The sequence below is a fragment of the Acinetobacter sp. S4397-1 genome (assembly GCF_024129285.1).
Lineage (GTDB): Bacteria > Pseudomonadota > Gammaproteobacteria > Pseudomonadales > Moraxellaceae > Acinetobacter > Acinetobacter lwoffii_C.
The window spans coordinates 1-54,759 of sequence record NZ_JAMXXZ010000008.1 but is presented as its reverse complement, the minus strand read 5'-3'; the positions used below and the strand labels follow the sequence as shown (position 1 = coordinate 54,759).

The window sequence follows — 54,759 nt, the reverse complement described above, 5'->3', positions numbered from 1 at the left end:
CATGTTGTCAGGTTCATAAGTTCTTTCTTGATGATTAAGCTTTTCAATCATTTCAATCATTTCAATCAGAGCACCACCTCCATGGGCCTGCTCTTTGTAAAGTGCTCTCAAAACAAGTTCGGCTGGTTTTCCGATAGCCACTCGATCACTCTCCCAGTTGCGAACTGTGGATTCATTAACACTTAATATACCTGCTAGATTCTTTTGTGAAAGATTGAGCTCTTTACGCAAAAAACGGATTTCTTCACCATTCAGTTCTGGCTTTTCATTAATCAAGTATAGGCCAATGGCTTTGTGAAGTTCATGAACTGATGAGATTGACACCAAATCGCCATACGCTTCATCAACTTCAATTTCATAACCGTCCAACAGCCAAACATTGCTTAAACCACACTCTTCATAGTGATACATAACTGTGCCTATTCTTTAAATGTAGTAACAACGATTGAGAAGTCCCCATCTTCACGACATCTAATTACAACAGTTGTCGTAATATTTTCCCCAGCGGTTCGAACTGTAACATTTAACTTAGTATCGCCCCGGGTATCTGGATAAGGCCCCTCAGTGATATCCCCATGTTCAAAGCAACAGATGATTTGCTTTAAGGAGATATGGCGCTCTTTCATTCGTTGCCTAACATGTGTTGAAAGCTTAATTTTGCTGGTATCTTTAGCCAGCTCTCTAAGCTTTCGCCTAGCCTGGATTTCGGTTAAACACATAAATGATACTTGCAATCAGGATGAATGATTAAGGCCATAACCGCTAATAATTAGCGGTTGAGTTCACTATAATGTACTGGTGCTATTGTCGTCAACAAAATGTTTAGGTCGTTAAGCAATAAACCAGGCTCACCTGATTTCTTATTCATCTTTTTATACACTTTGTCAATAAACCGTTATCAAAATCTAAGATAAGACCAAAAAAACAGGCAGAAAAAAAGGCGCTAATACGCCGTGGAGTTCTTTGTGCCTATATGCGAATTTATGTTGCCGGAATTATCATAGCGTGACCATAGAGACCTAATGCTCGATCTGATTCTTTAGTCATGATAAAGCTTGGCCAGAGATTTCATATTGGCCCAATCCTTCATAGATCAATAGGAGGAAAGCTCACCCTAGTCACCATCTTCTGCGTCTTTAAGCCTATTGAGTAACTCATCAGGCAGAATGATCTTTTTACTGTGAGCGTACTGAAGTGTCTCAAGAAACGTGACTGGTTGCATAATTAGCGCCAAAAAACTCATCAAAGTGAGTTCTATACCTGTAAATCGAGCACCAAATCATTAAGAAGCAGGCATTTCACTGTGTGAGTATTATTATGGGTAACCTTGAAAACCAAGAGTCAAATCTCAATTTTTAAAACTTAATTATTCATCTACAACATCAGCAAATTCTGCCCCTAAAATCCGTGCTAAATCTTGCGGATTTATCCCAATATCAAGCCCCCTTTTCCCACCGCTTACATACATTTTTTCAAGCTGGCTTGCACTAATACAAATTACTGTTTTTAAACGCTTTTTCTGACCAATGGGACTAATACCACCGACCATATAACCCGTTAAGCGTTCAGCATGTTTAGGATCTGCCATCTGCAGCTTTTTGCAACCTAAAGCTGCTGCTACTTTCTTCAGATTTAACTGATAATGTACAGGTAGAATTGCGACAAAATATTGTTTCTCATCGGTTACCAGTAAGGTTTTAAAAACTTCTGCAACAGCAAGCCCTAGCTTTTCGGCTGCTTCCAGACCAAAACTTTTGGCCTGTGGATCATGCTCATATTCATGGGTGCTATATGGGATTTTTTGTGATTTAAGCAGTTTACAGGCTGGTGTCATGGTATTTTTTGAAAAAATAAAACTTAATTATAGCGCTACTCAAGGCTTAGCTTGAAGTGCATGAATAATGTATTAGCATATTTTGCTTTAAATACAAGCAATAAGCTAAAGGAGAAAGTCTTTAACCACTATATAGCAATGTATAAGAAGCTGGCATCACCTGATATTTTGCACATTTCTGCCACTTGAAAAACGCCGATATTTTATACTTTCACACTATCAAGCTGATCAGTTGAGTCAATTGCCGAACCTAGTTTACTTTATTATCAGTGTTATATAACAGGACTAAATGATTGCCTTTTTAATTTTTTACAAGCTGTAAGCTCTCTACAAAGATTTCTGTTTCAAAAACCTTTTCTAGATTTTGCGTTTATAAAATTTCAGGAAATATAAGTAAAATATAACTTTCCCTCAGCATGCTCAACACCACCAAGTAAGAATTATTATCAGATAAAACAACTAGTTTTCTTTATTTTCTTAAACTTAACTGGTTGACATAAAGCGTTAAGAATAGGATGCTGTTTAAAATTTTTAACAACGACTCAGTTTATAAAATCTCAGTGGTTTAGAACTGGCCGAGATTTAAAATCAACCCTGACTTTTTAAGCCAAAAAATTTTAAGAACATGATCAATACAACGCTTGAGTTCATGAATAAGATTGTATGAAGACAAGATTACACAAACAATATTAACTGTTTTTGCCAATCAGGTTTACAATAAAAAAAATGAAGATTGACCTAGATTTGTAAGTTTTTAACATTGTCAAATCCTTGCAAAGTTTTCATTATATGCCCACTGTTCGGCACACATTTTCTACGTCAATTCAAAGAAATTATAAAAAAAATGTGGGAAATCATGCCATAATAGACAAATTTTGCAGTGATCTTGCAAACTTGTCCTGATACTTTTCAATTGGAGCACGTTAGATGAATTCGACCATTCTGGTTATTCACGGACCGAATTTAAATTTGCTAGGAAAGCGCGAACCAGAAGTTTACGGCCATCTAACATTAGACGATATTAACCAGCAACTGGTGGCTCAGGCTCAATCAGCTACTTTACAACTCGATACCTTCCAGAGCAACTGGGAAGGTGCCATTGTTGACCGAATTCACCGAGCTCAACAAGATAATGTCGAATATATCATTATTAATCCGGCTGCCTTGACGCATACGTCTGTTGCCGTGCGTGACGCCCTTCTGGGTGTGGCGATCCCTTTTATTGAGGTGCACCTGTCTAACGTCCACGCGCGTGAGGCATTTCGACACCATTCTTACCTCTCCGATAAAGCAGTCGGAGTGATCTGTGGCTTGGGTGCTAAAGGTTATACAGCTGCACTCGACTATGTCATTGAAAAAATACAATCTTCTAAGCAATCTTAATTAGGAATACTGTCTCATGGATATCCGTAAAATCAAGAAACTCATCGAGTTGATGATTGAATCTGACTTACAGGCGCTCGAAGTTAAAGAAGGTGATCAGTCGATTGCTTTAACTCGTCGCAGTCCAGTGGTTGCAGCAGCTGTTCCTGCAATGCCTGCCCCGGCGGCTGATGTTGTTCCGGTGACCAAATCTCCTCGTGGTGCAGTCGAAACCTCTCCAATGGTTGGCGTGTTCTATGCAGCTCCTAGCCCAGGCGAAGCACCTTTTGTCAAAATCGGTCAAACTGTATCTGCCGGTGAAACGCTGGGTATTATTGAAGCCATGAAAATCATGAACCCGATTGAAGCAACACAAAGCGGTGTGATTGAAGAAATTCTGGTAAAAAATGGTGAAGTGATTCAATTTGGCCAGCCACTTTTCCGTTACCGCGCTTAATCACCTCGGGGATTTATAATGTTGCAAAAAGTTTTAATTGCAAACCGTGGTGAAATTGCCTTGCGCATCACACGGGCTTGTAGAACTTTAGGAATTAAGACCGTCGGTGTCTATTCAGATGCCGACAAGGATCTGATGCATTTACGTTTCTGTAATGAAGCCGTATGTATAGGTCCAGGTGCAAGTAGCGATAGCTACCTGAATATTCCTGCGATTATTACTGCTGCGGAAATTACTGGCGCGGATGCGATCCATCCTGGTTATGGTTTCCTGGCTGAAAATGCTGAATTTGCAGAAATCGTTGAAAGTTCTGGTTTTATTTTTATCGGTCCACGTCCTGAACATATCCGCTTAATGGGCAATAAAGTATCAGCCATTACAGCAATGCGTAAAGCAGGTGTACCAACGGTTCCCGGCTCTGCTCATGCAGTGACTCCACAAAATGCGCTGGCTGAGGCCAAAGAGATCGGCTTCCCGCTGATTGTTAAGGCAGCATCTGGTGGTGGTGGTCGTGGTATGCGTATTGTAGAGCGTGTCGATACCCTGCTGGAATCTGTACAGGCTGCGCAGCGTGATGCAGAAATGTGGTTTGGTGATGATACGGTTTATATGGAGCGTTTCCTGCAAAAACCACGTCACGTCGAGATTCAGGTCTTGGGTGATGGGAATGGCCATGCAGTTCATCTGTATGATCGTGACTGTTCATTACAACGCCGTCATCAAAAGGTTCTAGAAGAAGCTCCAGCACCTAACCTGCCAGAACAGGCACGTGCTGACATTCTGGAAGCCTGTGTCAATGCCTGCAAGATGATGCAATACCGTGGTGCAGGTACATTCGAATTCTTGTTTGAAGAAGGCGAATTCTTCTTTATTGAAATGAATACCCGCGTTCAGGTTGAGCATCCTGTGACTGAAATGGTGACAGGGATTGATATAATCGAGCAGCAGCTTCGAATCGCGGCTGGTCTTGGCCTCGATATTCAACAAGAAGATGTGCAGGTAAAAGGCCATGCGATTGAATGTCGTATTAATGCCGAAGATCCTTCAACCTTTATGCCTTCTCCAGGCAAGATTGAAACCTTCTATGCCCCAGGAGGTGCCGGTATCCGTTTAGATTCGCATATCTACCCGGGTTATAGTATTCCGCCCTACTATGATTCCATGATTGCCAAGCTGATCGCACATGGTAAAGATCGTGAAACATCATTGGCACGAATGAAAAATGCACTTGAAGAAATGATTCTGACTGGGATCAAGACCAATATTCCTTTGCACAAGGATTTGATTTTACAAGATAAGAATTTCTCTGAACAGGCAATGGATATTCATTATCTGGAAAAGCATTTGCTTAAGCAACTTGAAGGTGCAGAAGAAAAAGAAGCTGCTTCTTGATCTGTAAACACCTATTAAAAAAACCGCTGAAATTCAGCGGTTTTTTATTTTCTTATGGCAAAACCCGTCTTAATACGGCGAAACACTGTTCTGCTTTTTCATTGGCACAGAAATTGATGGTATAGGGATTTTTCCATTGTACAAAATATTGTGAAACTTCCCCGGACTGATCCACCTGGTTACCGGAACAGTCCTTTTCATTATTGTCATAACGTACCTGCAAGATTAAAGCCGGAATCTGTTCTGCAGGATTCTGGGCAGGCTGATAATCGTAAAGTCCTGAAGTCCACTCCTCTCCACTTTTAATAATCACGCTATTATTTGATTTAAAATTATAATATTCGATACATTTTTTATTTTTTGGAATTTCCATTCCCCATAATCCCACAATTTCGGGACGGGTATTGACTGTAAAAGTATTCGGAATTTCAGCGGATTTGATCGTCGTATCAGAGGCACTTTTATTCTCTGTTGCCATTAGCCAGGGTGAGGTCATGAGTAAGGCAAGGCTAAGACATATTTTTTTCATATTCACCAATATCATTTGAATAAATTTGTTCTAAGTTATCATATTTTAAGAAGATCGTATCTGAGTAAATCAAATAACAGGACCTAAGATACGAAAAATAAATTATTACCATGTTAACCAAAAATATAGGTCTCTTTTCTGGTATTTTTTGTATCTATTTTGTATGGGGAATTTTAGGAAGGCACATGAGTTTTGGCTCTATATTCAGTGATAAAACAGTTATTTAATCAAGCAACTTCAATTAACAAAAGCTTATAAGGTTGGGCGGCCGTTATGATTTCACACTCAGGCTTGTAGTAGATATTTTTAAGGGAGATTTAATTAATTGAGTGTAAAGGAAGTGTCATTAGAGTATGAGGAAATCCATGTAATCGTACAGACCGACTAAATTATATAGGTACATAACTCAATAAAGCCCCATGTTCTCCATCAAATGATAGAGTTTTATAGAGGCTGCTCTCTAAGCGTTAGCCTTAGTTCAGACACATCCCAATCATAATCAAGTGGGCTTGCATCCGGAATTGAAATGTTCTACAACCTTGAGACGCAACAAAAATTGAAGGAACACTATGAAATTTGAAGAATATTTACAATATGATGGTCTAGGGCTGGCCGAACTGGTTGCAAAGAAACAGGTACATTCAAGTGAACTTTTGTCGATTGCACTGGAACGCAGTGCAGCAGTTAATCCCGACTTAAATGCCATTATCATTCCCATGCATGAACATGCATTACAACGGACTCAGCAGAAGCTGACAGGGCCTTTTGCTGGTGTGCCATTTCTGGTTAAGGACCTGTTCCAGGAATATGCAGGCTATCCAACGTCTTATGGCTGTCAGGGTATGAAACGTACTGGCTATATTGCCGATACCAATGCTGAAATTGTCAACCGCTGGGAAAAGGCCGGTATTGTCACCTTTGGCCGCACCAATACTCCCGAATTTGGCATTAAAGGGATTACCGAACCCGATGCCTGGGGAAGCTGTAAAAACCCATGGAATCTAAAACATAATAGCGGTGGCTCATCTGGAGGGTCGGCCTCTGCCGTGGCTGCCGGTATAGTCCCTATTGCTGGTGCTGGCGATGGTGGCGGCTCTATTCGTATTCCAGCTTCATATTGTGGTTTATTTGGTTTAAAACCAAGTCGTGGCCGTACTCCGTGGGGGCCGCAAATGAGTGAGGCCATGCATGGGGCAGCGATTCAGCATGTGCTCACCAAAACTGTACGCGATAGTGCGGCCATGCTGGATGCAACGCATGGCGAAGATCATAGTTCACTTTTCAAAATCCAGGCTCCGCAGCAACCTTATCTGGAAGCTATCCAGCATCCGCCCAAAAAAATGAGAATCGCTTTTAATACCCGTTCTACTATTGGTACCAGAGTTTCCCAGGATGCGATTCAGGCAATTGAACAAACAGCCCGCCTACTCGAGTCACTGGGTCATGAAGTCGTAGAAGATCAGCCGAATATTGATGGTATGCAATTGGCCAGAGATTTTATTACCACCTGGTTTAGTCAGTTCTCTTATATGCTGGATGAGATTCAAAAAAGTTATCCCTCCAAAACTGGTGATTTTGAACTGGACTCTTTAGCACTCGCAGCCTTTGGAGCCAAAACTACCGCCTTGGAATATATTCATAATTTAAATAACTGGGGGCAATATGCGACTCAAATGAATCATTTCTTTGAACGTTATGATCTTTATTTGACACCTGCTACAGCGAGTGTCGCTCCTCAAAATGGCGAAGTGAAAATTCCGGGGTGGCAAAAACCCCTATTAAAGGCGCTCTTAGGCATGAAGAAAGCGCATTTGCTGGCACAAGGCAAACTGGTAGATCAGATTGTAAAAGAAAACTTGAAATGGGTTCCTTTTACCCAGCTGGCGAATATCACCGGACTGCCGGCTATGTCTGTACCTTTGTACTGGAATAAACAGAACTTGCCGCTCGGCTCACAGTTTATTGCACCTTTTGCTCGTGAAGATTTACTTTTGCAACTTGCAGCACAATTAGAGCAGGCACAGCCCTGGTTTGATCAATATGCCAAAATTCGTCTTTAAAGTGATTTAACTGTTTGAAGATGGTAATTCAACTTTGTTAGGTAAGCCCCCTAGCAGCAGAAAACCTAGCAAAGTTGAGGCTGCAGCTGCAAAAAAGATGATATCTCCGCCTAATTGATCCCAATAATGGCCTGCTAGAATGCTTCCTGTTGCCACACCGATTCCCCACATAGTGCTATAAAGTGCCTGCCCACGGCCCTGCTGCCCGGCAGAGAAATTCTGAAAAATGACTCGCATGGCAATCATGTGAAATAGACCAAAACTTAAAGCATGAATCGTTTGTGTCAAGAATTGTGCAACAAAGGAAGATGGAAATAAACCGACCACTAACCACCTTAGTCCGGTTATTAACAGGCAAAGCATGATTAGATGCCGCCATGACCAGCGACTGAGAAAGAAGGTGGCATAAGCAAACATGATAATTTCTGCAATTACACCCACTGACCAGAGCAATCCGATCTGGCTGGTACTAAATCCGGCCTGACTCAGATAATTGCTATAAAAACTGTAAAATGGCGCATGTGAGAACAACATAATTAATTCTATAAGAAGGAAACTATAGACCACTGGCCGTTTAAATATTGGCCAGATGGTATCCAGTTTTTTCTGTGCCACCGGCGCCGCCGTCGGTTCTTTAATACTAAATGACCAAAGAAAAGTTAGAAATGAAATACATAATAAAAGGACTGGCAGCATACTGATCGGAATCACTTCAAATACGGTCCCCAAGCCAAAGACGCCGACGATGAAGCCAATAGATCCCCATTTACGGACTTTACCGTAGAGCTCTGCTCTTTTTTCACCTAGCCAGAATAAGGTCACGCCTTCAAACTGTGCCAGAATCGCATTCTGGAAAAAGCTGAAAATAAGCATGAGTAAGGCAACGGATTGAAAGTTATTGGGAATAAGAAAAATCATGAACCAGATACAGGCTTCCATCCAGGTCGCAATACGAACCAATAACATGCGCTTGCCTGACTTGTCCGCGAGCCATCCCCAAATTAAAGGGGCAAAGAAACGGGTAACAATTGCAATAGAAGACAAGATACCTATTTCTTGATAATTAAACCCCTGATCTTCCAGATAAAGGCTCCAGAATGGCATAAATGCCCCCACAACCGTATAATAGAAAAAATAGAATCCGCTTAGTTTGTGGTGGATTGGAAAGCTTAGCATTAAGCTGTATTCCTTAGTATTTACAATGGTTTATAAAATTTTCAGAGTTGTATGCTTTTGCATATAAAAGGCTGGGTTAGGAGGTGTTAAGTATACAAATCGGTATACAAATTTATTTTAATTAAATTATTTCAAAATTTGTATACTTTTACCAAAATATCACATTTATTTGTTATTTTACTTATAAAACAATAATTTATTTTTAATCACCAAAATTATCATATAGTAGTAAAAAACCGCCCCGAAGGTGGTTTTTTACTACTTGAGCAAAAGGAAATCGGCTGGTCGCTTGGACTGAAAAATAAGTATGTTGTTTTGAGTAAAGTGAGGAGCTGACCGTTCGTCGGCAGATTAAAAATAATTATAAATAGTGCTTGCAAATCTAATGTGCATTAGATATTGTATTCATATCAAGACGAAATGTGCAGATGGAAGCTTGATAAATTAAACATTACTTAGTGAGAAATAATAATGAAATCAGTTGATGTAACAAAACAAGTTGAAATTGCGAATAAAAATGCCTTGGCTATTGGCGGTCACTTTCAAAATGAATTTGTTTATGAAATCGCAAAGCTTGTACCCTCTGACATACTATCAATTACTTTTGATGAGTCATTATTTGATGCAAAAGTACGTCAAGCTGTAGAATTTTTTGCAGTTAGCAAGATGATGGATTTTGTTGAATACAATCTTAGAAACACCGTTGATGTGCATTTCCATAGTACAAATAGAGAACAACGCACATACATTAAGGAAGCAGCAAAAAACGGATGGCTCACTAAATTAGATTATGATGTTTTAAATGGTCGCTATCATGAAGTTGATGCTAATTTATCTGATGGCAAATCAACTAAAGAAGCTCGAAATGAAGCCTACATTTCTGCTGAAAAGAAACTTTTAAGTTACCTTGTTTATCTTAACCCAGAAGAAACCATCGCCCTGGCTGTCAGCAAGTTTTTAGCGTGTTCTAAATATGACGTTACTGTGTATAAGAAAGATACAAAACCGACTGTTATATTGGGTAAGCTTGGGTATTCATTTGAAGCCGAGGCAGATAATGGGGAAATAGTAAGAGGTGAAATGATGATTACCGACACATTGGCAAGATTTGTTTTTCAGGTATAGGGATTAAAAAAACAAAACCCCACTGGTTAGAGTGGGGTTCCGAAACTCTTTCGATGTGCAGTCGAAAGAGTTTTATTTTAAGCTGCCTTCATGGCAGTAAACATTACTTAGAAAGATTTTCCAAGTCATCGAATTTTAAAGTATCAGGGGGGAGTATGCAAACAGAAACTAAACGCAAGAAAGACAGTGAATACTCGAAAAAGTATGATGAGAAGCGTAAAGCAACTCGTATTCCGCTGAATTTGTATCAAGACAATGATCTTGAAAAAGAGATACTTGAGCGATTGCTTACTGAAAAAAACAAAAAGCAGGTCATTTTAGAAGCGCTGAAAAAGCACTATGGAATTAATGATTGATAATCTAATGCACATGAAATAATGTTTAAAGGTGGCGATGTGCAGAGACCCACACACTTTTAAACATTACTTAGATTAGGGCGTGTCCTCATTTCATTTAACGAAGCAAATTACTCTGTATCTTGTTTAATAAATCAGCAATTCCTTCATTAAACATTCAATTTTAAGCATCTAAATAGTCATTTTTTGAACTATTTATCAAATGAGGACAGCCCCTAGATTTTATGAAAACATTTGAAGAAGTATTTTATGAGTACCATCGCTTTTTAAGCTTGTCTGTTTCACCGCGTCGAAGATATGAGCTTGTGAATCAATATGAAAATCACATTCATCCGTTTATTGGTGATTTACTATTAAGTGAAATCGATCATCATATTGCAATACAGCCGATCCGAAAGCTTGAAATGGATGGTAAGACAAGAACATCAAATCAAGTCAGGCAGCTAGTCGAAAGAGTTTTTGATTACGCTTTTTACGTAAATTATTGCAATCACAATCCCGCTTCCATTCTTCGAAGGGCTTCAAAGCGGCATGTTCAAGTCAATTTTCCGTTTGTTAATAATTTATATCTGCCAGATTTTTTTAAAGAGATGCGGGAAAAAACAACTATTAATCAATTACACTGGGTTGCATTAGTTATGATTGTTTTAACTGCATCGCGATCAAATGAGGTTTTCGGGATGGAGTGGCGCGAGATTGATTTTAAAACAAAAGAATGGAATATACCTGCGCTCAGAATGAAAACAAGAATTGCTCATACAGTTATGCTTTCAGACCAGGCTGTTGATTTATTGAAGAAATGGAGGGAATGCTGCTCTAGTGATTTTTATGTGTTTCCCTCCCGCTACAAGAATAAGCAACATATCAGCGGATCAAGAATAAGGAACTCTATACTTTTAACAAATTACGCAAAAAAGCAGACGCTTCACGGCTTTCGACATGTATTCTCGACAACTTGCTATGAGTCGAACTTGTGGCGTGAAGATGCGATAGAGTTGTGTATTGCTCATAATTCAATGACTCGTGACTATCATCACTCAAAACGTTTTTATAATCATGCTCGCTACAAGAAGGAAAAAAGACAAATAATGCAGTGGTATGCGGATATTGCCGAGGGTTGGCTGTTTCCCGCAGACAATGAAATTGTAAGTATTTTGGATTGATAAAAAGTAAAAAAGCCCTCACTTGAGGGCTTTTACAATTGCACCATGCCGCGCCTTACAGTCATTATATTTAGCAACCGTATCCACGGACCAGACTAAAGCAACCTTACCCCGCCCGGACTCCAACTGCTGTAAATCAGCGCATGGCTCAAGGAGGTTCGCTGGTACCACTAGCGATAAGTGAGTTGAGTTGCTGCAGGCCGTCATCATCAAAGCAGTGACTGAAATAAACAGGACGATCAATGATCTTTTGCACTTCACGTGTAACTGTTTCGACTTGTACACGCTGTTCTGACTTTGTTGCTTCATAATCTGCACTCATCTGGTTAATTTGATTTTGTTTTTCAGTCAAAGCCTTGAGGTGCTTTTGCTCAATGTCCTGAATTTTGGCTGTGCATTGCTCGCTAGCTTTACGCAACTTTCCACTCAAATGATTGGTGTAAGCAATTTGCCCCACCCATAAAATAAAAAAGATCGCTATTGCGATCCAGTGTTTGTATTTCCATAATAGATTTAGAGTCATTTTAAGAATAAAGCCTTTTCAGTAGCTCGACGATTCACTAGGCCTTGCATGCGCTTACCACCAGCGTTAACCCACGCATCAAATTGATTAGCTGCGGCTTTATAATTCCCTTCATTTAGTCGTTTGATCAATGTGGAATTTTTAAATGCATTGGTGCCAATGTTATAAGCCAGTGAAACCAGAGCATCGAACTGATTCTGATTAACTTCAACTTTGACTGCATTATTAACAGTCTGCTCAAACTCTTTCAAATCATGCTGCATGTAGCTTCTGGCTTGTGCAACCGTACAAGTATCCCCTTTTTTCACACGAATACCATTTGGGTACTTTGTTGTTCCAAAACCAATGGTCCATACACCTACACCATCATCATAAGCACTCAGTCGTAAGCCTTCAAAATTGCAGATCAGATCAATACCACTTGGACTAACATGCATTTCATCCGTAGCAATACCCAGCATGCTGGTGACATCATCGTAAGCAGTTGCAATCAGCTTGTCAGCAGCATCAACTTGTTTTTGGGTGAGTTTACCCCCGCTAATCTTTCGCAAGAAATCAAAAATATGTTTCATGGGTTGTCACCATCTTTATCCGTAGTGAAAAATTTAGGACGTGCACCACCCTTACCCCAAATATAGAGTTGTCGGGTAAAGAGTGCGAATAAAATGCTTACAGTGGTGTAAAAAAGTGTTCCAGCTGGACTGGGCAAATACTCATCTTTAACAAAAAGTGCCGCCCCAAAAAGGATCGACAATACCAATAGAAAATCGATATGTTTTGGAAGTTGAATTTTTGGATGAAATGCCATGATGGCAAACGAAAATATAAATAACACCAAGGCCGTTTTACTTATGATTAGCAGCATCCTCATTCTCCTTTTTGACTAAACCAAGAACTCTTGATCGAGCCAAACTCAGCAATGCTTCAGCTGTACTTTTACCAGCAGCACCCAGAATGAAACCAAATAGTTCTGGGTAGTTACCGCTAGCAAGAAATAAACTTGCCGGTTTAGCAAAGACCACACATAAAATAAAGCCAGCAAAGAATCCTATCCAGCGATCCCGAGTTGGCTCCTTGCTTAATAAAAAACCAAAAGTTGCACCCAGCACACCTGTAAAAAGGATGTGTGAATGGTTCTTTATGCTTTCCAATACTTGACTAAGAAAGTCCATATACATCCCCTTTAGTCATACATACCCCTTATTTTTGGTAATAAAAAAGCACCCGGAGGTGCTAGAGATTGATTTCTTCCACTTGCTCTTTAGTTTCAGCATCAAAGATTAACTGTCTTGCAATACGCCCTCTTTCGTGAACGCTTGCAATGTGGGCTTGCAATGCTACATATAGTTGCTGTAGTTGTGATGCTGTCAGATTAACAGTTGTATTGTCTGCCAGTGTCCATACTTGATCTACACCTGCAACCGCTACACCCATAATCCGACCTTGAGAAACCTGATCTGAATCATAAGTATTGCCCTCAAACTCAAAACCACCAAACTCAAGTCGATCGCGCTCAGATTTAACCTCAGTCCATTTCTGGGCTTTGATTTCATCTAAGGTGCGCGGATCAATCCAATCCTTTAGATCGTAATTAAATATGTGGTACGAGGTTGGTTGAGCGGGCATCACTACCCAGCCATCCTGATAATACATATTTGGCTCAGGAGGGTCTTCAACTGCCTGACACCCTTTAGGAGTGTTTAATTCAACTGTCTCATCGTTGCTTGAAATGGTTTTTAGTAACTCTCCTTTATTGGAAATAATCGCTGTCATTTCTTCAACTCCAGTACTGATACAACCCTGTTCGATATTCTGACTGAATGACCAAACACGCTCCGAAGGAGTGCACGCAATGAGCTATCAATCCCCGCAAAGCCAATTTTTACACTAACAACCGTCTGCCCGGTACCAGCAGCCACAATCGTAGGCGGTAGTGTAATAGCATAATCAAATGCTGCATCATAAGCACCCGACGCACTACCCGCCTGGACACTTGTATTCCTGACGTATTTATATTGCGCCACAGCAGATCCATTCACGTAGATAGTTACAAACATTCGAGCCTTGGATAGGTCGGGCGCACTATCTCCCGTGGGCGGAAGAAATTGCATATTGGCAGCAACAGCCAAGCCACAATCAATCCTTAGCTTCCCTCCTGATCGATTGACTGTAATTGATGCGACATCACCAATATATGATTCCCATTCAGAAATCAGCGCGTTGGTGGCGTAGGTTGCTGTTTGTCTATCGGCTGTTTTAATAATTTCCTGAGGGTACTCTGCGCTAGATGGAACCGTTACTGCCTCGTCTTGAATCTTTAGTGTTGTTACAGCCAAGTCATCAATATTCCCTGACTTAACTGCGAGTTTTGCAATCTTCGCAGTATTAACCGCTAAATCTTCAATATGCGAAGTTTTGACAGACTGATAGTCCATCATTGCTGATTTCAGGTAAGCGGACACAGGAAAAACAGTGCCAGTAATTGGATCAGTAAAAGGCGTATTGCGGAAAACGAATGGGTAATATCCAGTGCTGCCGCCACTTCCGATCGCTAGTGCATCAACATTGAAAATGAATTTACCCTCAACACCATCATTTGCACCGCCCCAGCCGATTACTTTTCCATTCACATCGATTTTTGTGAACTTCTGAGCATATAAGCCATCTACACTTTCATTTATCTCCTGAATTGATGCAGTGTTTTTACCAACAGTTGTTTGTAGCGTACTGACTTGAGTAGCTATAGCCCCCTGCTGTGTAGTCAGAGCACTAACTTGAGTCTGCACAGTCGCAATATTTTCTGTAGCTGTATCAGCCTTCCCAAGCGCTTCATCAGCAGTTTTTTGAGCTGCATTGGCGACTGCCTTGGCTGCTGCCTCTGCTGCATCTGCTTTATTTTTAGCGTCTAAAGCTGCTGCTGCCTTAGCTGCCGACTCTGCTGCATTGGCCTTAGCTGTTGCGTCGCTTGAGGCTGCTGCTTTAGCCGCATCCGCTTCAGCTTTCGCCTTTGCCTCTGCATAGGTTTTAGCCGCCGCCTCTGCTGCTGCAGATTTAGATTGAGCATCTAAAATTGCTTGATCTGCGGAGCTTTGCGCTGCACTTGTGGCGGATTGAACTGTATCAACCCGGGTAGACAGGGCTTTGTCAGCATCCACCAGGACCTCTAGTTCGGCCTGAATTGTCGCAATGCTTTGCTGCAAATCATCACCAACTTGGGCTTGCAGGGTGTCGAGTCTACGGCCTAGGGCGCTATCTGCATCCGCGCGGGTTTGCTGCTCAGTCCAAATTAGTGCCTTCGTATCATCAACTTGGCTTTGCACGGTATTAATCTGCGTAGCCAAGGCTGAGTCGGCCTCCGCACGTGCTGTGGACTCAGACTGAATAAGTGCAGTGTTATCACCAACCTTCGCCACAGTTGTATCAATACGCTGACTCAGCGCCATGTCATTTTCAATCATTGCTGATTGCAAAGTCCATGTTCCCGCAAAGCCTTCTGTTGAGCCGATTAGATCTTCAGTTGAGCCAATTAACTTAGGGTTGACCTGTGCATACACACCGTCAAGTTTGGTTGTATTGGCACTGATTTTTCCTTCATGTTCCGCCACTTTTGCATCGGTTTTAGCTAAAGCGCCTGTGGTAGCCTTATCACCAAGTTCGACTGTAATTGCATCAATTTTGCTGGCATTCGCACTAGACTGTGTTGCCGCAACATCCGCTTTAGATAATGCAGTTGCAGCGGTTTGATTTGCTGTGCCTGCTGTATCAGCAGCCTGATTTGCAATGGCACTGGCTTGCTGCGCAAGTGATGCTGCCGACCCTGCTAAATCTGTTGCTGTTTCAGCTTTGGTTAGTGCTGTGGCTGCGTTGGTTTTTGCTGTACTTGCATCCCCCTCTGCTGTAGTCACACGACTATCTAAGGCTTGCACGGCTTGCGTATTTGAAGATATATCATCAACTGCTGTATTGATTTTCTGCTGAACATTAGCAAGCGCAGTATCATTACTACTCTTGTAGTTATTCAATGCAGTCAAGTTTGCAGAATCACCGTTTTCGCGATCTAAAATTTCTTGCGTCAAACCATCATTAAGATCACTTACAGCCAGAATACGCGCCTCTGTTTCCTTATTTAGCTCCTGATTAAGCTGATCAACCTCGGTTTGTACTGCAGTAATATTGTCAATCAAATTCCCAATATCACCATCAATACCCGCAATCGTATCAATCTTATCGATCTTTGTTTGCAGATCCTTGTGCAGTTGTGATTCGCCAATCTTGCCCGACAAAATATCAAGCACGGCAGACGCATCGGCTGAAGTAGTGGCACTGACACGCGCAGACCATGGCCCAACATTCCCAATCCGATCAATCAAGCGCCCCCGGAAATATCGGGTGAGATTTGGTTGCATACCCTGAATAACATGCGTTGTCGTCGGGTATGCAAACAAACCCAGTTGTGTGGCATTGGCACCATTAGTTGTTGTTGAAATCTCAATTTCCGTATAGGCAGTATCTAGTGCGCCAGTTGACGGGAAGTTCCAGCTCAATTGATAACCAAACAAGATACCGGTGGCAGCAATATTTGCTAGCGCTGGCGGCAATCCTTGTTTACCAGACAGAGTTGTCAAAACAGAATAGGTCGGCAGGGATGCAACATCAAATGCGGAAATCGCAGTCACGCGCGCTTCATAATTGCCCGCATAAATACCCTGCACTTCTACCGAGTTGCTACCCGTAATTGGCAATTTAATCCATGTGCCATCATCTTTACGCCATTCCACCTGGTACTTGGTTGCGCCTTCAGCTTGTGGCCATGAAATAACCATAGTTTCAATTGAGAGGCCTTGCTGCACCATCGCTTCAGATGTAATCAGTACAGATTCAACCGGGGCTTGCAGCTTCGGATTAATAATTGAAATTGGGCGATCATCAATAAATGCACCAAAATCAATCGCATCATATTTTACTGATTCATACTGAAGACCAGTAATCGAAAACTGATGCTTTTCATCTTGAGTGATGCTCATGACGCGAAACTTCATAGTCTTCAAATCTTGCGCATCAACAGCCCAGACGTTCTCCGCGGCAACTGAATCAAATGCAGTAGTCACTGTAATATTGCGGCCACTGACAGACGATACAATTCGAGCTTGAGATTTCCCATCTTCACCATTCACCACCAGTCGATCACCGGCGCGACATACCACATCATCACGATCAATTGTGATCGTACGTAAATTAGGGGACACTTTTGAGATGCGACCACCATTGGCACGGCCGGCAAACAGCTCATCCGCAATTTCAATTACACGGCCCGGCTGTGGAATATAGCCATCCAAACCAACCTTGAAAGATACGGTCCGGGTTTCCAGTTGCTCAGACTTTAAGGCCCAAAGACCTGCGCGTTGTGCCTGACCTTCCGATGTACACCCCCACGCATCAATCTCAGCAATACGCACACCAAGCTTAGCAATGGCTGCCTCATCACGTACATAAACATATTCAGTTTTGTAATGATTTGCAGGGTTATCCCACGCCACTTTTGCAACAGTATGACGATCACGCGCACGGGTGCCTGAGTACTCAAACAGGCCATCAATCACGTTGGCGCGTGTATAAGTAAAATAAGTATCTTGTGGGATGTCAGCATCACAGACAATCGAATTACCATCCCAGTAGCTGATAGCACGAAATACACCAGCCAGCTTGGTTAAAATTGCAAATGCATCTTCTGTGCTTTGCAGATACACATTGCAAGTAAAACGCGGCTCTTCACCGCCTTTGCCGTCCGATACTTTTTGATCGCAGTATTGCGCCAAGCGATACAGTGACCACTTATCTAGCATTAATGATGTAAGTCGATCACCCAGCGCATAGCGTTTCGCTATGCAAATGTCGTAATAGATCCACGCTGGGTTGTTGGTGTAAGCGCGTTTAAATGTGCCATCCCACATCCCGGTATAGGTGCGTGCAACCGGATCATAGTTTGACGGAACTTGCAGCTTAATACCCTTTAGATCCACTGCGATTTTTGCAACATTTGAAAAAGTTTCTGCATCGTATTGCAAGCCAAGCAGCGCTGTATTTGGATAGCTAAGCTTTAGGTCAATGACTTCAGTTAGCGCATCAATATACATCTTGTCACTGATATATTCTGATGTTGAGTTGGGTGTGATGCGACGAACACGGATGGTCCAGCCAGTATCGGCTTTCGGCAAATCAATACGATGTGATCGCTCATAGTCTGCGGATGTTTTATCGGCAATCTGAGTGTTTAAAACCTCAGTCCATGTTCCGCCATCAGCTTGTAGATCAATCGCATACTGAATGACGATGCCCTTTACATCGCCATTATCAGCATTCTGTTGACGCAATGGCCCCCACTTAAAGCGAATACGCACAGCATCAAGGTCAGTATTAGAAATGGAACGAACCCATGGCGTACCAGAAACCAGCTCAACATTAATCGCGGTTTCTGATGAAATATCTGGGAAGCCTTCAATGTGCTCCTGATCATTCGTGCCGAAACGGAAATCTGCTTGCACATCCTGAAAATTCGATCCGCCATTTGGGTTGTGTAGCGGAGTTTCTTCCAAATAAACTGATTGCAGACCATTGGCTAAGCCTTCCACTTCACCTTCAGACAAGCCATATAGAACTTTGATATAGGTTTTGGATTGTGCTGAATCGGGTGCGATGACTGGCTTTCTCGCCTTCTTCTCACCTGCTTTTGCGCCTTTAATTACTGCGTCCATACTTATCCTCAGACAATAAAAAAGGCGCTGTATGCGCCTGTATATTCCTGTTATTTACATCAAGTCTTCGGGATACTGTCCGGCACTTGCAATAAATCCACCGACTTCACGCTGACCGTAAAGCACCGGTACTGGATTGCCTTGCGCTACCGTGGTGACTGCACCACCAAAGCCTTTATTAGCCTTGTTGCCGTCTTGGTTTTGATCTTGATTTTCAATTTTAGGCATCAGCATTTGTGCGATACCACCCACCATCATGCCCACACCTGCACCGATTAGGCCTGCACCCAGCGCAGCACCACCACCAAGCGTCCCCACTGTCACAAGTACACCCACCACCACAAGCACTGCACCCACAATGGTCTGAATAAGTCCGCCATCACCGCCAGCACCTTTCACTTTTGGCACCACCTTGATTACCTTGGCATCGGTATTCATATCGAGTTCGGCTTCAGAAATATTTTGCTTATCCTGAAAAACAGCAAACTCTAAACCCTGCTCATGGGCATGCAGCATAAAGTGCTCAAAGCCAGGTACTTGCACGCATAAAGCACGCATTGCTTCGCGAGTATTATCAACAGCCAGATGGAATTCCTTGCCGAACTTCTTGGCTAGAATGCCGTAAAGTCTAATTTTTTTAAGCATATCGAACCACCTTCACGACTCGTTCCTGCCATTGTGGACCAAAGATTTCACGAACAGATTTGCGCCCATAGGGATGATGCAGAATAAGAGCTGACCCAATACAGGATTCGGTCTTTTCAGACCTAAGCGCCCCATTATCACCAAGCCAAATTACTGCATGATTCACATGCTCAGTGCGTCCGACTCGGCATAACAGCACATCACCGTATTGCGGCTGATCCACTTCGATAAAACCTGCTTCACCAAAGCCATCCAGATACAGGGATTTATTCTCTTTGGATTCCCACCACAAGTCTTGACGCTCAAAATCGATTAGCTTGATGCCTAGCTCGCGTTCATAAAAATCACGGACGATGGAATAACAATCTTGTATGCCATGAATATAGTTTCGCCCAACTAGCGGTGCGCGATAACCACATGGCTCATACACTTGAAATTCAACATCGGGATAAGCACAGATTACCCAAGGCTTTTCATGTAGTTCAATTTGAATTAAATCAATTTCAGATGCGCGTGCTGAGGCATTTGGGTGTGAATGCACATAAGCCTGAATTTCACCTAAGTCTTCAGCCTTAGCTAAATCTTTATGATGGATTTCAAACTGATCTTTATTGTCTGAAATGTTGCGACACGGAATGTATTCTTTATTCACAATCACACCGCAGCATTCGTTTGGATAAACTTCAGCAGCATGCGCCTGGATTGCTTTTTTAAGTTTTGCGGTTAGTTTCATTTAAGACTCACAATAAAAAACCACCCGAAGGTGGTTTAGGAGGTTTTAATTTTGGGTGGAGCTATAAGCTCTTTGCCAGTCTTGCCATACTTAATTCTTTGCTTAACTGTAACTACCTTTAGGTTGTATTTTTTAGCTATCTGACCAACTGTTAAATACTCGCCCTCAACTTCGTATTTTGGATATTCACGAAGTGGTTTTAAAAGATCGCTCCCAGTTACACCGTTTCTAATGCGAACATTAATCGTGTCTTTGGTGGTGCCTAACACTTTAGCAATTTGGCTTGCTGTCATTAAAACACCATTACCAACATCATGCTTTTTCGCTTTCATGATAGGTTTTTCTATAGCTTGGCTTAAGGTCATGCCTGTCTTATAGATCCTATCATGCAGGGTTGCAAAGCACATGTTATTTTCTCTAGCTACTTGCGAAAGAGTGACTTTGCTACCCTTAACAATGGCGTAATTATTATTCCTTTTGTTGCTTGCTTGGGTTTGATTGTCTGCCCATCTGCAATTTTCCAGAAAATAACCTTTATCATTATCAATCCTATCAATAGATGTTCCCTTGGGTTTTGGTGACATATCAGCAGAAAAGTTTCTAAAGTCCTTCCATCTATTACATACCTCAATCCCTCTACCGCCATAGCCCGCATAGTTTTTATCATCTGGGTTATGGCACCTTTGCATCATGCCATTCCATGTCTGATATAAAGGGTGTTTAGCGCCACCGTGTTTGGTTAGCCTTTCCTTGCTAAAACACCCGCACGAAACCACCGAACCACTCTTGAGATTACTATAGGTTACTTTGGTAGTATTGCCACAAGCACACTCGCAAACCCAATAGTAATTGCGCCCACTCGCAACCTCTCCGCGAGAGAGAATAGTTAATCTACCAAAACTTTCACCAGTCCGATCTTTAAAATTTTTCATTTTAATTCCTATTTTTCTAGGATTAAATTATACCAAATTATCGGACTGATTAATACAGATACATCTAAAATAATGAGCTGGCAGGGAAAGCACCGATACGTAGGACGTTACCCTTGCCAAATCGACACTCACAACCGTTCGTTCTTTTTGAGCACTTGTCGAGCGCAGGATTGTCAGTAGGTTCATCTCTGTCCGTAAACATTGCTGCGCCTGTATAGCCACATTGTTCGCTGCGATATTCCCATGCGCAGTAATTGGAAATCTGCCGCACCGGTATTTTTAAACCTTCAAAATCAATCGGGTTTGAAAGCTCAAAAGTGACCGCCTGAGCATTTTCAGAAGTCTTTTGCTCGATGTACCAAAGCTGCTCTTTGGCTTCATTGGATGCAGTTGGGTTGCCGCCACCAAAGTTTTCAGCATCCAGATATTTAGCCAGTGTGGTAATAACTTTAAGCTTTGCGCCTGCAAAGTCGCCAAACTGTAAACAGTAAGCTGATACAGCGCCCTGAATGCCGCCAATATTGTTCGACATGCTGAATGTTGGTGCTGATGCCTTGCCGTCGCTACGCATTTCAAGCCCGGAAACCTCAAGCGCCATAGGCTCGAAAGTCTCACCTTGCCATATGATGTTTCTGAACCAGGTTTTCTGATCGCCATTTTGAAACTCCTCACCAATCAGCTTGCTGGTATCCCCTAGCAACTCATTGGATCCGATTGCGCTATAGATTCGCTCCCAGTCTTCATAAGAAATATGGCCATGAAAACGTAAAATGCCCGCACCTAAAGCACGAGCATCCAATTCAAATAGTGTGATCAGGCCATCTACATAGAGTTTCTGAAAATCACTGTTCAGAGTCATGGTGGGACTCCATCACCGTAGCAACCGCTTCAGCCAAACCTGTAGGTTGAAATTCTGGTGGTGCAATTGATTCAGGCTCTTCAATTTCAGGTTGCGGAAGCTCTTGCAAACGCAAGTCAATCCAGCGGTTTTCAGTAATGTCGACTGGGTTATCAAGATCAGCAACAATGGATACGGTTTCAAAATCAAACTTTTTCTTGTATGTTTTTACTGAAATGTCGCCATTTTCTAATGTTGCATAGATCACAGAAAATAGAACATTACCATTGGCATCCTTTGGTGTTTCGATATACCACCCCTCTTGAGCAAAGCCGCTTGAACCTTTAATTAAATAATTACCGGTTCCGACTTTCTCAAATGTAATCTTTTGCTCCTGGGCCTCATCATTCAATTCAATACGATCAGCATAAAGTTCAATAATAGGGGATGCAGCTTTTACAAATCCATTACTGTCAACTGCTGTGTTTTGATCATCTAGGATTTTAAAGAAGCGTTTTGTAGTGCTGCTACCAATATTAGAGATAAGTGATCCGTGGTAAATGTTCTGATGCACATTTTGCGCTGCAATTAACAAGTGTGCGTGAGCAGGAGAAACAGCTAGATTTAAAGCTGCATACGTTCCAGCTAACGGTAGACCAATTTTCTCACCTACCCCTGCGCCATGACCTGTTGAATCCCCACCAGTAAGGCGAAGAAATGAATTTGGTATAGTATCTTCCGGTTTTAATGGCACAGGAGTAACTGACATACTGCTTGTTCCTACACCAAAATCACCAACCTTCATAACTCGCCCAGCAGTCTGATCTGTTGGTGATATGGTAAGCGTAGCAGTTGCTGCTGTACCTAATCCCAAATTAGTTCGCGCTACCCCTGCCGATGTTGCACCCGTACCACCTTTATTCACCGGAAGTGCAGCAGGTAATACCCCTTGAGCAGTCGCACCAAGTTGACTGTAAATTTCATCATCATTCGCCTGTAGTTTTGCCGAACCCGAGCGGAATGTATCACCACCTGCGCCTGTAGGTGCAGTACCTGGATTAATTGTTTGCTTAGCCATAATTTACGCCCACAAAAAAAGCCCTCGATTGAGGGCATAAAATTGATTGAAGTTAAGGTTTAAAGTCTTGAGTGAATGTGGTGGAGATGGACCAGATGCCACCACCCAAACTGATTGGCATATAATCCCCGGCCACCACGCGAACCTCACCATCCAAAGGTGAATCCCATAAGAATGAATCGGCACCCTTATGCGCATCAAAAAAGGCCTTGATCTCTTGTATCAAAGCCTTCTTGCCAGTCTTTTTATATGCCCATGTGCCCGACCGATTGTTAATCCCAACACTTGTTCGCTGTGTATATCCATCTCCAAAACTGGATTGAAGGACTTTAAAGCTTGAGGTTTGGGAGTTTCCATCCAGGTCATTACACCAAGTGAATTTTTGATTGCTCATCGTGCCAACAATCCCCCCTGTCGCTGCTCTCTGCGAATTACAGCCAATACGGCATTATTGATAAGTGCACCGAGTTGCTTGCTATCACTTTCGCTAGCAGCACTACCATCAGACGCAATTGTAATTGTGTTTTGGATATTCACATCACTACTACTAGATTTCTTATTACCCCCGCCTGAATTAATCGCACTCACAGCACCCATACCAACGCGATGAGTATCTGCAACTAATCCACCAGTCGCATAACCTCGACGAATCGACTTTCGCAACTCCTCAAAGCCTTGAGGGCCGCCTAGCGCTTTAATTTCCTCTTGGGTTAAGACACCTTCACCCTTATGGACAATACCAGCAGGATCATACTTGCCACCATGACCAGTGTAGCCGCCATCGGCAAAGCCTTTAGGGGTGGCCGCTTGAATCATTGTAACGAAGGTTCCTGATTCCATCGTTGCTATTGCGGCCGCGGCGGCCTTTTGGTACCAAGTTCCTGGTTCATTCGCATAAGCATCAGATGCAGACTTCCAGACGTTCATTCCTGCCTGAGCAAGAGCAAAAGATTGCTGTGCTCCATATAATGCTCGGTATGCGGATGATGACTCACCAAGCATTGCACCAAACATTCCTGAAAGCGCCCCTGTTACCTGTTGACCATAGCCAAGCTGAAGACTATATGAAGAAGTTTGATAATCAGATTCAATAGCAGTCATCCGATCATGATGCGCTTGCCAGATTGCTTCGCGCTCAGCAGCGGTCTCAGCAAGTGCTAATTGCGAATCAAACAACTCCTGAGAAGCATCCATTCGACCAAATCTCTCCTGCTCTAAACGGTACTGATCGCCAGTGCCATTCATTTCAGCTTGGATGCCACCCCATTGCTGAACTGCGTTATTTAAACGTCTGCGATTTTCTTCCTCTTGCAAGGCTTTGCTTAAAGCAATTTCACGCAGTTTTTGCTCTTGGCTTAACTTGGAGTTTAGGAGAATTTGCTCACGCTCCAAGCGATAGCGTTCTTGTATGGCTGCGGTTTCAGACATGAGAGCTTCACGCATTTGAAAGAGGCGGGTTTCTTGAGCCAACATCAACAACGCCTGCTCTTGCTTCAATTGCTCATCAAGCAAGGCAACAGCTTTATCGCGCTGCTCTTTGGTTAGCTCTAAATCACGAGAAGCATAGAATTTCTGCTCATTAAAACTATCCTCTAATAATTGAGATTCAGTTTTTTTGAAGGCAGCATAATCATCAAGCTTGGTTTTAAGGGCCTGTTGTGCGATTGCAATATCATTGTCAGCTCGGGCTTGGTATTCGGCTTTGAGTTCTTTGGCTTTTTCAGGGGAGAAGTTAGCAGCATCAATTTCATCTAGTTTTTCCTGAAGATTGGCGCGAATCTTCTCAACCTCACTAGATACCTCAACTTCAAGTTGGGTTCGTGCTTTGGCTTGCTCAATTGCAACTCGCGTACTCTCTTCGAGAATGCGGTCAAACTCTTTGGATGAAATATCTCCTTGCTTAAAACCAGTGCTACCCGCCATGTAGCCCTTAACATTGCTCAAGTAATTTTTAGTTTCTTTGAAACTGTATGCTCTGCCATTTTGAACATTCCCTGGGCCGGCATTGTACGCCATGATTGCTTTATCAACATCCCCGCCAAATTGCTTAATTAGCGCAGACATCATTTTAATCATGCCGTTGATGCTGGATTCTTCGCTGCGAACATCTACTCCGTACTGTTTTGCGGTTCCTGGCATGAATTGCCCTACACCCTGAGCGCCTGCTGGCGAGGTCAAAAGCTTGCCGTTTCGGTAGGTGTCCCCTCTACTTTCCTGCATAATCATTGCAGAAATTAAACCCTTAGGTATGTTGTTTGCAGCCTCTTTAGCGGAAATACTGTACTTGGTAGCAAGTGCTTGAACTTTAGCATTTACCTGTAGCACCTTCTGCTGCTTTTCAAGCTCCTTGGTTCTTTCCTTTTCAGCTTCATTGCGTGAATCAACAGCACCCTTAGCCCTCATGATTGCGTCATATTCAGCCTTAAGCATTTTTTGCAGGTCAGCCCTAAGAGCCTGTTTACCTTCCTCATTCTTGACAATAGCACCTTCGACAGCCAAGTATTTTTTAGCCAGCTCAATCATAGTGTCGTTATATCCACGACTTGCTAACGCCTCAGTGATTCGGGAGTCAGTGATATTGTCGCTAGAGGATTTTAGAAGCCTCTTAATCTCCTCGCTAAGATTTGCAACCTCTACAGCTTGCTTCTTAGCCCCATCAGTCGTCTTTTTCATCGACTTTTCTAAGGCACCTTGTGCTTGCTCCGCTGCCTTTAACTCTTTCTTTTGCTCAACATAACCACCAATCAGATTGCTAACTTTTGCCAGCTGATCATCAGTAAGAATATTTACACCCTTAATCGCTTCATAGTATTCGTTACTTGAAATTTTCCCTTGAGAAAGTTGACTGTTAAGCTTTTTAAAAGTGTTGATCTTCTCGTCAGCTATTGGCAAGCCTTCCATGAAAGCAAACAAATCAGATGCGGCTACTCGGTACTTAAGACTTAGGTCTTCAACCTGCTGAGCAAGCGCTCTGGTTTCATTGTCACGCTGAAGTGTATTTAACTCCTGATACTTCTCAATCAAATCATCAACTGACTGGCCTTGAGTGTCGATGGATGCGGTGGCTTTCTCTGCCTTATCCCGCATTAATAAATAACCAGCGGCAACGGTCGCTAGGGTTACACCCAGCCCCACCGGGCCGCCCATTGCTAAATATAAAGATCTGGCTGAGGCGGTCGCTACATTCATAGCGCCAGCTTGAGCCATTGTTGATGCAGTCATACGAATTGATGCGGCATTTGCAGCCACATAAGCTGAAACAAGACGGCCGGTAAAAACTGCTGCGGTTACACCGGCGACTTTAACAACTGTATCAAGGTTCTCTGCCAGCACGCCAAGTCCACCCGCAAGCACCCCTGTGGCACCAGTGGATTCATTCAACTTACCTAGATAGACAGTTGCAGCATTAGTTAGCTGTGTAAAACCATCTGCAACACTGTTTTCCATGTTGTTAGCAAGTTTTTCGTTTTCATCGCGAGTAGCAATCAGTGTTTTGATTAAGTCGCTTAAAGATGCTTTACCTTCAGCACCTAGCTTGCGAATTTCGGCTTCGGACTTGCCTGTAGTTTTTGCCATGTCAGCAATAACATTATCCGCGCCAGTAACAATTGAAATCCACGCATCAGCATCAATCTTGCCTTTTGCCATAGATTTGGACAGCGAATCCATTGCTGATTGTGCTTGATCTGTTCGCGTAGCGTTATGAGTAAAGCTAAAGGAAAGAGAATCAACTAAATCGAGTGTCTGGGTGGTTTGATAGCCAAGCGACTTCATACCGCCTGCCATACTCAAATAAACCTCCTGTGCTTCACCTAATTGACGGTAGGTAGTATTTGCTGTGGCAAGCACACGATCCTGCACCATTGCATACTCTTCTGCGCTTGCTGTTGCATTGCGGATACGTGCAGCCATTTGCGTATAGCCGTCGGCCATGGTAATAGCCTTGTTGATGGTTAGGATCCCACCCATATAACCCACAAGGCTTTTGATTGAAGCACCCATTGCTGTCATCTGGGTTTCGGCCTGATCACCTTTTTTGGTAAGGTTTTCTAGCTCGCTCGCGACTGCACGCGCATTACGTTCGGCATTTTTTGAGTCAATCACGATGACCAGACGAGATTCTTGAGTCATTTCACTTTCCTGCGGGCAATAAAAAAGCCCGCGAGGTGCGAGCTATAAACTATATAAAAAAAAGGAATACCTTATAAGGCACTCCCCTTGTTTAGTTGCTTGGCATCCGCTTTTTCAAGCAAAGCCTTTAGTGTGGTGATCGGCTCAGAGGCCACTCCTTTTTCAGAATAAAAAGAACCCTCTCTGTACCCATCCGTTATTGTTGATACTCGGTATTTGACATTTTTAGATTTCACCAACTGGCGCACATAATCCACTGGGACCACCACAAGCGCTGTGGTATTCGCTAAGCTACCTTGCCTGCTCACCTTATTTGACAAAATATCAACCTTAAATTCAGATATATCACCATCAATGTTGAATGATACGGACTTTATATTTGTGGAGGCGTCACCGTAAAAAATCGCCAACCCTATGCTATCTGGAGATGCGCTTGTCCATGTTCCACCAAATGAAACAAAACTCGATGCAGTTCTTTTATTATCAACCCATACACCATAAGGCTTTATAAAGCAGGTAGTTTGATTATCAAACCCACTCACCTTGCAATCTGGTTCATATTTGTTTTTAGCTTGGGCATTTGAAATTGCCATAAATAAACATAAGGAAAATAAAGCAATTTTTTTCATGTGAAAACCCTCTTATAAGTAATCACAAGATACTAATTCCAGAATGAAAAAGAAACCAACTCACGCTGATTTCTTACTCATCTTCTTATACGCCTCATCAATAAACCGATTATCCAGATCAAAGATGACCGCATTAAAAATATAACGCTCTACTGGTAGCTCATACTGCTCACAATAGGCATTTAGGTCGGCAATGCTTAAGGCTAATGGAGTGCCTTGCTCATATCGACGTGACCGGGCAATGGTGTTGTAAGCTTCGATCAAGGCATTGGCTGTGTAGCTATACTCGGGCTTTTTAACTTCTTCTGGTAGTTGTCTGCCTGTCGCTTCAGCTATTGCGCGTTGTTTTTGGTTGTACTCGCTCGCTTCTTCTTCACTGGTGAATTGGAGGTATCGGTAGAGTTCTCGGACTTTCCCAAGGTTTCATCTCGGTAGCTATTTGCTTCGGCCTGGATCTGGTCAGCCTGTGCTTTTACAAAGGCCCAGATTGCCACACCAATATCACCCATATTGAAAAGCTTGGTTGCGTTTTCAGGCGAACATTCCGGCTCAATTTCCCTGCCATCTTCCACAAATACCACGCCTTTCCAGTCTGCAACCAGATGGCATGCAGCAGCTTCAAGTAATAGTTCATGATGGAGCTTGTCATTACTACAAGCGGTGGCCACATCAAAGCCTTTTGATGACAACTGATTATATGCACGTTCAACTGCTACCCGATATGCCTTGTAGTCAGAACCACGAATCTTGAACTCAGCCAATACATTCCCTTCACCATCTTTATATTCTTTCCAAAGAGCGACTTCTTTGCTTTGCTGGATTGCTACTTTTAAAGCCATATTTGATATTCCAAAAGAAAACCGCCCGAAGGCGGCTATTGATTAAACTTTAGGTGTGCGTGTTAGTGTTGGCGCTTGATCTACAACTGTGTATTCAAATGCTGTATTCAAAATGTCATCCTTACCGCCAGTTGCAAGAGGTGCTGAAATTTCAACTTTAGGAATATTTAAAACATATTTATTTCCGGCAGTATCTGTGACTGGAATAGAAAGCGAGATATTCCCATTGGTGAATTGCTTCTCATAAAACTCAGCTGCTTTCGCTGACCAAGCCATAGTAAAGCTACCTGTACCTTTGGCTGACATTTCAAGAATTGCACCAACTTCAAGACCAGCGCCCAAGCATTTTTGCACTTGCATTGAGTTATCCCAACTAAATGAGAATGCTGTAATACAGGCTGTACCTTTAATCGATGCTCCATCAACAAGCACATCACCTACCGAGATATTCGACATACGCGGATTTGATGATGCTGGTGTAATCGTTCCAGTGGGTGCTGCTACTGCTGGAGTTCGTTTTGTCCCCATAAAGCCAAAGGTTAGACCGATCAGTCCTGATTCAGGAATATCGATACTAAATGTATTTACATGCAAGCCTGAAAAGGTGTGATAGTTGGCAATGTCGGTATAGCCCAGCAATATGCTAAATGTCTGACGAGTAGTGCCGCCAAAGGTTAGGACATTGGTCGCCCAAGTGTTAAAAGCTGCTGCTGCCATTAGGTCATCATAAGCACCAAATTGAGCTTCTGCGCTCAACTCACCTGAATATTCTGCGGAAGTGATCATGGATGACTGTTGTAGTCGGGAATCTGTTATTGATGCTGACTCTGTTTTCTCGACACTTTGATTTAAGGAAATATCTGTAAATGCCAGGGTTTGACGCGCAAATGGCGAAGGCACTGTTCCAATAACGGTTTCCTTGGCAATTTGCACTAACTGTTTTGCGCCCGAACTCATGGTTTTCTCCTATTCTAGGCATAAAAAAACCACCTTTCGGTGGCGATAAAATTTAGACATTAAAAAAAGCACCCGAAGGTGCATGTTTTTATGGCTTGAAATCTATATCGACTGAAGCACCTGAAACCACATAACGCTTCGGATCTCCCAGCGAATGAGCGGATACCACATCAATATAGATAGCTTGGACCGGTAAATTGTTTTCTTGCTGCCATTGCGCTAATTCAGCTTGAACTGCTGCCGCAATGCGTTGCTCTAATTCTTGTTTCTTGGCTTCGATTTCATGAAGCATCTTTTGGTATTCGTTCATCTCAATTTATCCTAAATTCTGCTCTCACTATCTTAGCGTAGAAGTTTTTTTCGTCCATGCTTTGTGGTGCATGCACTTTATAGATTTCGAGATGAGATGCTCCAAAGGATTGCAGATGCTTTCGCCACGTGTCGCACAGCTCAGAAAGCACCATAAGGCCACTACCCAGTGGCGCAAAGCATTGAATTGAAATAATGCCTTGATCCCGAATGCATGGCTTATCGCCAATACCTACAATCTGGCTATCAGCGTACTGGATAAACACCTTGCTCCAAGCCTTATTTTTTGGTGGCTCAAATGGCATGCCATGACTTTGTGGCTTATTTACCATTTCAACAGTTAGGTTTTCGAGTTTGGCAATCCTGATAATTTCCTGATGAATGGCTGTTTCAGCTTGAGTGAGTGTCATCATTTGTATTTGCTCGATACATTCATAAAGGCGACTGAATAGATGCCCAGTGGTCGCTGCTGACTATGCCCATTTTCGAGAGCAACTGCATAAGGCAGGTTATTTTGCACGTAAACTAAATCACCCAACTTAGCCTGAAGAATCTTTTGATTGCCTACTTCCTGAGTGGAGTTACTATTTTTATCTTTACGATTTATATCGTAAGAATTATCAGCGCCATTTAAACTTATTAAATGATTACCTCTAAAAGCACCTTGATCCACAGGACTACCAACAATCACCTGTTGCAACATCTCAGCACTCACTTTTCGTAAATGCTCATCACCAATTTTTTCTATCTCAAGCGCAAAATCACTCGGTTTGTTTTTCCATCCCATCGCTACACCTTTCTAAGTTGGCAGGTCCAGATACTTGATGTTGGATCTTGGCTAATATTTTTCACTTCAAATCCACCACCCCTAAACTGCCAGACATCCCCTATTTGTGGAATACCTGTAAGCTCATTTTGAAGGACAATGGCCTTTGCATCAGTAGTTTGGTAGTCGATAGGCTTAACCGTATCCCGAAGGTAATTCCCTCGCACACCACGCCCTGAATATGACTCATCACCCACAACCGGATAAGTCTGCGTTTCAAAATCAAAGTCGCCAGAGTAAATCAGTTTTTCACAGGTGAACGAATCGACTGCATCACCAAGCTTCTTATCAAAAGCTTTGGCTACCTTGGATTGGATTTTGTTTTTGATCATGGCCTTGGCTCTCTTCAAACATAGCAAATAGGTCTTGAGCAATTGATTGAATGGAATAGGCTTCAAATTCCGTGCTCGGATTACTTTCACCCATCCGCTGTTTGATTCGTTGCCACACGTGTACGGCTTCATGCAGCAGTAATCCATGAATCTCTACAGATGTTCGCTCTGAAGTATCGCCGATCTGCACAATCGCATAAGCATCGTCCTGGTAGAAATCAACCTGAGCAGCGCAACCCATTGATAAGAACTCGTCAGAATCATTCATGTCATCAAAGAGCAAATCCATATGAAGCTGATTACGCGCTAAGGTGTATTTGACATGCTGAAATGGCGAGATATACCACTCCGGCACATAGTTGTTGTTGATCATGCTCGAGACACCTCAAATCCAAAGCCCTTTGGTTTTAAATCTAGAGAGCCAATAAAGGCTCGCGCAATCTGCTCGAACTCCGATACTTCAACACTACCCTCAGCAAAACTTTCAGTGATTTGCACTGTGTCAGCCCTTACGCTCTCGCTGGTAGTGTGGCGAGCAATACCGGCATAAATCACACCTGCTTGGATACCTTTAATAATTTCACATGCAGCATCTTTTAAAACAGGATCAATTGGATCGGGAATAAAGCCGACTTCATTCCGCATCCATGTATTTGCTAATTTAATAAGTCGAGCTTTATCACCACCATTGGCAAAGTCTGCCCCAAGGATAGATTCAGCTTCAGATTCAGTGATAAAACTCATGGTTTAGTCCTTTAGCTGTTCCGCTTTAGTAGCTTCTTCGGCAGCCTTGATGGCTTTTAATTCTGCAGCAGTTGGTTTTTTAGCTGCTGCTTTTAGCGCTTTGATTTCTTCGTCAGCTGCCACCAAGGCTTTTTCAGCAATAAGAAGCTTGTCTTTCAGCTCTGAGTTTTCACTCATTAACTTAGTAGCAGCTTGACGCTCTTTATCTAGCTGATCTTTCAGTTCAGCATTTTCAGCAACTACTTTTTCACATTCGGATTTTGCTTCGTCAATGACGGCTTGAAGTTCAGGTGTGATACCCACCCGCACATTCGCTGTAACGATATTGGCTTTATTGCGCGCAATCAGGTCAAGATAGGCTTGAGGCACATCACCAGCCACCTCTGCACATGCTTCCAGTGTGTCGGATTCATGATAAGCACTTGCTTTGCGCAAGATATAACCTTGAGCTTGTAGCTCTGTCACATTTGCAGGCGAAAAGTCATCAGTGAAATACAGTCGCTTATTTGATTCTTGTTTCATGTTTTTAGCTTCCAATCAGGCAAAGAAAAGCCCCTTTCGGGGCAGTTCAATTAGGCAGATTTGATTAATACACCAGCGGTATCTTTTACGCTTGCAGCGATTAGATCCCAGTTGGTTGGTGTACCAATTGCCGCATCAGTAGGTGACTTGCCGCCTGCTGCTGTATCCCATGCATAACCTTTAATACCGGCACCGAAGGTCCATTCAGCTTGGTAGGTGTATTTAATGTTTTCACCACCAGTACCCGGTACGAGCTCAGCATTAAAGTCATTGTTATCATTTACGACAACTGCACCTTCAACCAGACCAAGCGTATTGTAGAAAGCTGTACCAGTATTATCACCAACTAGTGCAGGCGCATCAGTTACCACAAATACACGACCAAACGGATCTCGCACAACGTTTACACCGTCATAGCGGAAAAGGTTTTCAGAGTTGGCTAACGCATTATCAAAAAGGTTATGCATTGTGGTGGAGTGGACGATCCATGCACGAATTGCGCTTGAACGGTCACCAAGTTTCGCAGCACCCTTGTTAAGCAAGCGGAATGATGCAGTATCAGTACCATCGCCGTGCACCGCGTTTACATTGCCTGAAATCGCGGAAGATGCTCCCAAAATACCCGCATTCAGCATATCCGCTAGACGAGCTTTCGCCAGCTGCTCACCAATGGTCAAAGCTGCAAGCTCTGGATTTTGAAGAATCCAGGAATACTGCTGCTTTTCATACTCGATTGGAGGTGTACCAGCTGCAACCTTAACTGCTACATCAAGCATTTGTTCCAAGCGTTTTGCCGCCACAGTTCCGGTGCCGTATGCATTGCGACGACGAACAATACCTGCAATCGCTTTGAATGATGCTTCGATATTGAAGTCACCACCGAAAGGCTCATTAATCAATTGAATGGCACCTTGAGATGCTTCATTGAATTTTTCAATATCCTGTGCCACAGTTTCAGTCATTGCGGCATAGGTTTGCTTATTAAAAACCTGTAAATCAAAAGGCATGAGCCTCTCCTTAAATTAAATTATGCTTGTTCGCCCACTTGCTTCATGTAAGCAATCTTCTCTTCTTTGGTTTTACATTCAGCCAAAGATTTGGGGCCTGATTTATTTCCACCACTACCCTGGAATCCGCCACCTTGCGATTGACTACCTTTTAAAATCGAATCTTTGTATTGGTATCCGCCAACCAAAGTTTCCAAAGCTTCATCAAAGTCAGCGACTTCGCCTGGGCGTGTACGTGAATAGATTTTTTGACCATCCGCACCGTACGCCACAACCTTGCCTTCTTCGATCTGGAAGTTCTTTCCAAATGTGGCCTGAATCATGTCTACCGGTACGGCAATATTGTCTTGAATGAACTTAGAACGAGCAAAACCACCGCCAATAAGCTCGTTATGCAGTTGGGTTTGGAAAGCATCACGCTCCTGGACAATAGGTGCGTATTTTTCTTCAACCGCCTTAATCGCTTCTAATTTGATTTTTTCGACCTCACCAGCATCCACCAGTTTTTTATCGTCGAAGTTTTTCAAGGTTTCTAAAGCTTTTTTGGCTGCAGCTGGATCTTCGATACCCTCAAAACCTTTAAGTTTTGCTTCCAGTTGCTCTTTGGCTTCACGATGGGTTTTTGCTTCACCGTTTAGACGTGAAATCGTTGCAACCGTGTGTGCTGCATCGTGCGGTGCCTCTTTGCCATCGTCGTGAATGTAGATTGGCTTATCACCATCTACTTCTGCATAAGTCTTGCCTTCAATAGTTACTGTTTTAAGTTTCATAAGTCATCCGACCCTATTTCTAAAATGAGCATCCGCTCGTTACGCTGTCCACATCCGCTTTCAGCAGGCATAAAAAAAGACCCGTTTGGGTCTAGGTTTGGATTTGGTTTATTTGCTCTGATTGCTCAACTCAATATCTTTTTGGTGAATCGGGCTTCGCATAGTAGGTATCTTTTTCTTAGGTGGTAACTGGAAGGTCGCGGTCACAATCGTCACTCCATCCACACTACATTCAGTACTAACATTTGACTGTATGCCTATCTCTTGCTTGGTTTCGGCATCTACAAGCACAAATTGATTAGCGCCTTCAATAAGTTTTAATTCAACGTCTTTCATAACCCCAACTCCTTAAACGTTTTAGTATCCAGCGCCCTCAACTCACTTAACGTATACATGCGACCTTGCGGATCCACAAACTTATCAATCGCGTACTCACCTTGTTTGTAGAGCTTATAACGTGATGGACCCAGCCATTCTTGTTGAAAAAAATCATCCGCCTGATCAAAGAACTCTTTAAATGATGTATTAGCATCTAGCTGGCCAATGAGATGCTTGCGCTCACCCTTCGGGATATCCTTTACCTTACGCTCATCCATCACAAATGGGCGTACCCCACTTAAATTCCCGTCAGCATCCACACCGACCAATACAGATCGGCAGTTCGGATGCAAAGGTGGTCGCCTAATGCTTGAATCACCAACCTTCCATACAGTCTGATCTAAGCTTCCGCACGTTTTCGATGTCCTGCCATCCAGGGTGGCTATAAATTTTAAATGAGTAAAACCCAAAGCCTTGTAAGTTTCTTCATAAGCCACATTCGCAACATGACTACGCACTGTTCTGACTTGCCGCTCAATCGAAGAGCGAGATGACTCTAGTAATCCATCCTTATAATCAAGTGACTTCCTACCCTTGATTCGTTGAACAATCTGCTGATTCGTCTGACCTTGCGATATACCATCACGAATGACATATTCCACTTTCTTGCGCAGTGATGCAGCAATGTCAGCAAACAGGTAGTCAACTAACTGACCACCAGCAAAAGGCGTTTTTCTTGCTGTCTTATAAATCTCAGCACCAGCGACCACCACGGCGGTATCACCAGCAAGTTTTGCTGTGTATGTAGCCTCATATATTGCTAGATCCAAAGTGGACTTGTGAAACTTTTCAGACAAATCCATATCAATCGAATTGAACCACTCATCAAGAATGGTTTTAATTTCCTCAATACGTTTTAATGCCTTCGATCTACTGCCAAAATTAAGCGATTTCAGCGCATTTCGTTCTGAATCAGTTAATTCTTCAAGCAACTCAGATAATCGTTGTAACTGAGCATTCGATAGCGAATTAAAACGCCTGACTAACTCATTGACTGATTGTGATGACGCTCGGAATAAATAAGCCTGATGTTGAGTCAACGCATCAATTAAGGCTTTTTGCGCTGACTTATCCATCACTCATCCTCTGTGCCATCTTCACGCTTCTCAATTTTCTTTACGATGTCCTCCCATTTATCTTCTGGGAAGGTACCGGTCTGCTCGTAGTGATACCAAACATACATTGGCAATTCACCTGCAAGACAGGCTTCGTAAATCAGTTTAGAGCGTGTTGGGTCATATTTCGGTTTATTAAAATCCTGAGCAATCGCAAAGCTCAACTCATCCATCTTAAAATCATGCTCGGGCATAGCGAACTTTGCACACCAGCGTAGGGCATTAGTGAAAGCCTCAGATACATTGGCCACCACGAGCGACAAAACGGAATGCTGTACTGAACTCTCATTATCGGCCTGTGTTGCTGTCTTATTCGCAGAGCCTACTTCAATGAGTCGGGCACCAAGTTCTTTCATTTGGTTCCACTTGTCATTCATGCGCTCATAAGCAAGGCCATTCTTTTCAGCTTGAACCATCTTGGCATCTGTCGGGATGCCTGATCGACTACCGACACTGGCACCCGACTCTTTCACCATTGCGTACTGTTCTGGTGTGATGCTTGGGAAGCACAAAGTCGGCTGGCCTACAATAAATGCTGATTCTTCCACATCTGCTGTACTGCAGTAATATGAAAGCTCCATAGAGGCCAGCTCATACAGCGGTGCAGTACCCACTTCATCCGAGTTATCCATTGCTCCACAAAATGAGAAAGGAATGTAATCCCATGGGTTGCCGTGATAGTCAGTCGGAATATACTTCCCGCCTTCCACCCATTCGCCTTTTTCATTTTTAGTGAAAATTTGAACTGTATAGATGTAACCACTACCAGTGTCACTAAGCTCTAAAATTCTGTACTGATCTTTGCTCTCAACTGAAAAGCCATTACGAACTTTCACGGTCTCAAGCAGCTTCACAAAGCTCAACTTTTTTTGATTACCAACAATAATGTAATCCCAATCCTTAATTGCACCTGCCCTGATGATATGAATCATCGGAAAAGCACCTTTGGTCCTTTCCTCTGCCTTGCTTCGACTTGGCGCTACGTTTGGAAAATCCACATAGATACCACAGCGGTAATTACGATTGATTAAACGTGTAGCACGTTGAGCGCACTGATAAATAGAACGGCCTGCGCCATCAGCATTGCGCTCTAGATACTCCAATTCATCTGGTCGATTAAAGACAGGCGACTTACCAAAAGCCAGACCAATATGACTCGCTAAAGTTCGACCAGTCACACCCGGGAAGATAGCTCGCTGCAAATACTCTTCATAACGAGCTTTGCCATCAGGATCATTCTTTGAAGTAAATAGCGAAGGCTTAGGTAAGTAAGTTTCACGCTTTTCTTTAATGACTTCCTGACCACCACAAACATCATCCAGCTTATTCCAAGTTGTAATGTGCTTATCATAGTCAGCATGTGTTGCTGTAATGCTCATATTAGAATCCAAACATTGGTATATCGATGTGAGTGATTTGTGGTGCCTCATTTAGCTCATTAAATCCATCACTACAGCCATCCACTTGATCATCATGTTTGCCATTTGGAAAGTTCCGTAGTTCATCAATGAGGGCTTTATTCCAATCACCACGCAACATCTTCACGTTGCCGATATTGACTTGAGCAGCGAATGGCTGTGCTCGAGTAATTTTGTCACCTGAAACTGTTTCAGCTTTTACTCGAAATCCAGAAAGCATTGTCACAAAGTTTTTAGCCTGTGATTTACCAGCCTGCCCCGGATCTTGCGGCAGCCGAATCATCACTGACTTCCCATCCATCTGAGCCGTCTGCTTAATTGTATTTTCAACACCGTCAGGCCCCCAGCGGCCACGAACCATATCCACGATATAAATCTGGTTATTGGGTGTCCTCAGCATCCTTGGACCTGCCGTCCAGTCACCTTCGTTTTCCGAGGCCGCCAAATCCCAAGCGCGCACTTCTTTAGTGAATTCTGCAGGCAGCGCATCCACAATTTCAATTCTGTCAGGCTTAAAAAAACCGCCAGCTGGCGGTGATGGTAACTGTCTATACTGACCTGAGAACACATAAGGCGCCGCATATTCCATAACCTTTAGGCGCTCTATGGAGTGTTTTTCAGGCCATAGTGCTGAACCATCCTCCTGAATTGCGGAAAGGCATAAATGCTCCCACTCTTCACCATTGCCCCCACCCAACAACCAGCCCGACAAGTCCTCTTCATGCAAACGCTGCATAATGACAATAATTGGCGTATCGGGTGAGTTGGTGCGTGATTCAAGCGTGTTCTGAAACCATTCAATTACGTTTTTCCGGATCGTATCTGAACTAGCTTCACTGGCTTTATGCGGGTCATCAATAATGATTGCACCGCCAAATGAATCTCGGAATTTACCTGCACCAAAACCCGTGATGGTACCACCTGTACCTTGTGAGTAGCAGACTCCGCCCTTTGCGGTACGCCAATCATCCTTTGCCTTGCTGTCATCCCGCAGTTCAAAATCAGGGAATACACGCTTGTATGCTTCTTCTTGCACCAAGTTACGTGTCTGAAATGCATTGTTTGCTGCAAGTGTGGCTGAGTAGCTGACATGAATAAACTCACTGTCAGGCGCTTTGCCAAAACACCATGCCATGAAGTTAATCACTGCAAGCTCAGTTTTTGAATACCGAGGTGGAATATTAATGATAAGTCGTTTGGTTTCACCCCGATATACTTTCATCAGTGCATCACAGATCACTCTATGGTGCCAATTATGAAGCCATTTATATTTACGCCGTTCTTTAAACATATAGCGTGAGAAGAAATATAGATCCTCTTGAGCTTCAATTTGAATAGCTAATTCACGCGCTGGATCAGTATTCATCTAAGACCCGCTCCCTTGCTTTTAGGTAGCTATCCGTAGGCACATTCTGATTGATGGTTTCTATTGGTTTGCCGTCCTTACCAGTGATTTCCTGCTTGGTCACGCGACCATCGGTTTCCTGAAAGGCTTGCTTTAGTAGATTCTGCTTTGCACGTTTATTTCGGCCAGAATCCTCATACATTTTTTGAAGTTCACGTAAACGAAAAGCTTTGTTTGCAATAGCAATATCTTCAATATTTTCTCTAAAGTCTTTGCGAGTGCGCTCAAACAAGTCTTTTAACTTTTTACTCAGATTCCGCCCAGCTACTTTGGTTGGGTCATAAAGTGCAACCTGCTGCCTGGTAATTTCAATCTCATATTCTTGCTTTACAGCTTCTACTACTTGTTGAGGGGTTTCGAAGCAAGCAAGAGACTGAACTATAAAGATTTTTACAGGCTCTTTAAGTGCTGCCATAAACACCTCTTTTGTATAGCTACGTATAGCAAAATAGCCAAAAAAAAGAGCCCTTCAGCTCTAACCAATCACACAGTTCCCACAACATGCTGCAATATTCGTTTCAGATACAAACGGCGCATTTCTGGAAATTTCCAAAAGCCGTTTTACAGACTCATCTGCACCCCATCGTTTTGTCTCACCAAAGAATACTTCGACATCGTGGCCAGCCAGGTAATGTTTAGGTAGTCCAGTCATATCGCTATAAATGATTTCGCCATCTTCATCACGTTCAACTCCGATGTGATATAGCTCATGTTCAATTAGTCGACAAAACTCACGATCTGAGGCTTGTTCACAAAACGTGGCATCAACTGTAATGAGATATACAGGCACAAATCCAAACCAATCCCGCATCTGTTGTTCTTGGCGTGCTTTCTTCCATCCACCCTGGTTAAACATGACCTTTTCACACTGACCCAATACCATACGCTTCTTGGCTACGGCGGCCGATGAAGCCCAGGCGAATGCAAGAAACTCTTCATTGTCGTGAAGTAACTCGGCAATATGGTCGTGATCCGGGTTGTGGAGTTCACCCCCGAGAGTAAGCCAATTCTTAACGACCCATTCTTTAAGCTCTGGTGCCGGTGCCAAGCGAATCGCTTCCTCTTCCTCAGCCTGATCAATCAGATCCGTCGGCGGGAATGATCTGAACTGTTCCATCCTCTAATCTCTCTAACTGACTTCGAATCCAGTTAATTGCATAACCCGATTCAATTTGATGAGGTTCAAGGCGCACAAATGTATAACCTTGATCGTCAGCAAGATCATACTTATTAAATGAATTCGCTATCTTTTTCCCACCACGACCCTGACCCCAATTACTCTTGGGTGGCCTTGGTGCCTTCGGTGTCATCGCTTGCAGTTTGCTTTGCAATCTGGGTAGTTTCATGAATGAACTCAACTCTTACATTGCCACGCAGTAAACGTGTGCATATCTGACCCTTGCGTATATCTCTTTTAGTCATTCGACGTTTCGGCATAAAGCAAACCAAACCTTGCTCTTCATTAGCCCACGCCACGCGGTCAATGCGATTACCATTCACGTATACGCGCCGAAAGCCTTTACCATCTTTTGCACTATGAAACATATCCATCAATCCAAATAAGGCGACTTAGGCTCATCATCCTCATCACCTTCCAACTGAATCAATAGCTCATTGATCTGAGCATTTTGTTCATTGTTGATCTGGATGACTTGGGCCACTTGGTTTATTAACTGGTTGTTCTGCTCGATCAGCTTTAGAAGTAAGTCGTTCGATACACAGCCGCATTCTTTCTTTTGATCGCTCATATTGTTCTTTCATCCATTTACGTCGTGCTTCACAGCCTTGGCATGTCATTAACCTACTCCTGATAACACCACTTCAAATCATCCGGCACAGTTAAATGCACACCCAACTGAGTCACAGCAAAGTCATGCACATAATTCAAATACTCGGTCATTTGCTTAACGCTTAATTTGGTTGTACTGCAAAGTCTAATGACCTGCTTACCAATGGTTTCATACTCATCTGGTTCAGACTGCTTCACCTTGGCTATGGCATGACACATCTCAGCAAAATCCTGATCATCACGACGGTAGATATAGATCAGGAATTTCTTCTTGAACTCGTAATGCAACTGATCCTTGTCTGTACCGGTCTTTTTCTCTATCTGACCCAACCACATCCACATGAGTCTATTCTGTGCAGTGGACCTGTCATCCTGCTTCTGATCAATCACCACCCTTAAGGGCTTACCCTCATTAATCGCCTTGGTGTAATTGGTGTGCATGTAGTTAATAGCTTTGGTGATGTCGGCATGCGACTGGATAGGAAACACGGCTTTTTGCATTTCCTATCTCCAAACTGACCCAATTATGCACTTGCAAACAATCGGTAGCCTTCAAGCTCCCAGAGTTTATTTTCAGCATTCTTTGCCGCATTGCCTTTAGCCAAACGCTCACCAATATCAGCATTAAAGTTCTCTTTGCTGACACATGCACTAAAACCTGTAGCCAAGAAAAACTTGCCATCAAGGAAAGCATGCACAAAAGTTGAAGTTGTATCGCCCGGCTGTTGCACAGTCACATAGGTCACACGATCCATAAGGGCATCGATTTGATCTTTGGTCACACGCGGTGCAACGGCTTTTTCTTGAAGTTCTTGTTCGGTTACTGCTTTTGACATCTTCTTCTCACATAAAAAAAGAGCCATCTGGCTCAGTTAAAAAATCTCTCTATCTTCCACTACCAACATCCGATCCACTCTCACCAACCACTTCTCAAACATGGCTTCACTCTCTACCCGATTACCTAATTCAAAACGATCGAATGCAGCATGGCATTTAAAACAGAGGCTAATTGTGAACTCATCACTGGCTTTAATCCCCCTGCCCTTACCATGCTTGGCACTATTTGAATGAGCAGCCTGGCTATGTGGATTACCGCAACGGATGCATGGCAGCTTTCTGATTGCTGCGAGTCTTTTGGGGTTGCGCATTTAATTGCTCTTCTATGCCGTGGATCTGCTTATTCACCTTTCGAAGTTCAGCACCACACATCTCTTTAAACGCATAGCTTGAAAACAGATGATTGTAATTCATTAATCGGCTGCGGTTCTTTTCCAGAACTTCTAAATTCCGTTTTGCTTCTACGATGTCCATGACCACCACCAATAAGAAAAGAAAAACCCCACTCAAATCTCCAGAATTGAATGGGGTCTTATGTGCCGTAATACGTTCAGCAAAATGCCACCGAAGTGGCGAGGGTTTACTCATCCAGCCATTTGCCACACTTACGACACTCAACCTGAACGAAAATATCAGACTCATAATCGTAGTGATGGAAGCAGAATAGGCGTTTTAGGAATTGGAGCATGCGGATCTCCTGAATCTGGGTGGTGGCATTAATTTAAAAACCACTAGAAATTAATAGGAACCGCCATTGGTGCCCTGATCTTGCTTACACCAACATTTCTCAGGGCATTAAAAAAGCCCACCTTTAGATGAGCTCCTTAATTCAATGTTTTGGATGTCGTATATATGCTTCAACTTGATCCGTAGCATCCCACAACTTCAAATCACCAGAAATCCAAAATCGATATGTAACATTGTCGATAATATAAGGCTGTCTGCGATACTCCGAAGTCTTACTATCTTCAACTTCACTAGCATTAAAAAACTGCTTGTCAAACCCAACTACTTCTTGACCCGCTAGATCACCGCCAATACAAATATTCATGCTACTGCCTACTTTCACTGGGCCCGACTATAACACAAATAAAAAAGCCCACCATTTGGCGAGCTTTTAAATCAATCTAGTGCTTTAACGTACACTTCGATCACTATAACAGAAATATACCAATATACACCCTGACTTTCAAGCCCCAATTATGCGACTTCTAAGCTGATACTTGGTCGCCAGTCGAACCATACCCAACATCTTGTCTCTCGCTACTGAAAACTCAGATATACCAAGCTGTTTAGCAATGGTCGCCTCCGACTTAAATTCCACATAGAACATAATGACAATCTTGAGCCATTTCTGAACTTTTGAATTTTCATTCTTCATTAGAGTAGTCAGCATGTCGCCTACAGCATCAGCATGTGTATCATTAATCTTACATCGTGGTGCTACACGTTCCCGCCTATCAACGCACACCCCATTAACCGTATCGATTAAATGCCCTAAAATACTTGATGCACCCAAACACACATAATTTTCATCAATCAATAACCATGATCCATATTGTTCTAAATGCCATTCAATAGGCTGTTCTGCCCAATTAATAGCTACCGAAAAATGTTTTCTATCAACCATCGCATTCATCCTAAATCCCCTACCATCTTCTCTATCTGCTGGATCGCGTGACCTGACTTCACTTGATCCGTACTAAACCGTATTACCTGAAAACCCATCATCGTTGCTGCGTTATACTTTTCCATGTCGCCGATATACCCCTTACCCCTTGTATGCCTGCCACCACTCCAGATCCCACCTTCCACTTCGACCAATATCTTTTTACCCACTAAGTGAAAATCAGCTCTCCACTTTCGCTTTGGGTGAAACTCGAATTCCTGCTCAAAATTAATTTTTAAAGTCTTTAACTCTCTGGCCAGCTTCGCTTCAAACTCATTTGGTATTTTTACCCCTTTCACCTTAGGGCGTGTGGAGCGCCCTTTCGACCTAGTGGCTTTCACCATTTTTTTGTATTCAGAAATTGAGTAGCTGGTCATGTATCCCCCATACCCTGCACTCCAAATAACTGTTTTGCCTTAGGTGTGAGAAAATAACGATATTCATCATTACCACCACCCACAAACCCAATAAGGCCAATTTGCACCAAAGTTTTTAAATAGCGTTGCACCGATCTGATTGTCATGTATGGCAACGCTTGATCTTGAATCTCCTTGGTTGTGGCGATTGGTGTGTTTTTAATAACAAGTAAAACATCAATGCCACGATTTAATGAGGCCGCTTTGTTGTGCTGATACGTTCTTTCGTTCACGCTTTACCACCTTGAATCACCTTAAACTCAACTACCCACACCCATGGGTTTACAGTCCAAGAATCCATACCGTTAATTGATTCCCATAACTGCATAAATTTAGGTTTTTTGCAGTCACGTAAGATTGGTGAACCAACACCTTCTTTTAAGCAGTCTGATTCAGAAATGTCTTGAAGTTGCTCAACACGGATCTTGGTAATTTCCAGCACGATTCGGCATGCTGACCGAGGCATGTGAATTGAAGGTTTCCATTTAAGACCAAATTCTTTTCGCATTTCATCCCCATAGCTTCCTTTTGGGCAATCAGCTGCATACGCGAAACGCTGAAGTTTGCCTTCCGAGTCTCGATGCTCCACTCCAGTACCGCTTAAATCCATAAAGGTTTCACGTACCCACAAACGATCACCAACACGGAACTCAGTAAATGGGGTTTTGTAAGTCGCATGACCTAACCACCCACTATTGCAGCTCTTAAAGCCTTTTGGCTTGTTATAACAGCGTAAAATTGCATGACGTGCATCGGTATCAGTCGTTGATTCACCGCGGTAAAAGCGTTCGACATCGTCTGGCTGGCGACGCATGATTCGACGAGTCTGGGTCTTACGACCTTCCAAAATTGCGTTGACCATTACAGCATTGAATAAAATTGGACGTTCCTTCACACCCCACCCCCTACACGCTGATCTATCCAATTGCATTCCACTACGGTCAGGCTGCCCTGCTGAAAACGAGACCAAAGACGATCACCTAAATCCTTCTGCAGTTCTTCCAGGGTTAGATTCGAAATCAGCATAGTTGGCTTCATGCGGTCATAACGTGCATATAAAACTTTGTGGACCAACTCACGGCGTTTATCACGGTCATGTAATCCGTATTCATCCAGGATCAACAGGTCATACTGAGTGAAGTCATAAATTACAGATTTCTCGGTAGCGTCCGGCTGCTCCCATGCATTCATGATTCGCTGCGCCATGTCCTCACTGGTGATGTAACGCGCATACTTGCCCTTGTTGAGCAATGTCCGAGCCGTAGCACAGCTCAGATGAGTTTTACCGGTACCAGTAGGCCCTACCATCACAAAATTATTCTTGTGGCCATTGATCATGTTCTTCGCAAATGAAACCACTTGGTTCAATGCATTCTGTTGTCCAGCATGTTTAACATCGTAGTTTTTAAAACCTGACCCAGCATGACGTTCTGGAAGCATTGCCCCTGCAAAGTGTTTTTCACGTACGGCACGATCAATTTCAGCTTGTGCATTTCGCTTTTGTTCATCAAGAAACTCTACGGCGCACTGTGGGCATTTGTGGTATGGACCAGCTTGAACCATTGCAGTTTGGTGTTTATTACAAAACTCATGGACTTGCTTCAAACCAAATGAAAACGGTGATATTGCGTTCATACAAAGTCCTCCGGGATGTGGACTGGTGAATTCACTGGTGCATGTTGCTGTACCGGTTGATTGTTCCAGGCAGTGTTCACATCCAGATTAGAATTTTGTTTTTCAGAACGTGAGTAACCAGAAGACTGTTTGTTTTTGCGCTCAGCTTTTTCGAGAGACCTTTCGAATTCCTGAAATATCCACTGTGCAAACTTGCGAAGTTTTTGGTTATCAGAGATCTGGTGATTTTTCTCGTGATGTGCGTTGAAGTTTCCAAGATGGAATTGAAAATCTTCCATGCCGAGAATTTCAGAAACGCGGTGAGAATATTTTGTGGTTCTCAAAGCGATTGCCAGTTGCTCAAGATTTGGGTTCCAGTCCTGATTTTGAGTTTCAGCTTGCGCGTTAGGGTGTGTGTTTATATCTGTAGTATTCTCTGTTGTATTCTCTGTAGGAACGAATTGCGCTTTTGTTTGCTCCCGAACTGCGCTTTCGTCAGTTGGGGAACTAACACTTTGTGAGTTCGCCAAAATCATCTCTGTAAGCCACTCATCAAAGCGTTCTTCATTAAATTTGAAGTACAAACGATGGTCTAGACGCTTGTACGTTTCCGAGATTAAACCCAGGGCAACGAGTTTCTTTCGAGCATTTGCTTGCTCGCGATAAGACAGCCCTGTCTCTTCTTCAATCTGCTCAGAAGTCTTATAAACGCCCAGGGGGTTATCAGTCTTATCAGACCAGAAAACCATTTGGCCAAGAAAGATTCCAGCCTTCACACAGCCGATGTATTTGCCCAGTTTAGGGAAATAGGCAATGGGTTGACCTGTGCCACGTAGTGACAGAATATGGCTCACTGCACACCCCTTGTTTCATTGATCTGTATAAAACGGCCAAACATTAAAATTAGTTCGGCACGTAACAGGCTTGCGATAATCTCAGATGCATACCAGGCTGAGATCCGGTGCTCATTGATAAGCATTTCAATAAATTCGTCACGTGTGACAGCAGCATTGGCCTCGTCGCGGTTAATCTTGCGGAGATTGGCTTTACGGATATCCAATAAACCGTTTAGTGTTCTCAGTGCCGGCTCATACCAGCCTTGAATGCCTTGTAAGTGTTTATGCTGCGGCACTATTTTCAATCTCTTGTTCTGCACCACTTCATGTGCTAAATTTGATTTCATATTCATTGGTTCCAATAATTAATGAATTGAAAAGCCTGATCTTGACCATCAGGCTTTTTCTTTTTGTGCATTTGATGTGTAGCGCTTCATTTGTTTGAATGCTGCCTGATCGGCAGCTGTGGCAAACTCAATAATCCGCTGGAAGATGCTGTGAATTTCTTCATATTCTTGCGGTGTGATTACGCCATCTTCGTAAGCTTCATATACCTTCTGATTCGCCTGCCCATTGCAGATATTTCCCTGCATCATCGCTTCAATCACCGATAACTCATGATGTTTACTGCCATCGCAACCAGTAGGAATCAGAGCCAATCCCAACTGATGCGCCCATGCACGCAAAACAACCGGATTACCAGTGAAGGAAAGCATCATTTCGAATTTTTTCAGGCTTGGCAGATAGTCCATATTTGGATTTGCATAGTTCAAAACAGTCTTATGTGAATCACCCAAAACATCAGCAATTTGCTTAGGATCGATGCCCGGCGTTTGGTGGATCATCTTGTACATTGCACTTTGTGCTTCTTTACTGAATTCCATGTGTGAATCCCTTTGTTTATTCACGTTTATTAAAAATAATTACTGATTGATAATTGGTTTAAGCAGTTAGTGATAAGGCTTGATTCCTGATGTAGTTAAAATCCGCCTCTGGGCACAGTAAATCGCACTTAACAGCACCATTGCTTTCCTTATCGATTCTTATTGCTAATAAAGCACTGCACTTGCTATTGCCGTACATGATTTGATGCAAGTACCCGATTGAGGTTTGGCATCGTTTTGCAAATGCTTTTCTTTCGGTTGGGGGTAATCGATTAAGAAAGCTCTTTAGTTCAGCTGTATGAGCAGAAGACATCTTAAATCTCCTAATTACTAATATTTAGTAAATACTAATTTTTATTACTTAATAAGTCAATCGAGATTTAGTGTTTGCGAATTTACTTTTTACTAAAAACTATATGAAATATCACTATGGACATAATTTCTTTAAGACGCGCCAATCTGCGCCAGGCTATTGATGCCAAATTAAAATCTGAGGGATTTTCTTCGGATGCTGCGTTTTGTGAGCATTACGACCTTAATCCAAGTCATATATCTCAACTTGTGAAAGGTCATGGGAGTTTTGGTGAACGCGCAGCTCGAAACTTAGAGAGAAAGGTTGGGTGGGAAGTTGGAACCCTAGATCAACAACCTGCCAAAAATTTATTTGGGGGCGAAAGCTTGGCGAACGTCCCAAGAGTTAAAGCACGTATGGCCCCTGTTCTGTCTTGGGTTCAAGCTGGAACTATGACTAATGTCGAAGCTGTCGATATGTCACAGGTGGAAGAGTGGCTACCCATCCCGGATGGTGATTGTGAGAAATGCTTTTACCTGAAAGTTCAGGGCTTGAGTAATTACCCGGAGTTTCACGAAGGTGATTACATCCTTGTTGATCCGACACTACCGTTTTGCGATATGAACTCAGGTGACATTGTTGTTGTTAGGAAATTCGATGATGCGACTTTCAAGCGCCTGGTGATTGAGCCAGATGGCACTAAATACCTACAAGCTATCAACCCTGAATTTAAGCCAAATATTATCCCGCTTGATCAAGATTGTGAATTTGTTGGCGAGGTAGTGGATTGTATTCGCTATGTTTATCGAGCTAAGAAGAAGCCGCGCAAGATTTAAATAATAAAAGCCGCTATATGCGGCTTGGGTTTAATGTATGGATTTTGAAAGAGGGGTAAATGCGAAATTCAATTATAGATTTAGAGAGAGCCAAGCTTCTCATAGCGGCGAAAAAGATATTCACTGATGATGTAATAATGCAAACAACTGGCTCTCAGCATCAGTATTCTAGGTTTTCTTCCCCTGTATATGATGAGCGAGGCGATAATATACCAGGACTAAGCCTTAGGCTTGAGACTAATCGAACCCAAGGCTACATGAAGCATACCCTGGGGCTTTTGTTGCGCGAAGGATCGGCCACAAATCCAATAATCGACCTGTGTATTTACCCCAATACAACTCGCTCACATGTGGATAGAGCTACACGAACAAAGATATATGGCTCTCACTTACATATTTTAAATAACGTTTCGCAGTTGGATTTGGATTATAATAGTACGACTTGGCCGGACTATTTTGCGATGTTTGCTCATGAAGCAAATATAGAATTTAGCTCCTCAAGAATAATTGGCCCATTTGAAGGAGAGTTGCTATGAAATTATCAAATTTAATAGTTGATTCATTTATACAAAAATTTTCTGAGCAGGAAAATTTTTGCGCCTTCTCTTTGCCTTTTATTTTTAAAAATGGCTCTCCTGCAATCTTAAACGCCTTCCGTCACCCCAATGGAACTATTGAGCTTACTGACAATGGCTTAAATATTCAGGCTTTTGATGACTCCATTGGTATTGCTGGCTTTAATGTTGTTGAAAAGGCTCGTGAGTTTACATCTAACTTTCCAAATATCCATATACTTGACCAGGCGCTTACAGCCACTACCACCGAGGAAGACTTAACTTTTGACTTACTTGATTACAGCGATGTAATTAGGATGATGATCGAGTTTCAGCCTAAGCCAAAATCTGACCATGTTACTAAAATTTTAGATCAGTTACGCATCGTTTTGGAGAAAAGATTCGACAATCTAGAAGTAAGCCCGGAAGTACAAGGAAGATCTGGTGGTAAGTATAAGTTTAATTTTGGCTCCAACAATCATATGATTGATTTTGCAAAGGTAGATAAGCGCAGGACAAATGACCTACTTCGCAAATATGTTGATACTCAGAACCATAATAGTGACCTGGATTTTATGGTTATTCTTGATGATCTCGAAAACGATAAATATAAATCAGAACAAGTTGTCCTTGCTGACTTTGCATTAGTTAAACCACTCAGCCAAATGCTTCATGCTTGACTCTTAAGCAGGTTTCAAACCTGACCCACCCCAGCGGTGGGTTTTCTTTTGCCTATTAAAACACACTATTTAGCCAACACTAAATAAAAATTAGTAAATACTATTGACTTAATATTTAGTAAATACTAAATTACATCTCGTAGACATTAAAAAAGCACTCAAGACTTCGAACCCTTTGAGTGCTTTACTTACAGCGAGATTGATTATGAACAAAACCTTAACCCCTTTCAATAGCCTCAAGGTAACACTTGTTGCCGGTGCCGTAACAATTGGTGCTTTAACATTCGCTTATAAGCTGGAGGCGGCCAGCACTCCTGCTCTGCATAACTCTATTCCGGAGTTCTCGGCAGTAGCTGCTATGGATCTATCTGGTGAAAACACAGGTACTGCTGTTATTCGCCTGGATGACTTCACACTCGACGTGAGTTTTGACTTTGAAACGGTTGAAGACAGCTACGGCGTACCAGGTAGTGAATTCTATGCGGTTGAAATCACCCAGTTATCTATTGACCACATTACCGACAAATACGGCAATACTTTTCCTGACTTCACTGATCAAAACGACCATCGCAATATCAACTTATTGCTCTCCACTTTTATTGAAAAAAATAACCTGGTGGAGGCGTAATCATGATTCTTAAATCCGCTGATCAAATTTTTGAAGCGCTTTTGAATGGCCAGCTAGTTTACTGGTGTGAATACGGCTCTGATGACTGGTCACCTCTTAATGATCAGGCTCAGGTTAATTTTGCTGATCTTTACACCGGTTTCCTGCAATTCAAAGCAGATGAGCTACCTGTCATTCCAATGCCAATAAAGTTTAGCTCCACTCACCGTTATTTCTCTGAATACATCAAGACCTTTGAAGGCCTTGAAATTTATCGAGTGGGTAAAACCCGTGCGAGCTATTTTGCCCTACGTGTCAAAAGCTCCGGGACTATTGCCGACTATCTATGTAACACGATTATCTACTGCATACAGCCTGATGGCTCGCTGAAGAAAATGGATAAATCAGTTACGCCGCAATGGATTTTAGATGGGCTGGAAAATGCACGTGTTGCTATGCGTAAAAACAGACGTCATCAGGTTTTGGAAAGTACCGGCTTCTTTGCATCGGAAGACTATAAGAGCTTTAAGCGTAAAAACCGTTCTGCAGGAGTACGTTGAGATGGCGATTAATATTATTCCAGCGGATCAGCCGCTACTTGTCCAAGCCATCATTGTTTATCTGTATGCAGATCCAGGCTTGGGTAAAACTTCTATTGGCTTTACCGGTGAAAAAGCTATTTCATTCGACTTCGACAAAGGCTCTCACCGTACTGGTGAATTGCGTCGCGGTGCTGTGGTTCAGGTCAATCAATGGGCCGATGTAGCTAATCTGACTATGCAGGATCTGGAACCATTCAAAACCATTGTGATTGATACCGTGGGCGCAATGCTTGAAAGCATCAAGACTCATCTGATGCTGAATGCGACCAATAAACAGAAAGATGGCTCTTTGAAACTCAAAGCCCAGGGCTTGGCCAACAATATCTTTAAACAGTATGTGAATACGCTGATTGCTTCAGGTAAAGACGTAGTTTTCATTGCCCATGCTTCAGAAGATCAAAATGGTGACCAGGTAATTTACCGACCAGATCTGGGTGGTAAGAACCGTAATGAGCTATATCGCATTGCAGACGTAATGGGCTACCTAACCACTGTGCAAACAGGTGAAGGTAAACATGAGCGGGTTATCAGCTTTAGGCCTTGCCCTACTCACCATGCCAAAAATGCAGGTGGTTTAGGTGGTGAAACTGGCGAAGTTTGGGTACCAGATCTAAAGACTAATCCTACGTTTTTAGCTGATCTCATTAAGCAGGCTAAAGATCATATCAATACCCTAACACCCGACCAGCTGGCCGCAATCAAGGCTCAGGAAGATTTAGAAAACTGGGTACAAAGCTGTGCTGAAGCCCAGTATGCCAGTGATTTAAATCAGCTCACTCAGTCTCTTGAAGATACTCACCTGTATTACAAAAACATGCGGGCTGAACTGGTTCGCCGCGCTTTAGAAATGAAATGCACATTCGATAAACAGCGCAATGCCTGGGTGGATCCACCAGAGTTCAACGGGATATCTGACGAGCAGCTTGCCGCTCTACAGGAATTCATCGATACCTGTGGTCTTGATACAAAAACAGTGTGTGAGCACTTGGGGCTTGATGCTCTCAATCAAATAGAAGCCAGCAAACTGACAGCGGTTAAACAAGAAATTGAACAAATAGCAAAGGAAATGGTGAGCGCATGAAAGCAGTAATTTTGGACACGGAAACTCACACGATTAATGGTTTCCCTATTGAAATCGCATACGCGCCTTGCATGTTTAATGATGGTGTCTTGTTCTTTAAAAGCGACATTGTAATTGATCACTTTTTCTCATGCCCTGAGCCAATCAGCTACGGTGCAATGGCAACTCACCATATTTTGGAATCTGACATTGCTGGGAAGCCAAGCTATGAAACATTCCGGTTACCTGATTCAGTAGATTGCCTGATTGGCCACAACATCAATTACGACATTGAAGCCATCCGTAAATGTGGTACTGCGGTTCCTGAAAAATCGATCTGTACTTTGGCTTTGGCTCGTTTTGCATGGCCAGAACTGGAAACCCACACACTGAGCGCCCTGTTCTACTTTGTGAGCACAGATAAGGTTAAAGCGCGTGATTACCTGCGTAATGCTCACAGTGCGAAGTATGACATCTGGTTCACATACATCATCCTGAAAAACATCTGTTTAAAGTTAGGAATTAAAGACATGAATTCATTGCATGTCCTATCCGAACAGGTACGCACTCCGATTGTAATGCCTTACGGCAAGCATAAAGGCACTCCATTAAAAGAGATTCCAAAGGACTATGTGAAATGGATGCTGACCACCGATATTGACCCTTATCTGCGTAAAGCATTGGAGGGAGCGGCATGATTTTCAGAATTAAAAAGAAACATGAAGTTGGCTTCAAGTTATGGTTGGAAAAGTTGGGTTATGTGAAAAAAGAACTTGCGGATGGTAGCTCAACATTTGCGGGGAAAGGCACACGCAAGACATTGAGCTATGTGTTTTTAAAGAATGATTTAACAGGCAATGCAGCATGCCAGGCGCTATTTGATGAGTATGAAATGCACCTCCGCTGCCCTGCTTATTTAGAAGTGAAGGTGGCGTGATGGAAGTAAAAGAAATTCGCACTCACCATATCCCTGCACAAAATGGCGTAGATGCGATCGATGTTTTTATTGCGTGGTACGGAGAGCAAGCATTTCAGGTAACTATCCGATGTTGGGATTGCGCTTGGACTGGGTATCGCGGAAGTTGTGGGTACGATCGCATAGAAGATTATTTTGTCGATGTTTGGTATGGGCGTGGTTATCTAGAACATTTGGTTAATGTTTTTAAAGCAACTTCAAGAAATACAACGCAGCGTGAAGAGAAATGGCTTTTTAAGGTAATTCAAAATGTGTGTAAGCATTTTAAAGAGTTAAAGGTGGCGTGATGGATATTAAAAATACAATTATTAGTGCGGAAGTTGTTATCGAATCACTAATAACCTTACTCAAAAATGAAGATGTGGATATATCTTCAATCCAATTCAGTGTTGGTGATAAGGAAAAAGGTATCGAAAGCGAAAATATGAGCTTTGAAAGCTTAATCCACCTAACTTTAAGTTGGTTGAGTGAAGCCAAAGCCCGAGTGGTGCCGGAGTGGATTAGCGTTAACGATAAGCTACCACCCGCAAATATATTAGTGCTTGGCATGTCGCAAACTCGCAGCAATTTATTCAATATCTACAACGTGATGGCTTTAGATGAATTTGAAGAAGCTGATGTAACGTATTGGATGCACTTGCCGGAAGCACCCACCGGATCTGACTCATGATTAAAACTAGAGAAATCACTCTCAATTTGTACATTTAACGGAGATAACGAATGGCTTTACGTACTTATTCAAATATTTCTGAAGATGAAAAAAACGTAATTTTAGAAAGGTTTTTAAATGCGCATGAAGACCAACTTTTTCCCCAGGAAATTGTGGCTCTATATCTTCAGTGTTCCCCTTGGACCCTAGCAAAGATGCGTTGTGAAGATCGATCACTTCCTTTTTCTAAGATTGGCCAGCGTATTGCCTACAAGAAAAAAGATGTGATGGCCTATCTTGAATCTAAAACGATGACAAATACGGCTCAATATTAATGCTAAGGCGGGTTATCCCGCCTTTTTTAATTCTTCCAAACGACTATTCCACACATTTTCATAGTTAAAACAGTCTAATTTTTGCTGGTAAACAGCTTCAATCATATTCATACAAACACGCAGCTCCTCCAATGGAATCTGTACATAACCGCCAGTAACATCGACCCTTGGTTTGACTGTGTGATTCAGCAGTCTTTTGGTCACATAAATATTGAACTTTAATAGATTGCACAGAGTTGCAAAGGTTCTGCGGAAATCATGGGTCGAAACATAAAAGCCAACCTGATCACCTATTTCTTTTAATGTACGATCTATAGTTGTTGCATGCACATTCCATGATGTGGGTAACTTTGTCGCTGGAAACACCCAGTCATTTTCTTTAAGAAGATAGCGCGCTTTAAGTATTGAGATAAGATGATCGCCAATCGGGAGTAAATGACGTTTACCATTTTTGGTGTCATTAAATGCGACGGTACCATTTTCTAGATCCACCTTATCCCAACTCAAACTACATGCTTCTACACGACGGCATCCGGTATACATCACAAATAAAATAATATCTCGGTGTGTATTACTTCTGGCAGTGCTCTCTAAATTTAACTCATTAAAATAGTGAAGTACCGCCTGATAATATTTAAAGATTACATCTTTATTTAGATAGCGCTCTCTTGGTGCGATCTTATTCCATCCAATAGTGACAGAGATAACATCAACAGGATTTGACTTAAGGATTGGCTTGTCGTCTGTTGAATACAGTACGTGCATGTACCTCCATAAAGTTCCAACTAGAGAAACTGCCCCATTTGCACTGGATGGGCTTACTTCGGTTGCGTCTAAAAACTTATTCAGTAGTTCATCTTTGGTAATTTCAAAAATTTTACGATTGCGCCAACCGACCAAGTAAAGATCAATGTATTTGTTATATTGCCTAACTGTTTTGGGCTTAAATGTATTTCTATTAAGGTAAATATTAAGAGCGTCACCCACAGTGATATTTAGCGGATTGAAATCATTTTGGTTTGTACTCCCTTTTTTAGAGACATATTGGCCACTATAAATTTGTGCCAAAATTAGCTGAGCCTTTTTTCTAGCCCCAGCTACAGAAATAGTATCTGTTGTGCCAAGCACTACCCTGTACAGTTTATTGTTATGCTTTTTATCAACTACAAAAGTTTTGCTATTAGGTGTTACTCGTACACCAAAGCCTGTAAGTTCTGAGTCTCGAAAAATTTTCTGGCCTTTTTCAACGAACTCCAATTCATCGACATATTGCTTATTAATTTTTTGGCTCATAGAATTAATGTTCACTAAGAAAAAGGTAATTAGATAAGTTTTTTAGAAAGTATACAAATCGTATACAACGGGAATTTTCATCTATTTTATCGAAGATTTTTTGATTTTAAGTTATTGTTTTTACTTATTATATTAATTTATGTAATTCTATAATAGTGTTATAGAAAAAATAGAATCCTCCTAGTCTGGCGCTGATGGCAATCGCTTGCATTATATTAAATATCCATTTATTTTCAATAACTTAAATACTTTCATTGTTACATCATATTGCATTCATTTTGACTTCATTGCATTTCAACAGTCTACAAAATTTATTTTTTGTAGACTGCTTATTTAATTTACTGATTTATAGGCTGGAATTTTAGCACAATACAGTTGTCATGCTTGACGACAAACCTATTAGTAAGCGTCCGCTGAACCCCACTTTTTCTAACTCATTAATACCGCGATAGTGTCCACTTAAATTTAAGTGGACACCTATTTATGGATTTAA

Annotated in this window: 72 protein-coding genes and 2 pseudogenes (1 of these 74 only partly in view); 18 read left to right on the top strand and 56 right to left on the bottom strand. The window is 42.4% G+C overall.

Features of this window, described 5'->3' with window-relative positions; all coding sequences use genetic code 11:
• The 4 genes and pseudogenes from NI467_RS06555 to ybaK form a co-directional block, all read right to left on the bottom strand.
• Positions 1 to 411: the 5' portion of a DNA-binding transcriptional regulator gene (locus NI467_RS06555; protein WP_253151960.1), read on the bottom strand. 57 nt of this gene lie to the left of the window's left edge; only the first 411 of its 468 coding nucleotides appear in the window; the start codon lies at positions 409 to 411; its stop codon lies beyond the left edge, outside the window.
• 8 nt (positions 412 to 419) lie between these two features.
• Positions 420 to 719, bottom strand: a complete 300-nt coding sequence (locus NI467_RS06550) for a DUF4258 domain-containing protein (protein WP_131276479.1) — start codon at positions 717 to 719, stop codon at positions 420 to 422.
• 385 nt (positions 720 to 1,104) lie between these two features.
• Positions 1,105 to 1,222, bottom strand: a pseudogene (locus NI467_RS06545) (phage head morphogenesis protein); the annotation flags it as partial.
• Between the two features lie 144 nt (positions 1,223 to 1,366).
• Positions 1,367 to 1,834 carry a Cys-tRNA(Pro) deacylase gene (gene ybaK / locus NI467_RS06540; protein ID WP_253151958.1) on the bottom strand — a complete coding sequence of 156 codons (468 nt, stop codon included), beginning with the start codon at positions 1,832 to 1,834 and terminating at the stop codon, positions 1,367 to 1,369.
• 927 nt (positions 1,835 to 2,761) lie between these two features.
• Between ybaK and aroQ the strand changes: the two genes are divergently transcribed.
• From aroQ to accC, 3 genes are read left to right on the top strand one after another with little or no spacing between them, the layout of a single operon-like run.
• A complete protein-coding gene (gene aroQ, locus NI467_RS06535; protein ID WP_253151956.1) occupies positions 2,762 to 3,217 on the top strand; it encodes a type II 3-dehydroquinate dehydratase in 456 nt (151 codons plus the stop codon).
• A gap of 16 nt (positions 3,218 to 3,233) precedes the next feature.
• Positions 3,234 to 3,653 carry an acetyl-CoA carboxylase biotin carboxyl carrier protein gene (gene accB, locus NI467_RS06530; RefSeq protein ID WP_151203051.1) on the top strand — a complete coding sequence of 140 codons (420 nt, stop codon included), beginning with the start codon at positions 3,234 to 3,236 and terminating at the stop codon, positions 3,651 to 3,653.
• 18 nt (positions 3,654 to 3,671) lie between these two features.
• Positions 3,672 to 5,045 carry an acetyl-CoA carboxylase biotin carboxylase subunit gene (accC, locus tag NI467_RS06525; RefSeq protein WP_151206243.1) on the top strand — a complete coding sequence of 458 codons (1,374 nt, stop codon included), beginning with the start codon at positions 3,672 to 3,674 and terminating at the stop codon, positions 5,043 to 5,045.
• 52 nt (positions 5,046 to 5,097) lie between these two features.
• Here the strand turns inward: accC and NI467_RS06520 are convergent, their stop codons facing one another.
• The gene (locus NI467_RS06520) at positions 5,098 to 5,541 is read right to left on the bottom strand and encodes a hypothetical protein (protein ID WP_171480671.1); all 444 of its coding nucleotides are present in this window, start codon (positions 5,539 to 5,541) and stop codon (positions 5,098 to 5,100) included.
• Positions 5,542 to 6,143: 602 nt separating this feature from the next.
• Between NI467_RS06520 and NI467_RS06515 the strand changes: the two genes are divergently transcribed.
• Positions 6,144 to 7,634, top strand: a complete 1,491-nt coding sequence (locus NI467_RS06515; protein WP_253151954.1) for an amidase — start codon at positions 6,144 to 6,146, stop codon at positions 7,632 to 7,634.
• Positions 7,635 to 7,640: 6 nt separating this feature from the next.
• Here the strand turns inward: NI467_RS06515 and NI467_RS06510 are convergent, their stop codons facing one another.
• Positions 7,641 to 8,810, bottom strand: coding sequence for an MFS transporter (locus NI467_RS06510; protein ID WP_253151952.1), 1,170 nt, complete (start codon positions 8,808 to 8,810; stop codon positions 7,641 to 7,643).
• Between the two features lie 471 nt (positions 8,811 to 9,281).
• Between NI467_RS06510 and NI467_RS06505 the strand changes: the two genes are divergently transcribed.
• The 3 genes from NI467_RS06505 to NI467_RS06495 all read left to right on the top strand — a co-directional run bounded on the left by NI467_RS06505 (position 9,282) and on the right by NI467_RS06495 (position 11,454).
• Positions 9,282 to 9,935 carry a hypothetical protein gene (locus NI467_RS06505; protein WP_253151950.1) on the top strand — a complete coding sequence of 218 codons (654 nt, stop codon included), beginning with the start codon at positions 9,282 to 9,284 and terminating at the stop codon, positions 9,933 to 9,935.
• A 155-nt stretch (positions 9,936 to 10,090) separates the two neighbouring features.
• Positions 10,091 to 10,291 carry a hypothetical protein gene (locus tag NI467_RS06500; RefSeq protein WP_253151948.1) on the top strand — a complete coding sequence of 67 codons (201 nt, stop codon included), beginning with the start codon at positions 10,091 to 10,093 and terminating at the stop codon, positions 10,289 to 10,291.
• 224 nt (positions 10,292 to 10,515) lie between these two features.
• Positions 10,516 to 11,454, top strand: coding sequence for a site-specific integrase (locus NI467_RS06495; RefSeq protein ID WP_253151940.1), 939 nt, complete (start codon positions 10,516 to 10,518; stop codon positions 11,452 to 11,454).
• Positions 11,455 to 11,602: 148 nt separating this feature from the next.
• Here the strand turns inward: NI467_RS06495 and NI467_RS06485 are convergent, their stop codons facing one another.
• From NI467_RS06485 to NI467_RS06245, 49 genes and pseudogenes are all read right to left on the bottom strand, one after another.
• Positions 11,603 to 11,977 carry a hypothetical protein gene (locus NI467_RS06485; protein ID WP_253151935.1) on the bottom strand — a complete coding sequence of 125 codons (375 nt, stop codon included), beginning with the start codon at positions 11,975 to 11,977 and terminating at the stop codon, positions 11,603 to 11,605.
• Positions 11,974 to 12,549, bottom strand: coding sequence for a lysozyme (locus NI467_RS06480; protein WP_253151933.1), 576 nt, complete (start codon positions 12,547 to 12,549; stop codon positions 11,974 to 11,976). The genes NI467_RS06485 and NI467_RS06480 overlap by 4 nt, the downstream gene beginning before the upstream one ends.
• Positions 12,546 to 12,842 carry a hypothetical protein gene (locus tag NI467_RS06475; protein WP_253151931.1) on the bottom strand — a complete coding sequence of 99 codons (297 nt, stop codon included), beginning with the start codon at positions 12,840 to 12,842 and terminating at the stop codon, positions 12,546 to 12,548. Before NI467_RS06475 ends, NI467_RS06480 begins: the two co-directional genes overlap by 4 nt.
• Complete coding sequence (locus NI467_RS06470; protein WP_004646469.1) at positions 12,823 to 13,149, bottom strand: hypothetical protein; 327 nt, start codon at positions 13,147 to 13,149, stop codon at positions 12,823 to 12,825. Before NI467_RS06470 ends, NI467_RS06475 begins: the two co-directional genes overlap by 20 nt.
• 61 nt (positions 13,150 to 13,210) lie before the next feature.
• The gene (locus NI467_RS06465) at positions 13,211 to 13,750 is read right to left on the bottom strand and encodes a DUF4376 domain-containing protein (RefSeq protein WP_253151928.1); all 540 of its coding nucleotides are present in this window, start codon (positions 13,748 to 13,750) and stop codon (positions 13,211 to 13,213) included.
• A complete protein-coding gene (locus NI467_RS06460) occupies positions 13,747 to 18,729 on the bottom strand; it encodes a host specificity protein J (protein ID WP_253151926.1) in 4,983 nt (1,660 codons plus the stop codon). Before NI467_RS06460 ends, NI467_RS06465 begins: the two co-directional genes overlap by 4 nt.
• Positions 18,730 to 18,783: 54 nt before the next feature.
• Positions 18,784 to 19,374, bottom strand: coding sequence for a tail assembly protein (locus tag NI467_RS06455; protein ID WP_151206233.1), 591 nt, complete (start codon positions 19,372 to 19,374; stop codon positions 18,784 to 18,786).
• Complete coding sequence (locus tag NI467_RS06450) at positions 19,367 to 20,107, bottom strand: C40 family peptidase (protein WP_253151924.1); 741 nt, start codon at positions 20,105 to 20,107, stop codon at positions 19,367 to 19,369. The genes NI467_RS06455 and NI467_RS06450 overlap by 8 nt, the downstream gene beginning before the upstream one ends.
• A gap of 35 nt (positions 20,108 to 20,142) precedes the next feature.
• On the bottom strand, positions 20,143 to 21,039 hold the full coding sequence (locus NI467_RS06445) for a hypothetical protein (RefSeq protein ID WP_253151922.1): 897 nt from the start codon (positions 21,037 to 21,039) through the stop codon (positions 20,143 to 20,145).
• Between the two features lie 64 nt (positions 21,040 to 21,103).
• Positions 21,104 to 21,898, bottom strand: a complete 795-nt coding sequence (locus tag NI467_RS06440) for a phage minor tail protein L (protein ID WP_151206230.1) — start codon at positions 21,896 to 21,898, stop codon at positions 21,104 to 21,106.
• Positions 21,882 to 22,955: a phage tail protein gene (locus NI467_RS06435; protein WP_253151911.1), complete on the bottom strand. Its 1,074-nt coding sequence runs from the start codon at positions 22,953 to 22,955 to the stop codon at positions 21,882 to 21,884. The genes NI467_RS06440 and NI467_RS06435 overlap by 17 nt, the downstream gene beginning before the upstream one ends.
• A gap of 52 nt (positions 22,956 to 23,007) precedes the next feature.
• Entirely contained in the window at positions 23,008 to 23,349 is a 342-nt protein-coding gene (locus NI467_RS06430) for a phage tail protein (protein WP_151206228.1), read from the bottom strand.
• Positions 23,346 to 27,086, bottom strand: coding sequence for a tape measure protein (locus NI467_RS06425; RefSeq protein ID WP_253151909.1), 3,741 nt, complete (start codon positions 27,084 to 27,086; stop codon positions 23,346 to 23,348). The genes NI467_RS06430 and NI467_RS06425 overlap by 4 nt, the downstream gene beginning before the upstream one ends.
• Positions 27,087 to 27,157: 71 nt before the next feature.
• Positions 27,158 to 27,715, bottom strand: a complete 558-nt coding sequence (locus tag NI467_RS06420) for a hypothetical protein (protein ID WP_253151907.1) — start codon at positions 27,713 to 27,715, stop codon at positions 27,158 to 27,160.
• A gap of 60 nt (positions 27,716 to 27,775) precedes the next feature.
• Complete coding sequence (locus NI467_RS06415) at positions 27,776 to 27,979, bottom strand: hypothetical protein (protein WP_253151905.1); 204 nt, start codon at positions 27,977 to 27,979, stop codon at positions 27,776 to 27,778.
• A gap of 68 nt (positions 27,980 to 28,047) precedes the next feature.
• The gene (locus NI467_RS06410; protein WP_253151904.1) at positions 28,048 to 28,554 is read right to left on the bottom strand and encodes a hypothetical protein; all 507 of its coding nucleotides are present in this window, start codon (positions 28,552 to 28,554) and stop codon (positions 28,048 to 28,050) included.
• Between the two features lie 42 nt (positions 28,555 to 28,596).
• On the bottom strand, positions 28,597 to 29,511 hold the full coding sequence (locus NI467_RS06405; protein ID WP_253151902.1) for a phage tail tube protein: 915 nt from the start codon (positions 29,509 to 29,511) through the stop codon (positions 28,597 to 28,599).
• An 88-nt stretch (positions 29,512 to 29,599) separates the two neighbouring features.
• Positions 29,600 to 29,821: a hypothetical protein gene (locus NI467_RS06400; RefSeq protein ID WP_253151900.1), complete on the bottom strand. Its 222-nt coding sequence runs from the start codon at positions 29,819 to 29,821 to the stop codon at positions 29,600 to 29,602.
• Position 29,822: 1 nt separating this feature from the next.
• Positions 29,823 to 30,233, bottom strand: a complete 411-nt coding sequence (locus tag NI467_RS06395; RefSeq protein ID WP_253151890.1) for a phage tail terminator-like protein — start codon at positions 30,231 to 30,233, stop codon at positions 29,823 to 29,825.
• Complete coding sequence (locus NI467_RS06390) at positions 30,230 to 30,607, bottom strand: hypothetical protein (RefSeq protein ID WP_253151887.1); 378 nt, start codon at positions 30,605 to 30,607, stop codon at positions 30,230 to 30,232. Before NI467_RS06390 ends, NI467_RS06395 begins: the two co-directional genes overlap by 4 nt.
• Positions 30,608 to 30,609: 2 nt before the next feature.
• Positions 30,610 to 30,978 (bottom strand): glutamate 5-kinase, encoded by a 369-nt coding sequence (locus NI467_RS06385; RefSeq protein ID WP_258170022.1) that lies wholly within the window; start codon positions 30,976 to 30,978, stop codon positions 30,610 to 30,612.
• On the bottom strand, positions 30,935 to 31,351 hold the full coding sequence (locus NI467_RS06380; RefSeq protein WP_253151877.1) for a hypothetical protein: 417 nt from the start codon (positions 31,349 to 31,351) through the stop codon (positions 30,935 to 30,937). The genes NI467_RS06385 and NI467_RS06380 overlap by 44 nt, the downstream gene beginning before the upstream one ends.
• Positions 31,348 to 31,722 carry a hypothetical protein gene (locus tag NI467_RS06375; protein ID WP_253151875.1) on the bottom strand — a complete coding sequence of 125 codons (375 nt, stop codon included), beginning with the start codon at positions 31,720 to 31,722 and terminating at the stop codon, positions 31,348 to 31,350. The genes NI467_RS06380 and NI467_RS06375 overlap by 4 nt, the downstream gene beginning before the upstream one ends.
• Before the next feature lie 3 nt (positions 31,723 to 31,725).
• Positions 31,726 to 32,244, bottom strand: coding sequence for a hypothetical protein (locus NI467_RS06370; protein WP_253151872.1), 519 nt, complete (start codon positions 32,242 to 32,244; stop codon positions 31,726 to 31,728).
• A 50-nt stretch (positions 32,245 to 32,294) separates the two neighbouring features.
• Positions 32,295 to 33,251 (bottom strand): major capsid protein, encoded by a 957-nt coding sequence (locus NI467_RS06365; protein ID WP_253151870.1) that lies wholly within the window; start codon positions 33,249 to 33,251, stop codon positions 32,295 to 32,297.
• A gap of 20 nt (positions 33,252 to 33,271) precedes the next feature.
• Positions 33,272 to 34,021, bottom strand: a complete 750-nt coding sequence (locus tag NI467_RS06360; protein ID WP_253151868.1) for a DUF6651 domain-containing protein — start codon at positions 34,019 to 34,021, stop codon at positions 33,272 to 33,274.
• A 108-nt stretch (positions 34,022 to 34,129) separates the two neighbouring features.
• Positions 34,130 to 34,357 (bottom strand): hypothetical protein, encoded by a 228-nt coding sequence (locus NI467_RS06355; RefSeq protein ID WP_253151858.1) that lies wholly within the window; start codon positions 34,355 to 34,357, stop codon positions 34,130 to 34,132.
• Entirely contained in the window at positions 34,354 to 35,475 is a 1,122-nt protein-coding gene (locus NI467_RS06350) for a minor capsid protein (protein ID WP_253151855.1), read from the bottom strand. Before NI467_RS06350 ends, NI467_RS06355 begins: the two co-directional genes overlap by 4 nt.
• The gene (locus NI467_RS06345) at positions 35,475 to 36,893 is read right to left on the bottom strand and encodes a DUF4055 domain-containing protein (RefSeq protein WP_253151854.1); all 1,419 of its coding nucleotides are present in this window, start codon (positions 36,891 to 36,893) and stop codon (positions 35,475 to 35,477) included. The genes NI467_RS06350 and NI467_RS06345 overlap by 1 nt, the downstream gene beginning before the upstream one ends.
• Before the next feature lies 1 nt (position 36,894).
• Positions 36,895 to 38,298: a phage terminase large subunit gene (gene terL, locus NI467_RS06340; protein ID WP_253151852.1), complete on the bottom strand. Its 1,404-nt coding sequence runs from the start codon at positions 38,296 to 38,298 to the stop codon at positions 36,895 to 36,897.
• On the bottom strand, positions 38,288 to 38,752 hold the full coding sequence (locus NI467_RS06335; RefSeq protein ID WP_253151849.1) for a DUF2280 domain-containing protein: 465 nt from the start codon (positions 38,750 to 38,752) through the stop codon (positions 38,288 to 38,290). The genes terL and NI467_RS06335 overlap by 11 nt, the downstream gene beginning before the upstream one ends.
• Before the next feature lie 60 nt (positions 38,753 to 38,812).
• A complete protein-coding gene (locus NI467_RS06330; protein WP_253151847.1) occupies positions 38,813 to 39,454 on the bottom strand; it encodes a putative metallopeptidase in 642 nt (213 codons plus the stop codon).
• Positions 39,414 to 39,617 (bottom strand): annotated as a pseudogene (locus tag NI467_RS06325) (hypothetical protein); the annotation flags it as partial. The gene NI467_RS06330 and the pseudogene NI467_RS06325, both read right to left, overlap by 41 nt.
• The gene (locus tag NI467_RS06320) at positions 39,613 to 39,837 is read right to left on the bottom strand and encodes a hypothetical protein (protein WP_253151845.1); all 225 of its coding nucleotides are present in this window, start codon (positions 39,835 to 39,837) and stop codon (positions 39,613 to 39,615) included. The gene NI467_RS06320 and the pseudogene NI467_RS06325, both read right to left, overlap by 5 nt.
• A gap of 50 nt (positions 39,838 to 39,887) precedes the next feature.
• A complete protein-coding gene (locus tag NI467_RS06315; RefSeq protein ID WP_253151842.1) occupies positions 39,888 to 40,085 on the bottom strand; it encodes a hypothetical protein in 198 nt (65 codons plus the stop codon).
• 53 nt (positions 40,086 to 40,138) lie between these two features.
• A complete protein-coding gene (locus NI467_RS06310) occupies positions 40,139 to 40,627 on the bottom strand; it encodes a recombination protein NinB (protein ID WP_253151840.1) in 489 nt (162 codons plus the stop codon).
• A gap of 23 nt (positions 40,628 to 40,650) precedes the next feature.
• Positions 40,651 to 40,962, bottom strand: a complete 312-nt coding sequence (locus NI467_RS06305) for a Gp49 family protein (RefSeq protein ID WP_253151838.1) — start codon at positions 40,960 to 40,962, stop codon at positions 40,651 to 40,653.
• Between the two features lie 36 nt (positions 40,963 to 40,998).
• Positions 40,999 to 41,274 (bottom strand): hypothetical protein, encoded by a 276-nt coding sequence (locus NI467_RS06300; protein WP_253151836.1) that lies wholly within the window; start codon positions 41,272 to 41,274, stop codon positions 40,999 to 41,001.
• Positions 41,216 to 41,437: a hypothetical protein gene (locus NI467_RS06295; protein ID WP_253151834.1), complete on the bottom strand. Its 222-nt coding sequence runs from the start codon at positions 41,435 to 41,437 to the stop codon at positions 41,216 to 41,218. Before NI467_RS06295 ends, NI467_RS06300 begins: the two co-directional genes overlap by 59 nt.
• A gap of 355 nt (positions 41,438 to 41,792) precedes the next feature.
• On the bottom strand, positions 41,793 to 42,014 hold the full coding sequence (locus NI467_RS06290; RefSeq protein WP_253151832.1) for a hypothetical protein: 222 nt from the start codon (positions 42,012 to 42,014) through the stop codon (positions 41,793 to 41,795).
• Between the two features lie 138 nt (positions 42,015 to 42,152).
• Positions 42,153 to 42,602 carry a hypothetical protein gene (locus NI467_RS06285; RefSeq protein ID WP_253151831.1) on the bottom strand — a complete coding sequence of 150 codons (450 nt, stop codon included), beginning with the start codon at positions 42,600 to 42,602 and terminating at the stop codon, positions 42,153 to 42,155.
• A complete protein-coding gene (locus NI467_RS06280) occupies positions 42,599 to 43,009 on the bottom strand; it encodes a DUF559 domain-containing protein (RefSeq protein ID WP_253151829.1) in 411 nt (136 codons plus the stop codon). The genes NI467_RS06285 and NI467_RS06280 overlap by 4 nt, the downstream gene beginning before the upstream one ends.
• Positions 43,006 to 43,281 (bottom strand): hypothetical protein, encoded by a 276-nt coding sequence (locus NI467_RS06275; RefSeq protein ID WP_174659732.1) that lies wholly within the window; start codon positions 43,279 to 43,281, stop codon positions 43,006 to 43,008. Before NI467_RS06275 ends, NI467_RS06280 begins: the two co-directional genes overlap by 4 nt.
• Positions 43,278 to 43,943 (bottom strand): hypothetical protein, encoded by a 666-nt coding sequence (locus tag NI467_RS06270; RefSeq protein ID WP_253151827.1) that lies wholly within the window; start codon positions 43,941 to 43,943, stop codon positions 43,278 to 43,280. The genes NI467_RS06275 and NI467_RS06270 overlap by 4 nt, the downstream gene beginning before the upstream one ends.
• Entirely contained in the window at positions 43,940 to 44,683 is a 744-nt protein-coding gene (locus tag NI467_RS06265; RefSeq protein ID WP_253151825.1) for an ATP-binding protein, read from the bottom strand. Before NI467_RS06265 ends, NI467_RS06270 begins: the two co-directional genes overlap by 4 nt.
• Entirely contained in the window at positions 44,680 to 45,516 is an 837-nt protein-coding gene (locus NI467_RS06260; RefSeq protein ID WP_253151822.1) for a hypothetical protein, read from the bottom strand. The genes NI467_RS06265 and NI467_RS06260 overlap by 4 nt, the downstream gene beginning before the upstream one ends.
• The gene (locus tag NI467_RS06255) at positions 45,513 to 45,845 is read right to left on the bottom strand and encodes a hypothetical protein (protein WP_253151820.1); all 333 of its coding nucleotides are present in this window, start codon (positions 45,843 to 45,845) and stop codon (positions 45,513 to 45,515) included. Before NI467_RS06255 ends, NI467_RS06260 begins: the two co-directional genes overlap by 4 nt.
• Positions 45,846 to 45,893: 48 nt before the next feature.
• Positions 45,894 to 46,382: a phage regulatory CII family protein gene (locus tag NI467_RS06250; RefSeq protein WP_151206195.1), complete on the bottom strand. Its 489-nt coding sequence runs from the start codon at positions 46,380 to 46,382 to the stop codon at positions 45,894 to 45,896.
• A 58-nt stretch (positions 46,383 to 46,440) separates the two neighbouring features.
• Entirely contained in the window at positions 46,441 to 46,695 is a 255-nt protein-coding gene (locus NI467_RS06245) for a helix-turn-helix domain-containing protein (protein WP_253151817.1), read from the bottom strand.
• Positions 46,696 to 46,811: 116 nt separating this feature from the next.
• Between NI467_RS06245 and NI467_RS06240 the strand changes: the two genes are divergently transcribed.
• The 11 genes from NI467_RS06240 to NI467_RS06190 all read left to right on the top strand — a co-directional run bounded on the left by NI467_RS06240 (position 46,812) and on the right by NI467_RS06190 (position 52,973).
• Positions 46,812 to 47,510 carry a LexA family transcriptional regulator gene (locus NI467_RS06240; protein ID WP_253151815.1) on the top strand — a complete coding sequence of 233 codons (699 nt, stop codon included), beginning with the start codon at positions 46,812 to 46,814 and terminating at the stop codon, positions 47,508 to 47,510.
• A 59-nt stretch (positions 47,511 to 47,569) separates the two neighbouring features.
• On the top strand, positions 47,570 to 48,046 hold the full coding sequence (locus NI467_RS06235; RefSeq protein WP_253151805.1) for a hypothetical protein: 477 nt from the start codon (positions 47,570 to 47,572) through the stop codon (positions 48,044 to 48,046).
• On the top strand, positions 48,043 to 48,744 hold the full coding sequence (locus NI467_RS06230) for a hypothetical protein (protein WP_253151803.1): 702 nt from the start codon (positions 48,043 to 48,045) through the stop codon (positions 48,742 to 48,744). Before NI467_RS06235 ends, NI467_RS06230 begins: the two co-directional genes overlap by 4 nt.
• A gap of 205 nt (positions 48,745 to 48,949) precedes the next feature.
• Positions 48,950 to 49,372 (top strand): hypothetical protein, encoded by a 423-nt coding sequence (locus NI467_RS06225; RefSeq protein WP_253151801.1) that lies wholly within the window; start codon positions 48,950 to 48,952, stop codon positions 49,370 to 49,372.
• A 2-nt stretch (positions 49,373 to 49,374) separates the two neighbouring features.
• Positions 49,375 to 49,911, top strand: a complete 537-nt coding sequence (locus NI467_RS06220) for a hypothetical protein (protein ID WP_151206186.1) — start codon at positions 49,375 to 49,377, stop codon at positions 49,909 to 49,911.
• Position 49,912: 1 nt separating this feature from the next.
• Positions 49,913 to 51,034 carry an ATP-binding protein gene (locus NI467_RS06215; protein ID WP_253151799.1) on the top strand — a complete coding sequence of 374 codons (1,122 nt, stop codon included), beginning with the start codon at positions 49,913 to 49,915 and terminating at the stop codon, positions 51,032 to 51,034.
• A complete protein-coding gene (locus NI467_RS06210; protein WP_253151789.1) occupies positions 51,031 to 51,711 on the top strand; it encodes a putative quorum-sensing-regulated virulence factor in 681 nt (226 codons plus the stop codon). The genes NI467_RS06215 and NI467_RS06210 overlap by 4 nt, the downstream gene beginning before the upstream one ends.
• Positions 51,708 to 51,950, top strand: a complete 243-nt coding sequence (locus NI467_RS06205) for a hypothetical protein (protein ID WP_253151787.1) — start codon at positions 51,708 to 51,710, stop codon at positions 51,948 to 51,950. Before NI467_RS06210 ends, NI467_RS06205 begins: the two co-directional genes overlap by 4 nt.
• Positions 51,950 to 52,276: a hypothetical protein gene (locus tag NI467_RS06200; RefSeq protein WP_253151785.1), complete on the top strand. Its 327-nt coding sequence runs from the start codon at positions 51,950 to 51,952 to the stop codon at positions 52,274 to 52,276. Before NI467_RS06205 ends, NI467_RS06200 begins: the two co-directional genes overlap by 1 nt.
• Complete coding sequence (locus NI467_RS06195) at positions 52,276 to 52,659, top strand: DUF551 domain-containing protein (protein WP_253151783.1); 384 nt, start codon at positions 52,276 to 52,278, stop codon at positions 52,657 to 52,659. Before NI467_RS06200 ends, NI467_RS06195 begins: the two co-directional genes overlap by 1 nt.
• A 50-nt stretch (positions 52,660 to 52,709) precedes the next feature.
• On the top strand, positions 52,710 to 52,973 hold the full coding sequence (locus NI467_RS06190) for a helix-turn-helix domain-containing protein (RefSeq protein ID WP_151206184.1): 264 nt from the start codon (positions 52,710 to 52,712) through the stop codon (positions 52,971 to 52,973).
• A 12-nt stretch (positions 52,974 to 52,985) separates the two neighbouring features.
• On the opposite strand, the gene NI467_RS06185 is transcribed toward NI467_RS06190, so the two are convergent.
• A complete protein-coding gene (locus NI467_RS06185; protein WP_253151781.1) occupies positions 52,986 to 54,266 on the bottom strand; it encodes an integrase family protein in 1,281 nt (426 codons plus the stop codon).
• Positions 54,267 to 54,759 lie beyond the last annotated feature (493 nt).

Bases quoted from the DNA above. Each gene is read 5' to 3' on its own strand.
- NI467_RS06550 (WP_131276479.1), bottom strand. From the start codon at position 719: ATGTGTTTAACCGAAATCCAGGCTAGGCGAAAGCTTAGAGAGCTGGCT.
- ybaK (WP_253151958.1), bottom strand. From the start codon at position 1,834: ATGACACCAGCCTGTAAACTGCTTAAATCACAAAAAATCCCATATAGC.
- aroQ (WP_253151956.1), top strand. From the start codon at position 2,762: ATGAATTCGACCATTCTGGTTATTCACGGACCGAATTTAAATTTGCTA.
- accB (WP_151203051.1), top strand. From the start codon at position 3,234: ATGGATATCCGTAAAATCAAGAAACTCATCGAGTTGATGATTGAATCT.
- accC (WP_151206243.1), top strand. From the start codon at position 3,672: ATGTTGCAAAAAGTTTTAATTGCAAACCGTGGTGAAATTGCCTTGCGC.
- NI467_RS06520 (WP_171480671.1), bottom strand. From the start codon at position 5,541: ATGACCTCACCCTGGCTAATGGCAACAGAGAATAAAAGTGCCTCTGAT.
- NI467_RS06515 (WP_253151954.1), top strand. From the start codon at position 6,144: ATGAAATTTGAAGAATATTTACAATATGATGGTCTAGGGCTGGCCGAA.
- NI467_RS06510 (WP_253151952.1), bottom strand. From the start codon at position 8,810: ATGCTAAGCTTTCCAATCCACCACAAACTAAGCGGATTCTATTTTTTC.
- NI467_RS06505 (WP_253151950.1), top strand. From the start codon at position 9,282: ATGAAATCAGTTGATGTAACAAAACAAGTTGAAATTGCGAATAAAAAT.
- NI467_RS06500 (WP_253151948.1), top strand. From the start codon at position 10,091: ATGCAAACAGAAACTAAACGCAAGAAAGACAGTGAATACTCGAAAAAG.
- NI467_RS06495 (WP_253151940.1), top strand. From the start codon at position 10,516: ATGAAAACATTTGAAGAAGTATTTTATGAGTACCATCGCTTTTTAAGC.
- NI467_RS06485 (WP_253151935.1), bottom strand. From the start codon at position 11,977: ATGACTCTAAATCTATTATGGAAATACAAACACTGGATCGCAATAGCG.
- NI467_RS06480 (WP_253151933.1), bottom strand. From the start codon at position 12,549: ATGAAACATATTTTTGATTTCTTGCGAAAGATTAGCGGGGGTAAACTC.
- NI467_RS06475 (WP_253151931.1), bottom strand. From the start codon at position 12,842: ATGCTGCTAATCATAAGTAAAACGGCCTTGGTGTTATTTATATTTTCG.
- NI467_RS06470 (WP_004646469.1), bottom strand. From the start codon at position 13,149: ATGGACTTTCTTAGTCAAGTATTGGAAAGCATAAAGAACCATTCACAC.
- NI467_RS06465 (WP_253151928.1), bottom strand. From the start codon at position 13,750: ATGACAGCGATTATTTCCAATAAAGGAGAGTTACTAAAAACCATTTCA.
- NI467_RS06460 (WP_253151926.1), bottom strand. From the start codon at position 18,729: ATGGACGCAGTAATTAAAGGCGCAAAAGCAGGTGAGAAGAAGGCGAGA.
- NI467_RS06455 (WP_151206233.1), bottom strand. From the start codon at position 19,374: ATGCTTAAAAAAATTAGACTTTACGGCATTCTAGCCAAGAAGTTCGGC.
- NI467_RS06450 (WP_253151924.1), bottom strand. From the start codon at position 20,107: ATGAAACTAACCGCAAAACTTAAAAAAGCAATCCAGGCGCATGCTGCT.
- NI467_RS06445 (WP_253151922.1), bottom strand. From the start codon at position 21,039: ATGAAAAATTTTAAAGATCGGACTGGTGAAAGTTTTGGTAGATTAACT.
- NI467_RS06440 (WP_151206230.1), bottom strand. From the start codon at position 21,898: ATGACTCTGAACAGTGATTTTCAGAAACTCTATGTAGATGGCCTGATC.
- NI467_RS06435 (WP_253151911.1), bottom strand. From the start codon at position 22,955: ATGGCTAAGCAAACAATTAATCCAGGTACTGCACCTACAGGCGCAGGT.
- NI467_RS06430 (WP_151206228.1), bottom strand. From the start codon at position 23,349: ATGAGCAATCAAAAATTCACTTGGTGTAATGACCTGGATGGAAACTCC.
- NI467_RS06425 (WP_253151909.1), bottom strand. From the start codon at position 27,086: ATGACTCAAGAATCTCGTCTGGTCATCGTGATTGACTCAAAAAATGCC.
- NI467_RS06420 (WP_253151907.1), bottom strand. From the start codon at position 27,715: ATGAAAAAAATTGCTTTATTTTCCTTATGTTTATTTATGGCAATTTCA.
- NI467_RS06410 (WP_253151904.1), bottom strand. From the start codon at position 28,554: ATGGCTTTAAAAGTAGCAATCCAGCAAAGCAAAGAAGTCGCTCTTTGG.
- NI467_RS06405 (WP_253151902.1), bottom strand. From the start codon at position 29,511: ATGAGTTCGGGCGCAAAACAGTTAGTGCAAATTGCCAAGGAAACCGTT.
- NI467_RS06400 (WP_253151900.1), bottom strand. From the start codon at position 29,821: ATGAACGAATACCAAAAGATGCTTCATGAAATCGAAGCCAAGAAACAA.
- NI467_RS06395 (WP_253151890.1), bottom strand. From the start codon at position 30,233: ATGATGACACTCACTCAAGCTGAAACAGCCATTCATCAGGAAATTATC.
- NI467_RS06390 (WP_253151887.1), bottom strand. From the start codon at position 30,607: ATGGGATGGAAAAACAAACCGAGTGATTTTGCGCTTGAGATAGAAAAA.
- NI467_RS06385 (WP_258170022.1), bottom strand. From the start codon at position 30,978: ATGATCAAAAACAAAATCCAATCCAAGGTAGCCAAAGCTTTTGATAAG.
- NI467_RS06380 (WP_253151877.1), bottom strand. From the start codon at position 31,351: ATGATCAACAACAACTATGTGCCGGAGTGGTATATCTCGCCATTTCAG.
- NI467_RS06375 (WP_253151875.1), bottom strand. From the start codon at position 31,722: ATGAGTTTTATCACTGAATCTGAAGCTGAATCTATCCTTGGGGCAGAC.
- NI467_RS06370 (WP_253151872.1), bottom strand. From the start codon at position 32,244: ATGAAACAAGAATCAAATAAGCGACTGTATTTCACTGATGACTTTTCG.
- NI467_RS06365 (WP_253151870.1), bottom strand. From the start codon at position 33,251: ATGCCTTTTGATTTACAGGTTTTTAATAAGCAAACCTATGCCGCAATG.
- NI467_RS06360 (WP_253151868.1), bottom strand. From the start codon at position 34,021: ATGAAACTTAAAACAGTAACTATTGAAGGCAAGACTTATGCAGAAGTA.
- NI467_RS06355 (WP_253151858.1), bottom strand. From the start codon at position 34,357: ATGAAAGACGTTGAATTAAAACTTATTGAAGGCGCTAATCAATTTGTG.
- NI467_RS06350 (WP_253151855.1), bottom strand. From the start codon at position 35,475: ATGGATAAGTCAGCGCAAAAAGCCTTAATTGATGCGTTGACTCAACAT.
- NI467_RS06345 (WP_253151854.1), bottom strand. From the start codon at position 36,893: ATGAGCATTACAGCAACACATGCTGACTATGATAAGCACATTACAACT.
- terL (WP_253151852.1), bottom strand. From the start codon at position 38,298: ATGAATACTGATCCAGCGCGTGAATTAGCTATTCAAATTGAAGCTCAA.
- NI467_RS06335 (WP_253151849.1), bottom strand. From the start codon at position 38,752: ATGGCAGCACTTAAAGAGCCTGTAAAAATCTTTATAGTTCAGTCTCTT.
- NI467_RS06330 (WP_253151847.1), bottom strand. From the start codon at position 39,454: ATGGAACAGTTCAGATCATTCCCGCCGACGGATCTGATTGATCAGGCT.
- NI467_RS06315 (WP_253151842.1), bottom strand. From the start codon at position 40,085: ATGAGCGATCAAAAGAAAGAATGCGGCTGTGTATCGAACGACTTACTT.
- NI467_RS06310 (WP_253151840.1), bottom strand. From the start codon at position 40,627: ATGCAAAAAGCCGTGTTTCCTATCCAGTCGCATGCCGACATCACCAAA.
- NI467_RS06305 (WP_253151838.1), bottom strand. From the start codon at position 40,962: ATGTCAAAAGCAGTAACCGAACAAGAACTTCAAGAAAAAGCCGTTGCA.
- NI467_RS06300 (WP_253151836.1), bottom strand. From the start codon at position 41,274: ATGCGCAACCCCAAAAGACTCGCAGCAATCAGAAAGCTGCCATGCATC.
- NI467_RS06295 (WP_253151834.1), bottom strand. From the start codon at position 41,437: ATGGACATCGTAGAAGCAAAACGGAATTTAGAAGTTCTGGAAAAGAAC.
- NI467_RS06290 (WP_253151832.1), bottom strand. From the start codon at position 42,014: ATGAATATTTGTATTGGCGGTGATCTAGCGGGTCAAGAAGTAGTTGGG.
- NI467_RS06285 (WP_253151831.1), bottom strand. From the start codon at position 42,602: ATGAATGCGATGGTTGATAGAAAACATTTTTCGGTAGCTATTAATTGG.
- NI467_RS06280 (WP_253151829.1), bottom strand. From the start codon at position 43,009: ATGACCAGCTACTCAATTTCTGAATACAAAAAAATGGTGAAAGCCACT.
- NI467_RS06265 (WP_253151825.1), bottom strand. From the start codon at position 44,683: ATGAACGCAATATCACCGTTTTCATTTGGTTTGAAGCAAGTCCATGAG.
- NI467_RS06255 (WP_253151820.1), bottom strand. From the start codon at position 45,845: ATGAAATCAAATTTAGCACATGAAGTGGTGCAGAACAAGAGATTGAAA.
- NI467_RS06250 (WP_151206195.1), bottom strand. From the start codon at position 46,382: ATGGAATTCAGTAAAGAAGCACAAAGTGCAATGTACAAGATGATCCAC.
- NI467_RS06245 (WP_253151817.1), bottom strand. From the start codon at position 46,695: ATGTCTTCTGCTCATACAGCTGAACTAAAGAGCTTTCTTAATCGATTA.
- NI467_RS06240 (WP_253151815.1), top strand. From the start codon at position 46,812: ATGGACATAATTTCTTTAAGACGCGCCAATCTGCGCCAGGCTATTGAT.
- NI467_RS06235 (WP_253151805.1), top strand. From the start codon at position 47,570: ATGCGAAATTCAATTATAGATTTAGAGAGAGCCAAGCTTCTCATAGCG.
- NI467_RS06230 (WP_253151803.1), top strand. From the start codon at position 48,043: ATGAAATTATCAAATTTAATAGTTGATTCATTTATACAAAAATTTTCT.
- NI467_RS06225 (WP_253151801.1), top strand. From the start codon at position 48,950: ATGAACAAAACCTTAACCCCTTTCAATAGCCTCAAGGTAACACTTGTT.
- NI467_RS06220 (WP_151206186.1), top strand. From the start codon at position 49,375: ATGATTCTTAAATCCGCTGATCAAATTTTTGAAGCGCTTTTGAATGGC.
- NI467_RS06215 (WP_253151799.1), top strand. From the start codon at position 49,913: ATGGCGATTAATATTATTCCAGCGGATCAGCCGCTACTTGTCCAAGCC.
- NI467_RS06210 (WP_253151789.1), top strand. From the start codon at position 51,031: ATGAAAGCAGTAATTTTGGACACGGAAACTCACACGATTAATGGTTTC.
- NI467_RS06205 (WP_253151787.1), top strand. From the start codon at position 51,708: ATGATTTTCAGAATTAAAAAGAAACATGAAGTTGGCTTCAAGTTATGG.
- NI467_RS06200 (WP_253151785.1), top strand. From the start codon at position 51,950: ATGGAAGTAAAAGAAATTCGCACTCACCATATCCCTGCACAAAATGGC.
- NI467_RS06195 (WP_253151783.1), top strand. From the start codon at position 52,276: ATGGATATTAAAAATACAATTATTAGTGCGGAAGTTGTTATCGAATCA.
- NI467_RS06190 (WP_151206184.1), top strand. From the start codon at position 52,710: ATGGCTTTACGTACTTATTCAAATATTTCTGAAGATGAAAAAAACGTA.
- NI467_RS06185 (WP_253151781.1), bottom strand. From the start codon at position 54,266: ATGAGCCAAAAAATTAATAAGCAATATGTCGATGAATTGGAGTTCGTT.